The organism is Rothia amarae, assembly GCF_042677725.1.
In the GTDB taxonomy this organism is placed as follows: domain Bacteria; phylum Actinomycetota; class Actinomycetes; order Actinomycetales; family Micrococcaceae; genus Rothia; species Rothia amarae.
In genome coordinates this window covers 9,429-67,099 of sequence record NZ_JBHUCN010000009.1, presented here as the reverse complement: position 1 = coordinate 67,099, position 57,671 = coordinate 9,429, and the positions used below count along the sequence as shown (strand labels likewise).

Below are 57,671 nucleotides of genomic sequence, written 5' to 3'. Positions count from 1 at the left end.
AGGCCGCCGGCATTTTTACTCCAGCGGTTTTTGAGATGGCGGGCAAGCCATGTAATTGCTTCAACGTCGAGGTGGTTGGTGGGCTCGTCGAGAAACAGAACATCCCAGTCGCCAGCTAGCAGGGAAGCGAGTGCTACACGACGTCGTTGCCCACCTGAGAGAGATGAAACGGATGCGTCCCAATCGAGATCAGAGACTAGCCCGCTAATAACATCGCGTACTTTGGAGTCGGATGCCCATTCGTATTCAGGAGTATCTCCTACGATTGTTTCGCCCACGCTGAGTGAATCATCGAGGATATCCGACTGATCGAGAAAGCCAATTCGAGTACCGGAGCGAACGGTTACCTTGCCAGAATCAGGGGTAATTCTGCCAGCGAGAAGGGAAAGTAACGTCGATTTGCCGTCGCCATTGCGACCGACGATACCGATACGGTCACCTTCATTGACACCAACTGTGATGCCTTCAAAAATCGTTCGGGTAGGAAATTCGAGATGGAGCGATTCGCCGCCTAGTAAATGTGCCACATCTATACAGTACTAGGTATAGATAGACTCGGTGACACCACATTTTCAATAAGTGGGGGAGTTTTGCTACTATAGAAAACTGTCTGGATACTTCGCGTTGTTCGCACGTTAACTAGACATTCCGCCATGGTGTAATAGGCAACACAGCGGCCTTTGGAGCCGTTATTCTAGGTTCGAGTCCTAGTGGCGGAGCATCGTCTACATCTCAAGCAGTAGACAGTTTCCCACCTCTTAGGAGTTCTAAGACTGTGACTACCGCAGATCAGAATGCCCCATCAGCAGTTATCGTTCTAGCCGCAGGGGCTGGAACTCGCATGAAATCAGACACCCCCAAAGTTATGCATGGCATTGGGGGTCGTTCTATGGTTGAGCACGCTATTGCCGCCGCCCGTGAGCTTAATCCCGAGCGTCTTGCAGCGGTTGTTCGATTTCAACGCGACAAAGTCGCTGCTCATATTCTTGACTTCGACTCGGACGTCACCATCGTCGATCAGGACGACGTCCCCGGTACCGGGCGAGCTGTTGAAGTGGGTTTGTTAGGGCTGGATGACTCCGCGCGCGTCGAAGGCACCGTCATCGTGACCTACGGCGATGTTCCCTTGCTTCGTGCAGAAACCCTCCGCGGACTCATTGCTGAGCATGAAGAGAACCGTAACGCAGTCACCGTTCTGACAACTCACATTCAGAACCCTGGCTCTTACGGTCGTATTGTGCGTTCGGCGTCCGGTGAAGTTACTGCCATTGTGGAAGCAAAGGATGCAACTGACCAGCAGCTGAAAATTACCGAAATTAACTCGGGCATTTACGCTTTTGATGCAGGTGTTCTACGCGATTCTCTCACCGAGGTCACCACCGATAACGCGCAGGGTGAAAAGTACATTACCGATGTTCTTTCTATTGCCCGTGAAAATGGTCACCGCACGTCCGCTCTTGCTATCGAGGATCGCTGGGAAGTTGAAGGCGCTAACGATCGCGTACAGCTGGCACAGCTCGGTCGTAAGCTCAATGACCGTCTTACCGAAATGCACATGCGTAACGGCGTAACTATCGTGGACCCGCAGACCACTTGGATTGACTCCACCGTGACCATTGCCAACGACGTCACTATTCTTCCCGGCACTCAGTTGCAGGGCACTACCTCTGTGGGAACAGGTTCAGTTATTGGTCCTGATTCCACTTTGAAGAACGTGGAAATTGGCGAGAACGCTACCATTTCTCGCACCCATGGTTCAGACGCCCTCATTGAAGCTGGTGCGACCGTTGGCCCCTTCGCTTACCTGCGCCCCGGTACGATTCTTCGCGAATCAGGCAAGATTGGTACCTTCGTGGAAACGAAGAACACTGAAATCGGCAAGGGTTCTAAACTTCCTCACCTTTCCTACGCAGGAGATGTCACCATCGGCGAGAACTCCAACATCGGTGCGGCATCCGTCTTCGTCAACTACGACGGCGTGAACAAGCACCGCTCCACTGTAGGAAATAACGTGCGCATGGGTTCCGACAACATGTATGTTGCACCTGTCAATATTGGAGACGGCGCGTACTCCGGTGCTGGTACTGTAATCCGTAAGGACGTACCTGCCGGTGCACTCGCCATCAACGTAGCTCCCCAGCGCAATATCGATGGCTGGGTACTAGAAAACCGCGCGGGCACAGAAGCGGCGGAAGCTGCTTCAGCCGTAGGCGCTGAAGCTAAAAACTCATCCGAGGAAAGCGAAAAGTAAATCATGACGGAGATTACTAATCCCGGCGAAAAGAAGATGGTGCTTGTTTCAGGACGTGCGCATCCCGAACTAGCCGAACAAATCGCACAGGAACTAGGCTGCGAAGTTCTACCTACTTCTGCTTACGACTTTGCAAACGGCGAAACCTACGTTCGTTTCGAAGACTCGGTACGCGGTAAAGACGCGTTCGTAGTACAGGCTCACCCTGCGCCCATTAACGAGTGGGTGATGGAACAGCTCATTATGATTGATTCGCTCAAGCGCGCATCAGCTCGTTCCATTACGGTTGTTTCCCCGTTCTACCCCTATGCTCGTCAGGATAAGAAGCATAAGGGACGCGAGCCTATCTCTGCTCGTTTGATTTCAGATTTGTACAAGACTGCTGGCGCGGATCGCTTGATGAGCGTGGATCTTCATACCGCGCAGATTCAGGGTTTCTTTGATGGACCCGTTGACCATCTGATGGCGATTCCACTTCTCGCTGAGCACGTTCGTAGCGTGGTTGAAGACGTCAAGAACGTCACCGTTGTTTCCCCTGATACCGGACGCGTACGCGTGGCTGAGCAGTGGGCTGAACTTCTGGGAGGCGCGCCGCTAGCATTCGTCCATAAGACCCGTGATATCAACGTACCCAACAAGGCTGTTTCCAAGGCAGTTGTTGGTGACATCAAGGGACGCACTGCTGTTCTGATCGACGACATGATCGATACCGGCGGAACCATTTCTGGTGCGGTTCAGGTGCTCAAAGACAACGGCGCTAAAGACGTTATCATTGCTGCAACCCACCCTGTATTCTCTGATCCCGCTGTTGAACGTCTTTCAAACTCAGGCGCTCGTGAGGTAGTTGTTACCAACACACTGCCTGTATCTGAAGAAAAGCGCTTCGAGAACCTCACTGTTCTGTCCATCGCTCCATTGATTGCGTTGGCTATCAAGGAAGTCTTCGAGGACGGTTCAGTGACCAGCCTGTTCAACGGTCGGTCAAACTAGCTAGTTTTCTTAACAATGCTACCCATCAATTTCATGAATTGATGGGTAGTATTTTTTAACATGTCCCCCGTTCAAAGTAGGTAGATCCCGAATGATTCACACTTCCATTATTATTCCCGCGCACAACGCCGCAGCTACTATAGATTTACAACTTGAATCTATCTACCGGCAAACAGAGTGCCTGCCTTTCGAAGTTATAGTGGTGTGCAATAGATGCACAGATAACACAGTTGAGACTGCTCTACAATGGAGCGAAAAAATCGACATTAAAGTTTTGGAAGCAAACGAATTGGCTGGAGCTTCTTACGCTAGAAATGTGGGTTCTAATAAAGCACGAGGAGAGCAATTACTTTTCTTAGATGCAGATGATGCAATTGGCGAACATTATATTGCTCATTCTCAACAGGCGCTTGAAGAGAAAACTATATTTTGTGGTGGCTATCCACCAGTTCCGTATAGTGCTTTTACCAGCCTCGAAAGAGCTTTAAGCTACCTTGAATATTTTGAATATGAACCGCCGCGGGAAGAAACCTTTAACCCTGAATGGCCAGTTCTCGCCGGGGGCAGTCTAGGAATTAGACGTAGTCTATTTAGGGAGCTAGGTGGTTTTGATCCTACCTATGAACCTGGTGCTGAGGATAATGAATTTGGGTATCGCGCTTATTTAGCAGGATATCCAGCTGGTTCTTTTCCGCCTGCGACGATCGCCTATCGAATGCCAGAAAAACAGATTCGTTCAGGGCAGGTCATGAGAAAACGGGCGAAGAGTTCTGCGCTGTTGTTGACCACTATGGGTAATTGGAAAGCAAACCCGATAACGAAAGGGAAGCTTCCTTTCACTATGGTACTTTTTACTTTGGCTGCTGGACTCAAACAAGTCATAAAAGAACAGAAACTAAGCCGTGCTTGGCAGGAAAGATTTTTTACAAATATTGGACTTCTAGAAGGATATATTCAATACCAAGTCCTGGGGAAAAAGCCGCTTTCTCAGCTCGGTAGAGGTCTGTGAACTCTTCCTGATTAAGAGTTGTTTACACCCGCTACGTTACCCAGCCATGGAATAATTATCTCTAGTGCTTCTTCAACTTCTTGAACTGCTATTTTTGCCGCTTTCTTCCCTTTTCGGAAAGGATCAGCAATATTATCTGCTTTAGTTGGGCGATCTTCAGTGAGATTCATATATGAGATGGGGTCGCTTCGCCTTCCTGCTTGCGCGCGTAAGCGAGCCATTTGCTTGAGTAAATGTACTTTGGAGCGATACTGAGGCCACTCCCGAACAATCCAGTCAAGATGATGAAGTTCCATCACTAAAATGAGGTCAGCCTCTTTAACCATTGATGAAGTAATCTGCCGCCCTCTATGGGGCGCAAAATTAAGGCGCCGCGCAGAGAGCTCCTCATCAATAAATGGAGCTACAGGACCACCTACGACCGCACCAATTCCCGCGCTTTCGAACGTCCACCCTGAACCATGAGCCTTGTGGGTCGAAATGACCTCAGCGGAAGCGGATCTGGCGATATTTCCAGTGCATACGTAAAGGATCTTATGGGAGGGTTGAGAGCTCGACCATGGAACTGACGGGGATTTCGACGGAGCTTTAACGCCTCGAATAGATGAGATGTTGAATCTACCCATATCTTTCTCAGCCCTTCTCTTTTCAAATGATTCCCTTCATCCTACCTAGCGATAGTGTATTTCCAGAATCACCGAAGTCTTTCCACCATAAATATATGGAAGGAAATCTGTTCGCGTAAATGTGTTTGATGCCAAAAAAGAAAACCGCTTGGTTCGAGGCTTCCTCGCAGAAAGAAACTGTTATATTGAAGCCTTAGGGGTGTAGCCATTTAGGGGACAGCTGTCTGTCAGGTAAAGAAGGCCCATCTAAAATTGCAGTGCACGGATACATGAGGAATGATGAAGGACAGTCTAGATAAGTTGCGGTGGCTCTTTCCCGGAAAGAAGTTTGCTCTACTTGTACTGAACGTAGTATTGCTTTTTCTCGTGTCTCTGCTCGATATGCTAGGTGTTGCAGTGATTCTGCCTATTATCCAGCTCGCAATGGGAGCGGACTACAGCACTGGCTATCTTGGGGTTATTGCGGACTTCTTGGGCAACCCGAATCGGGAGACCTTTATAATAATTGCCTCGATTATCCTCGTGGTTTCTTTTATCCTCAAAGGCATACTTTCTCTCACCATCAAGTGGTGGAGTAGCGGGTTCCTCGCACGTCAGGAAGCTGCGACTGCTACAGCAGTTTTACAAAGCTATATGAGCGAAGATTATCTTTCACATAAAAAGCGGTCTGCATCAGAAATTATTAGAGCTGTAGGACAAGCCGTTTCGCAAGCCTACGGTCAATATGTGGGTGGCTGGCTTTCTGTTTTAGGTGAAGTCTTCAGCATAATCTTTTTGATGGTTTTCCTTTTAGTCGTAATGCCAATTCCTGCGTTGATTGCTTTCGTGTATTTTGGAGCTACATCGTTTATCTTGCAAAAGTTAATGAGTGAGCGTAACCGTAAAGCGGGGGCTGAAGGAATTGACGCAGCCATCCAAATTAATTTCAAGACTCTTGAGGCAATCAATGGTTTCCGCGAGATTAAACTCTTAGGGCTCTCAGACCGGCAGGTTTATGATTACCAGCATGCTCGTCTGATGGAAGCAGAAGCAGCGCGTGCAAAACGATTTCTAATTGATGTTCCAAAATACCTCTTAGAAATCATATTCATCGTAGGCATCATGCTCATTATGGCGTTTATGACAATGACGGGTGGTATCCAATCGGCTTCTTACCTCTTGGTATTTGCAGGCGCATGCATTCGAATTTTACCCAGCTATGTAAGGGTTGTTGGTTCTTTAGGTACCCTTCGCTCCGGACATGCTGCCGTCAATATTGTTATAAATGAAATTCAGTGGGCGAATAACCAGCTATCTTCCTTTAATCTCATTGAAAATGAGCCTGATATTGGTGTGTTCGCTCAGATTAATGAAAGGTATATTCCTACTACTGTAAAAGTTGAAAATGTAGATTTCTCATATCCTGATGGCGATCATAAAGTTCTCAAAAACTTATCGCTTATTATTCCAGCAGGTAGCTCGCTGGCTCTCGTCGGAGGTTCAGGTTCAGGCAAGACCACATTAGTAGATCTGATGCTAGGGCTGACCACCCCAAGTTCGGGACAAATAACCCAAAACGGGCAACCTATTAATGAGAATTTGAATGAATGGCACGCAAAAATTGGTTATGTGCCCCAGGATGTGTTTCTGGGAAATGGGACGGTTCTTGAGGCAGTAGCTTTTGGTCTGAGGCCCTCTGAAATAGATCGAGAACGGGTGCTGGAATGTTTGCGCATAGCGGAACTTACTGATGTCATTGATGCGCTTGACCAGGGTATAGATACTTATATAGGTGAATACGGAACCCGTCTTTCCGGGGGGCAAAGACAACGGCTTGGCATTGCGCGTGCACTTTACCGCAATCCCTCAGTGCTCTTCTTGGATGAGGCTACTTCTGCTTTAGACAATGAAACCGAGCATAAGATTACTCAAACTATCAATAAACTTTCCAAAGAAATAACAGTGGTTATTGTTGCCCACCGTCTCTCTACCGTGAAAAGTGTTGATCAACTGATTTATCTATCTGAGGGAGAGATAGCGGCTCAAGGAACATTTGCTGAAGTGCAGCAGCAAAATCCGGAGTTTGCTCATTTGGTGGAGCTAGGGGATCTGTCAAAATAAAAATCCAAAAGATGAGGGAATCAGAAAAGTCTGATTCCTTCATCTTAGTATCAATCGAGCCATGAACCGGCATCCGGTTCTATCGAAATCCATCCTTTGAGGTGTTGCGGGGGAACTCTCTCATGTTGGGTAGATCTTTCATGGACATTTGGAGCTAGAACTCGTGCATTGTGCTCCTTGCTGGCAATATAAGCGCCCCAATAGCCAAAAGTTGTATTTGTCAGAATAAGGTTAGATGCTACAGATAGTACTGCTAGATCATCGAACATAGTCTTTCCGATTTTTTCAAAACGTGTGGGGGCTATGTTCGTAAGAAAATCAAGATGTTCAGTGCACCAATCTAAGTCATCTGAAACCAAAATGATTTGTGTGGGCTGAAAATCGTTAAGAAGTCTCTCTAATGCTTTGCGAATGTAGCTAACCGTATCAATACCAAACTGATATTTAATATGAGGGTTGGAATAGTAATCTCCCCTTCTAACGTTAATGACCAAGCTAGTTGGGGTAACAACCTCTAAAGCATGCTTGCGACTTTCCGAAAAAAGAGGGGAAGTAAGCAAGACTTCGGAGATAAAACGAGATATTTCCAGAGGAGCAAAATTTTCATTAATCCTTGGATTAACTCCTATCTGGCGCAGGCTCCTAAAGCGAATATCTTCATCTTTTATCGTGAGCTGTTGCAATAGCGGAAATTCCTTAATCCAAGGTTCCATCCCCGCTCGAAATGTAATTTGTACTTTTTCTCCTGTTGAATTTTGCTGGGAGTATGCTTTCATCCATTCATATAGCCAGTTTCCTCCTCTGGCGATGGGCGGCACAATAAGAACAGTCTCAGGACCTTTCCGAATAAAGCTAATGGCATGTCCGTACGGTTTCCTGACGAAGTGTTCTATTTTCTTCTGTACCCGGGGTATTAATTTGTTTGCTTCAACCAGCGAACTGATTCTTTCATTTTCCTGAGATGCTCTTTGCTTCATTAGTTGTCTACCTACCAAATATTGGGTTGCTAAGTGTGGATGCATAGCTTCTATCTAAGAATAGTTGCGGTGTATGACTTTCCTTATGAGGCTGTAGAACGTTTTGTGGGCTAATATGTGGCATAGTATTCGGGAAAATCGAGGTGAAGTATGAGCTCAAAATCTGCGGTGTCTGCAGTAATACCACATTATGGGGAGTCAGCCCCCACTATGAAACTCATCGAGAAACTACAACAGCAAACCTTTGATGGAGAGATTGAAATTATTGTCTCGGACGATAATTCGCCCGAACCGTTTCCCCAGGTCGGCGGGGTTAAAGTCGTACACCGGACTGCCAACGGTGGCTTCGGTACGAATGTAAATACTGGGGCAGAACAAGCTACTGGTGAATGGCTCATGATTCTTAACAGTGATCTTGAACTTTCTTCCACCTTTGTAGAAGAAATGCTGAACGTCGTGGAGAAACAAGCAAAACCTGCTATTTTTTCACCTCAAGTTGTGGGTCATGAAGGGGAAGCGCAATGGGTAGCAAGAAAATTCCCCAGCACTTTCATACACGCATGGAATTGGTTTACTCCCGTAGCTCGATTCCGCGATACTAACTGGTGGCATCGATTAGCAGGGCACGACGTCCGAGCTGTCGGTGGAAAGACCCTGACCGTTGATTGGTTGATGGGCGCATGCCTTATGCTGCCCACCCGAATCTTTCAGGAAGTAGGAGGGTTTGACGAGCGTTTCTTCATGAATAGTGAAGAAGTCGATTTACAAAAGCGTCTTCGGGACAGGGGATACCCTGCGATTTTCTTAGGTGATGTTATGGTCACGCACGAGGGTGGCGGTTCCTCTGAAAGTACGAAGCGCCGACAATGGCTCACCACCTCCCATTTTATGTATGAAGCAAAATGGAATAAACACCGCATCTTGGCACCTACACTAATCGCCGTCAGCTTACTTAATTTTGGTTTTAATGCCGCGCGGTCATTGAAAAATAAAGAAGTTCACCCTCTTAAAACTTTTGCAGATGAACTTAAAATCATCCGTGAGGGAAAGAAAATGGTTCATGGCTAAACAAGAAAAGCTCCTCATTATTAGCCCGGCTTTCCACGGATATTGTTATTCAATTGCTGATGGCTTTAAAGAACTGGGATATGAGACTGTAATCCACCGATATGACGCTTTCGACGGCGCATCGGCAAAAATCCGTAATAAGGTACAGTACGAGCTTCCCTCCAAATTCGGGTTTAACGGACAGAAAACTGCTGAAAAACATGCAACTGCTGTAGCAATTGCAAAGCTGAACGAAGTAAGACCTGACAAGCTGATTGTCATCAAAGCAGATACCCTCGGTGATGGCTTCTGGGAACGGGTTAAGCGCCTCAACATTCCCTATATGCTATGGCTCTACGATGATCTCAAGAGACACCGCTACTCCATTGATTTTCTAATACAACTCCCAGTTGTCCTCAGCTACGCGCGTTCTGAAGCTGAAGAATTCTCCAATGCAGGAGTAAATGCTTATTTCGCGCCCAATGGATATGACCCCAAGCTTGCTGATCCACCCACGCATCGTACTCAAGAAATAGTCTTTGTGGGTTCACGTTATGACAACCGCGTCGAGATGATGCTGCACCTTCAAGATGCGGGCATTCCAGTTCGGGTTTACGGACGAGGTTGGTCTCACCATCCCTATGACCGGCTGCGAATGTGGGAGTGGAACCGCCCCAATCTGCCTGCTGAACGAGATGTTCCTTTGAAAGAGGCATATCAGATTCAGGCAGGTGCTGCAGGAGCCATTAATATCCACGGCCTCCAAGCGGGGCTTGCTATGCGCACTTTTGAAGTGCCCGGAATGAATGGGTTGCAACTCATTGATCGCCCCGACGTCGAGGAGTTCTACGACGTGGGTAAAGAAGTACTTTTATACCAATCGAATGATGAGCTGGTTGAGTTGTGCCAACGGGTTATTTCAGATCCTCAGTGGAGCGAATCGATTCGTGAAGCTGGTAGGAAGCGAAGTCTCGCTGAACACACATTTTTTCATCGCGCACAAAAGATGGATAGGCTATGGGTCTAAAATTTTCTGAGGATTTGACTGCTTGGCAAAAATGGGCGGAGAAGCAGAACCTTGCTCGTTATTTAGCTCATCGGCTGCGGAGAAAAACTGAAGACAGACCCCGGCAATTTGCGTTACTGCGGCGTGGTTCGGATGCTCCGAAAATCTTGGTCGCTCTGGAAGCAACCTCTCCTACCCAAATTGCGGCATTGCTGGAGCCTGCAAAACATCTTGAAGAGCTGGGCGTTCCTGTTGCTGTAGTTACGTTAGGGGAGCACCGAGCATTCTTAGAAACCAGGGGTTATCAAATAGTCGAGGAAATCTCTGACTCAGAACCTATGCCTGTTTCCCTGGAGGAAGTCAAGCAGGTGATTGCTGCGGGGCACTATCTTCCGGTGGGCTCATGGGCTTATGCTCTAGGACAGCGACGGGGATGGACTTTTAATGTTGTCCAGCATGGTCTCAATACCCCCTTTGCCCCTCCTCTACCAGCAAACAGTCGTTTGTTTGCATTTAGCCCAGCAGACGCCGAGTTTTGGATTTCAGGACGGTCAGATATTCAGGCTGAAGTTGTAGGAGCTCAGATCTTCTATGAGGCGCTTCAAAAGCCTCCTGTGGATCCCTCTGAAATTGCTGAAACCCCTATTTTTCTAGGACAAATGCATGGTGCTGAGCTCTCTCGGGCTTCTTTTGCGCGAGCATCCTATAAATTCTGCCAAAATCACGGAGCAATCTATCGACCTCACCCCTCTGAGAAAGATAAACTCTCTACTATGACCCACAAGCTGTGGGCTAAACGGGGGGTTACTATTGATTCATCAAAAACGCCCCTCAACGAACTCAATAATCCAGTTGTTTCAGTATTTTCCACCGGAGTATTAGAAGCCTCGATTCGGGGAATTCCGGCTTGGGTGTACCACCCCAATCCTCCTGAATGGTTACTCGAATTCTGGAATCGCTATGGACTGAGTCAGTGGGGGAGTGAACCCACAGCTCCGCCGGTAGCGCCTGAAACCGAGCCAGCACAAAAAATAGCTCGTATCATCGCAGACACATTGGAGAATTAATGCGCATTCTTTGCGTTATACCGGTTCGCGGAGGTTCTAAGGGAATTCCCCGCAAAAATCTCAAGCCGATTGCCGGCAAGCCGCTCGTTGCTTGGACGATTGAACAGGCGTTGGACGCAAAGACCGCGCTGGCACCAGAAATTGAGCTGGACGTCGTTGTCTCAACGGACGATAAAGAGTTGGCGGATATTGCCCGCGAATACGGTGCAGAAGTACCCTTTATGCGCCCTGCTGAACTTGCCGAAGATACTACTGCCACTGAACCGGTCATCGAACACGCGATTGAATTCATGAGTCATGAGGACCGTCGACCTGATGCCGTTATGCTTTTGCAGGCAACGAGCCCTGTTCGGTTACCAGGAACTCTCGCACGCGCGGTGCGACAGTTTGCTGCCTCAGATTCCGACTCGATGGTCGGTGTTATCCCTATCGGCCCCTTTATCTGGGCTGCCACTGAGCCGCCTACAGCACAATACGAAGTGATGGCACGCCCCCGCCGTCAAGAACTCACCCGTGAAACTTTCCGTTACCGTGAAAACGGATCCATGTACATCACCAAGACTGAAATCTACGAAGAGTTCCATAACCGCCTTGCTGGCAAAATCGAACTTTTCATGCTCGAAGATATTGAGGGTGTAGACATCGATGCCCCCATCGACTTTTCCCTTGCAGAACATCAGCTAGAACAAATCCAGAAAAACGTGAACTAACCCCCATGATTATTGAACGCAATACCACCCCCTTCGTCGTTTTCTCAGAAGACCCCGTTCTTACAGCTCTTCAGAAAATTTCCGCTAATCAGCAGCGCATAATTTTCTTAGTGAACGAATCGGGCATGTTGCAGGGTTCGCTTTCCGATGGTGACTTCCGCCGCTGGCTCATCGCAAATCCGGCAGAATCTTTGGAAACCTCAGCTATTCAGGTAGCGAATAAGAACGTGCGTAGCTACCCGGTCGATACCGATGCCGCTGTTCTCAACGGTGAGTTTGCGCAGGGTATCTCCCATCTTCCTCTCATCGACGAGTGGGGCCACCTCGTTGCCATTGCCATGAATGAGCAGAACGTTCTGCGCATTGGTAAGCACGAAATTGCGGAGGACAAGCCGTCCTTCATCATTGCTGAAATTGGCAACAACCACCAGGGCGACGTCGACTTCGCCAAGCGTTTGGTTGACCTAGCTGTTGATTCTGGTGCCGACGCCGTGAAATTCCAGTTGCGTGACATGGAAGCCCTCTACCGCCAGAAGGGCTCAAAGTCAGCCGGTGAAGATTTAGGCGTTCAATATACTCTCGACTTGCTCTCCCGCTTCAGCTTCTCGGTGGATCAGATGTATGAAGTGTTTGACCACGTCAAACAGCACAACATGGATATCATGTGCACGCCGTGGGACGCTCCATCAGTTCAGGCTCTTGTTGACTACGGCATTGCCGGTATAAAAATTGCCTCTGCTGACCTCACCAACCACGAGCTACTTCGCGACGTCGCTTCGCGCGGACTTCCTATGATGGTCTCTACCGGTATGAGCCGTGAAGAAGAAATCCGCGAGTCGGTCAAACTCTTGCAAAATCAGGGTGCTTCTTACGCTTTGCTCCAGTGCCAGTCCACGTACCCCGCGCCGTTTAAGGACGTCAACCTGGCATACATGGACCGCTTGGCAGAAATCGGCCAATGCCTCGTTGGCTATTCAGGCCATGAACGCGGTTTTCATGTTCCCCTCGCTGCGGTGGCACGCGGGGCAAAAATCATTGAAAAACACTTCACCACAGACAAGACTCTGGAAGGTAACGACCACACAGTTTCGCTTCTTCCCGATGAGTTCAAAGCGATGGTCACGCAAATTCGCGATATCGAAGAAGCCATTGGTACTTCTGCACCGCGCGAAGTTTCAACCGGTGAGTTGATGAACCGCGTGAACCTGGCTAAATCGTTGGTGGCTACCCGCACTATCGCTAAGGGCGACGTCGTGACTGAAGCCGACGTTGAGGTTAAGTCGCCCGGTCGCGGCTTGCAACCCAACTACCTTTCACAGTTGGTGGGACGCACCATGGCACGTGAAGTAGAAGCCGGTTCGTTCTTCTACGAAGGTGATTTGAAAGATGACTTGGTCACCCGCCGCGACTTCACCTTTGACCGCCCCTGGGGCTTGCCTGTTCGCTACCACGATTATAAGCCGCTGATTGAAGAGGCTAATCCGGACTTCCTAGAATTCCACTTCTCCTACAAGGACCTTGAGATTGATATTGATGAGGTCTTTAACGAGAAGCTGCCGATGAGTTTCACCACCCATCTGCCAGACCTTTTCGCTGGGGATTTCTTGGTTGATTTGGCATCAGCCGACAAAGAGATTTGGGAACGTTCAATTGCTGAGGTTCAGCGCACCATCGATATCACCCGTGATTTGAAGAAGTACTTCACTCTCGACGATGACCCGGTCATGGTGGTGACCATGGGGGGCTTCACCAAGGTCGGACATATTGCGCCCGCTGCACGTGCCGAAAAATACGACCGTATTGGGGAAGCGCTCTCCCGCTTGAACACACAAGGTGTTCGAATCGCCGCACAGACCCTGCCTCCTTACCCCTGGCTGATGGGCGGTCAACAGTTCCACAACCTCTTCCTCGACCCGCGGGATACAGCAGAATTTGCCGAGAAGTACGATGTGGATTTGTGCCTGGATATCTCCCACACCATGCTTGCCGCAAACTTCCTGAAGATGCCCCTTTCTGAAGCCGTTGATTTGTTGGCACCTCGTACCATCCACCTTCACCTGGTCGACGGCGTTGGTGTGGATGGCGAAGGCGTGCAGGTTGGCGAAGGTGACGTCGACTGGGCTGCACTGGGTAAGCAACTGCGCGAATTGAGCCCCGCTGCATCATTTATCCCTGAAATTTGGCAGGGTCACATCAATAACGGTGAAGGTTTCTTTACCGCGCTTGATCGGTTGGAAAAGTGGTTGTAGAAAATTCACTACCGGTAGCCCTGTGGGCAATACCGGTTCCTGAATTTGGCGGTGTAGCCCGGCACGCAACGGATGTTGCTCGCGCCGGGCTGCCCGGTTATGAACTTAAAGTTCTTGTGGCCGACGGTGCTCTAGCGAATACACTTGATGAGCTGGGGAACAGTGCTATTCGCGGTGAATTTGGCACTTCTGCAGGCTTTATCAAGTCGTTCAATATACTCAACCAACAGATAGAGCAACTGCGTCCCGCCGTCGTCCACTCTCACCTTGCCTATGCCGATATCGTTGCATGCGCAGTGGTAGTCAGCAGACGTTTACGGCGTATCGTGCAGCGAGAGACATTCGTTCCGGCTCTCTTTACCACCGAACACGGCATTGCAGGAAATGATGCTGTCTATCATTCTAGCCCCCTGAAAGCGCGCGGAAGAGAACTCATTCATCGAGCGCGCTTGATGCTCACCAATCACGCCATTGCGGTATCCCAATCAACCGCGGGCCAAATGAAACGCAAATGGGGCGCTCGCAATGTTGAAGTTATTTTCAATGGCGTTGATGCTCCTCAGACTGCAATGAATCAGAGTAGGGGCGCGTCGAAAAATCCTCATATTCTCTCGCTGGCTCGTCTTGCACCTGAGAAAGGGTTAGAAGTCTTGATTGAGGCGTTCGCTGAACTCCGCAAAGAATTGGGGGGAGCAACCCTAGAAATAGCGGGTGAGGGGTCCGAACTGGCTCGGCTGGAGGCGTTAGCTGCGCGGCTAGGAATCTCGGATGCAGTGCGTTTTCCAGGTTTTGTAGATGCATCCGAGGCTATGAGCAGAGCGGATGTACTGGTTCAACTATCTGTCTGGGAGAACCTTTCGTACACACTGTTGGATGCGAAGGCACTCGGACTGAAGATAGTAGCAACCGACGTCGGTGGAAACGCAGAAATTCTTGAGGAGAGCGAATTAGTGCCCTCGCTTGCAGAAATAGGGCATGAGAATTTGCGACAAGCTGTAGTAGAAAGAATTAAACAACAGCTAAATGAGCCTGGACATAAATCATTCGAGTGGCTCAGTTCAACGGAGATGGCGAGCAAGATAGCTGAAAGTTATCGCAAGGAGAAGCAAAAATGACGGCGATGACGCAACAAGAGAAACAGCACCGCACCTGGAAAGAGCGTGCTTCTACTGAACTGCATGACCTGGCTGACTCTACAGGCAAGATTGTGATTGTAGATTTCCTCCTGGGAATGGCAATGATAATCTTCACCTACTCTGTAGCTGGTTTGCCTCTGGCCACTCTTGCAGGAACTTTGCTTGCGGGCATTGGCTTCTTAAGAAGACCTAAGAATGATGTTCCTAAGATAGCTCTTTTTGTTTTCCTTGTGATTTTTGGGCTTCTATGGGTTACCTTTGATTCTGCTGTTCTAGGAATATCGACAAATGGAGAAATATTACGTCGCATAATTCGTATCCTGGGTGTTTTCTTTGTAGCAGTTTTTATTGCGGATGGGCGAATCGATTTTAAATCACTCATATTTGGAATAACACTCAGCTCTTTAATCAATGTTCCAGCATATTATCTAGGTATAGCTCCTGACTATTACCCTGGTTTCTTAACGGGATGGCTAGCTGATAAGAATGTCTCGGGACTATATTATGCAACGTTAGGGCTTTTGCTGTTAGCAGTTTTGTCCAAGCGTTGGCACAAGATTCTGACGGTAATAATATTTACGGGGATTTTATGGCTCACAGGATCGCGTACATCTATTGCAGGATTTGGGCTGGCTCTTGTATGGATTTTTACAGCGAGACGATTAAACATTGTTTTTAAGGCGTTATTAGCAATTTTCATGGTGCGACTGGTTGATTTTCTTGAAACCAATTTTGCACAGGCAGGAGCTTTCGCTGATCGTACTGGTACCGATTTACTGAGAAGCCGTATTGACCACGCTTCTCAGCTTAAAATCGATGCTGCACCGTGGCATGGTCTAGGACTCGGACAGGCTTTTGTGGAGGTAGAGGATAGAACCTTTTTCTTTCACAATTCTTTTTGGACTCTGATAATTGAAGGCGGTTGGATTTATCTGCTTCTCATAGTTGGGGCGACTATTTATGCTGCGTTCTTGATGAAGCAGACACGATCAACTCGGTCGATGTATGCAGAAGGCGCCACCGTCTTGCTCATGATTTGTGGATGGCGTCTGGGCGAGGTATTTCTTACTATGCCCTGGGGTCTTGTCATGGGGTTGGCATTACTTTACTGTAGTCGTCCCAAGACAAATACGATCGGTCATGAATTTAGGATTGCTCCTTCCACGCATACTCAGGGAGTAAATATTTAAGCCATGCCAAAGGAAATAAATATTGCTACAAACAATGGTGATATCGGCGGGGGCGAAGTTATGCTTTTCAATATCGCCAGAGCGCTGCGTTCTTTAGGGCACGAGGTCACTATTGTAGGTCCTGCTTCTCCCTCAGAAGTGGTGGAAGCTGCAGCAGATGAAGGGTTTGATGTAGTTTGTCTTCCCGCCACTACGCGCAAGCAATACATGGCTCACCTTCGAATGTGGGATCAGCGTTCGCGTAAAGGACTTTTGTGGTGCAATGGTTTAGTTCCTTCATTTGCTACCGCAGGACATCAGAACCGAATTGTACATCTGCACCAAGTACCGCAAGGAAAACTGCGGTGGCTATTAAAGTTCGCACAGATTTGTACCCTCAAAACTCTAGTACCAAGCAAATTCGCCTCCCAATTTGTGAAAACTGCAGAAGTTTTTCCCAATTGGGTAAGTACTATAAATATGCCCCTCAAACGTAAACCAATAGGTAAAACCATTTCTATTGGGTTCTTAGGTCGGCCCTCCGTTATTAAAGGTACTGATACGTTAGCGCGTGCTATCGAACGTTTGAACCGGGAAGAAACCCTCCAGTTTGAGCTAGTCATTGCTGGCGAGTCAAAGTTCGTTGATGAGGGCGCACAACAAAATTTGCAGAAAACTCTTAGCTGCATTCAATATCAAACGCGTTTTTTGGGTTGGGTTGAGCCTTCAGTTCTTTTTCAACAAATAGATATTCTTGTTGTCCCTTCTAAGATTCCCGAATCATTTGGCTTAGTTGCAACTGAAGCTATGAGCGCTCGAGTACCACTGTTGGTATCTGACGCAGGGGCATTGCCCGAAGTTGTAGGAGAAGGCTACCCATGGATTTTTGAACAAGATAACGTCGAGAGCCTTATCCACCAAATGAGGCAAATTACTACCCAACTCGAAAATCATTCTGAAGAAACTGAAAAAATTATTAACTCCAGTTATTGGCGCTGGCAAGAAGAGTTTTCGCCTGAGGCTGGAAAGGCCCATCTTCGCGAATTACTCTTAGAAATTCTCTAGGAACAACCAAAAAGCTTGTTCAATTGATGACCAACGAAAGTAGACATGATGACTCTGTATAAAGCTGCCGTCATTATTCCCACACGTGGGGGAGCCGCCAAGCTACATTTTCCGCTTGACGCGCTGGAGCAGCAGACAGAAAAAGATTTTCAGGTCATTGTGGTATGCGATGGCGATATTGACGGCTCTGCCCAGGTAGTGAAACAGTACAAAGAGCGTGGCGTTCTCAATATTGAAGCGATTGTTTTTGAAGAGAACCAGGGGCGTTCCAAAGCCCTCAACGCCGGGCACCAGGCAGCAGATGCTCATGTGCTGATTCGTTGCGACGACGATCTTGAGCCGAATCCCAACTATGTAGCGGAACACGTTAGATTGCATCAGGGTGATCGAGAAACAGGTGTTATTGGTCTAGTCCATAACGTTTACCCGGAAAATTCTTATGCTCGAGCATATGGTTATTTTCGCGATGAGAAATTCCGCCTGGATGCCTATGCAGCTGACCCCAACAGCTACTGGCACTTTTGGAATGCCAACGCTTCACTCACTCAAGAAATGTTCCACCGCCTAGGTGGCTACGACGAGCGCTACCGCCTCTACGGCTGGGAAGACGTCGATATGGGGTACATGATGCATCAAGCAGGGGCGGAAATAATTCTTGCCCCAGAGCTGGAGTCGAAGCACCATATCGCGGCGACTACAACTGCCTCGCGTGCTACCCGGGCCTTACACTCGGGCGCAGCTCGTTCCCTCTTCGTGGAAAAACACGGCACCGACGTACTGAAGAATCCAGACCCAGTAGGGATTTGGGGGACCGCCGTCAAGAGTGTTGCAAAACTTGCTACCGAAAAAAATATTGAAATCGCCGGAAATACCATCGATAAGATTGCGGACAACCTTCCGCACAAAATCTCCGAAAAGCTTATTTCGCTACTCGTAGAAGCATCTGCTTATGCCGGTATCAGATATCCCTCACGAGCACGGAAAGTTTTCTAATCCCCATGCCATCCCCCTTTATTTTCTTTCAAAACCTTTTGGCGCCCCCCGCAGCAACTGAAGAAATTGCGATTGCTCACGACTACCTCACCCAGCGTGGGGGAGCGGAGCGGGTAGTACTTGCTATGCACCGTGCTTTCCCTGAAGCGACCATATATACGACCCTCTACGACCCCGAGAAAACCTATCCCGAGTTCAAGAACGCTAAGATCGTCGTATCGCCCCTGAACCGCATCAAATTCTTTCGTAAAAACCATCGGGCAGCGCTACCTCTTTTGCCATTAGCATCTTCCCTTTTGAAAGTACCTGCTCGTAAAACACTTGTATCGTCAACGGGTTGGGCGCACGGGTTCAATTTTGCGGAGAAATCCTTCATTTACTGTCATTCACCAGCACGCTGGGTCTACCTTACTGATCAGTATTTAGGAGATCACACGGGAAAAGTCATGAGCTTTGTTCTGCGTTTCCTACGGCCAGCTCTGCTTCTCTGGGACCAACGCGCTGCGCGTCATGCTGGCCCATATGCGGCTAACTCGACGACCATTCAGCAACGTATAGAAGCTGTTTATGGTGGTAAGGAATCCGAAGTTATTTTCCCACCCTTTTCTATTCCCAGCGAAAAAGGCATAGAACCCCTCCCTGAATTGGAAGAATTCATGAAGGACGGGGATTATTTCTTGGTGGTCTCCCGGCTTTTGCCTTATAAGAACGTTGACGTGGCTGTCCAAGCGTTTGCCGGGCTCAACCAAAAATTGCTAGTAGTAGGCGACGGTCCTATGGCTGAGGAACTCCACGAGATGGCGCCTGAGAACGTTCAATTTGCCAGTAACATTTCTGATGCCCAGCTACGTTACGCCTACCAAAACTGTCGGGCTCTTTTAGCGGTATCGTACGAGGACTTTGGGCTTACCCCATTGGAAGCGGGCTCCTTTGGCAAACCTACTATCGCCTTACAAGCTGGAGGGTATTTAGATACTATCCGCGAAGATATCAACGGCGTGTTTATTCAATCGCCTGATGTCGACCATGTGCGAGCGGGACTGGTTCAGTTTGATAGCCGTGAATGGGATTGCGTAGCTATTCACGACTATTCGGATAGATTTTCTGAACACTGGTTCAAGAAGAAACTCCGAGAGAAAGTAAGAGATCTCTAAGCGGGGAGAGACAACCCCGTTTAGCGCTGCACGAAACCTTGATTTTCTAAACTGCTGAGAAAACTCAGTACAGGGGCCTCTACCGTTTCTACAGAAACCTCAAATGTCTCTGCCACTTGTGTCATCAGCGTATTCGCTGTTTTAGGTTCATCCAGAAGATCCCAGATTACTGGCCCAGACCCTTCAAGTACCAGAAGCTCAGAGGTCAGCAGATTAGCAAGATAGAGCTTGTCTGAGCCTTCTTGGCTGTCATCGAGATCAGTCTCGTATACGAACGCGGTGTGTTCCGCCCGCGAGTAGAGGGGATCTATATGTTTTTCCACCGGAGAATCCTCTCAAAACGTTCATAGAAGAGATGTCGTTTCTCTTGATGGGTAGGTTCATGGCCCAAAGTCATTGCCAGATGATCATTATTGATTTCAGCGATATTCGTAAGCACATGTAGCTTTTGCTTCAACCCTTCAGCGCGCTGTAGACGCCCTAACCACTGCAGCGGAAGGGGCGTTGGCTCTGCCGCTGATTTCCAGAACAGGTACTGTCTATTTCCGCGGTGCTTTTCAATATCGCCAAGGGCAGCATCAAAAGCAATCTCAGAATTAAACTCTCGAATTCGTTCGCGCATTTCCTGCCACTGCGCGTCAGTCAAAGTTCTCTGCAAATGCATTACGTCGCTGTGTAGCCCGTGTCCGCTAGATCGCGCGCCATGCACTACAACAATATTTCGGCAGTCAACGAGCTGCGGAACGTAGCAGTCAAAGTGCGCAATTTGCTTGATACGACGCTTTTCCCACAGCTTCTCAAATGCACCCGCCTGGTCATAGAAATTGATTCCGGGAAAGTATCTATGCACGTCTGTGAGCCCCCAGGAGGGGTGATAAAGAGTCGCAGCGTGCTCGAAAATGGAGCCGCTTTCAAACGTCGTCAACGAGCGCCAGCCATCTTTTTTCAGCAAGTATAAAAATCGCGCCACATGCGCAGGTCGCACCAGTAAATCTACATCGGTGCTATTGCGGTTGGGTGCATACACCTCCGTACCAAAGGCATATCCCTTGACATGAAGCAAGTCGATGTCGTTTGCATTCGCCAAATTCTGAAAATAAGCATGCGATAAACGAATCCGGGCTGGCAATGGTACGGAGACTTCATCAGGCAATTTTTCTGGCATTGTTCCCCATATATGTTTCTCTAAAAGTGAGGCAGTATTCATAGCTGTGTGTAAGAAAATAGTGCGGAGCATTCCCTCTTGCTCCGCACTATCTTCACATATTATTTGTTGCGTGTAGCTCTTTTGCTACCGCGTTTTTTCTTGGAACTCTTCGAAGCGTCCTCGCCATAGTAAGACGAGTAGCCGCCGTAATATCCTGCATAGCCAAAGCCGTAGTAGGAGTTTCCTAGGCCCTTCAGCGGAGTACGGTTGATGACAACGCCGATGAGGGCCGCACCCACCTTATTGAGCATGTTGGCAGCTTCTTCAAGGTGTTCCTTGCGGGTCTTGCCCACTGTAGCCACCAAGATAACTCCGTCAACTGCGGAGGAAAGCAACGAAGCATCGGTAACGGGCAGGAGTGGCGGAACGTCTACAATGACCATGAACTCGCTGGAGAGTTCTTTCACTAGCTGGCGCATTTTGTCCGAACCCAGCAACTCTGAAGGGTTAGGCGGAATACGCCCAGCAGGCAAAAGGAAGAGCTGGCTATCTTGGTACTGGCGCACTGCCTCAGCAAGTTCAACTTGCCCTGCTAGTACCTGGGTCAGACCAATCTTTGCATCAATATTGAACTTCTTGCCGATAGTAGGACGGCGAAGGTCGGCGTCAATCAAGATGGTCGGTTGACCGGACTCAGCGAGTGAACGAGCCAAGGAGGTCGAAACGGTGGACTTACCTTCACCCGGTTCTGAAGAGGTAACCAAAACAGACTTAGGTGGGTTGTCTACGTTTACAAAACGAAGGTTCGTGCGAAGCTGACGAATTGCCTCTTGTGATGCGTGGTCGTCCTGGTTCGTCAAAAGGTTCTTCTCAGAGAGCTGTTCGGTCTCAGGGAGAGTACCCAGAACACCAGTTTTGGTGGCTTTGGCGACGTCGTCGCGAGTACGAACCTTGACGTCGATTGCTTTCCGCAAGAAGATCGCTGCGAAGACAAGTACTAGACCTGCGAGAGCACCGGCAAGCACATTGAGCTTAGTGTTGGGGCTTGAAGGAGTGCCAGGCAACGTAGCGTCATCGAGAGGGACCACGCGCACGGTGGTAGAACCTTCGAGGTCATTCACTACCTTGGCGGTAGCCGAAAGCGAGGTGTTTGCTAGAATCTGTGCGGCTTCGGGGCTAGAAGCTGTCGCCTGAACTTTCATGAGGGCTGAATCGCCTTCAAGCGATGCCGTCAAATGACCCTTGATTTCTTCAGCACTCATCCCAATATTGGGGTTCTGCTTGACGATTTCATCGGCAACAGGGCCGGAGCTAACTAAAGCGAGATAGGAGCTTGCCTTATCTTTAGCGGCGCTTGAACCTGAAATGACATCGCCAATTCCGGTTGATTCACCGACGGTGACGTATCCGGTAGCCGACGACGCGTAGACCTTAGGCTGTAAAAGGGAATAGCCGAACCCGAGGAGAGCACCTACGAGCATGCCAATAAGCAAATATTTGGCATTGACTCGTACCATGCGCACGAAATCTAGAACTGTCATAAAAGAACCTTTTGAGGGTGGAAGCCAGCGATGTGCGGACTGATTTTAGGGCAATCTTAGCATCAGTTTTGTTCCCTAAGTAGGGGACAAGCATTTGTTCAAATGAAAAGTAATGCCTTTCATAGCAGATGCTGATTTTTCATAGGCTCCTCAACGTTTCTCCCAGCGAAAGAGAACTTTTAAAGAACCTTGGGAAGCGTGATTTATTTCTTGAGGAGGCCGAGCAGATAGCGACCGTAGCCACTTTTGACCAAAGGAGATGCAAGTTCCTCCAGGCGTTTGTCATCTATATAGCCCATACGCCATGCAATTTCTTCAGGGCATCCGATGGATAACCCTTGGCGTGCCTGCACCGTTCTAATGAAGCTGGTGGCATCGGCTAGCGAGTCGAAAGTTCCGGTATCAAGCCACGCGGTGCCGCGGGGAAGTACCTCAACCTGCAATTTATTTTTCTCTAAATAAACCCGATTCACGTCGGTAATTTCTAATTCACCGCGAGGTGAAGGTGCAATATTTGAGGCGATTTCTACGACGTCATTGTCATAAAAATAAAGACCGGGAATAGCGAAATCACTTTTAGGATTTTCGGGCTTTTCTTCAATTGAAATAGCTTTAAAATTACTATCGAATTCGACGACGCCGTAGGCGCGAGGATCTGCCACGCGGTAACCAAAAACAGTTGCGCCATCAATCTTGTTGTACTTGCGTAACTGGGTTCCCAGACCAGGGCCATAGAAAATATTGTCGCCGAGGACGAGAGCTACAGGTTCGTTGCCAATGTGCTCTCTGCCCAGAATGAAAGCTTGTGCAAGTCCGTCCGGAGAAGGCTGAACTTTATAGGAAAAGTTCACGCCAAATGGAGAGCCGTCACCGAGCAAGCGGTAAAACTGGTCTTGATCTTCGGGGGTGGTAATAATCAGGATGTCTTGGATTCCCGCAAGCATCAGGGTGGAAAGCGGGTAGTAAATCATGGGCTTGTCGTAAACAGGAGTCAACTGTTTAGAAATACCTAAAGTAATGGGGTGGAGGCGACTGCCTGTGCCACCAGCTAGAATAATTCCCTTCATGATTCATATTGTGTCACGAGAATCAATAAAACATTTCAATTCATAAGTGAGTCAATAAATATTATCTCCCGTACCATATAGGGCATGGGAAAAATCTTAGTGACCGGCGGAGCCGGCTTCATCGGTTCAAACTTTGTTCACCACCTCCTAGAGAACACAGATCATTCTGTGACGGTGCTCGATAAGATGACGTACGCAGCTAACGAGAAGTCTTTGGAGGGGCTGGACCCTTCGCGATTTGAATTAGTTAAGGGGGACATCGCAGACCGAAATACTGTAGACCCCTTGGTGGACGAAGCCGATGCCGTTGTCCACTACGCCGCAGAATCCCACAACGATAACTCTCTGAACGATCCCACGCCGTTCATCCATACCAATCTCATCGGAACTTTTACCCTGTTAGAAGCCGTACGTGAGTATAAGACTCGCTACCATCACATCTCCACCGACGAGGTGTTTGGTGATTTAGAACTGGATGACCCCGCCAAATTCACGGAAAAAACTCCCTACAATCCGTCGTCGCCCTATTCATCTACTAAGGCGGGGTCAGATCTTCTCGTGCGCGCGTGGATGCGCTCGTTCGGCATCGAGGCAACTATCTCTAACTGCTCGAATAACTACGGGCCTTTCCAGCACATCGAAAAATTTATTCCCCGCCAAATCACCAATATTCTTTCGGGTATTAGACCCAAGTTGTATGGAGAAGGGTTGAACGTTCGTGACTGGATCCACGCCTCGGATCACTCCTCTGCGGTGCTGACTATCTTGGAAAAAGGCAAGCTGGGGGAGACCTATCTCATTGGTGCCAACGGCGAAGAAAATAACATCACGGTATTGCGCACTATCTTGCGCCTGATGGGTCAGCCCGAAGACGCTTTTGACCATGTAGTTGACCGCCCCGGGCATGATTTGCGGTACGCCATCGATGGCTCTCGGCTGAGAGAAGAGCTGGGGTGGGAGCCACGATTTACCAATTTTGAGTCGGGGTTGGAAAACACGATCGAATGGTACGCCGAGAACCGAGACTGGTGGGAACCTCTCAAAGCTGAGGTTGAAGCTAAATATTTCAAGGTAGGCCAGTAAAACATGACTAAAGAGTTAGCGGTACACACCACCGATATCCCAGGTCTGCTCATTATCGATTTGCCGGTCCACGGCGATAACCGGGGCTGGTTCAAAGAGAACTGGCAACGGGAGAAACTCGTTGCGCTAGGTCTTCCCGATTTTGGACCGGTGCAGAATAATATTTCTTTCAATGCGGCTCGTGGAACAACTCGCGGTATTCACGCTGAGCCCTGGGATAAATTTGTTTCAGTTGCCACGGGCAAGATTTTTGGTGCTTGGGTGGATCTCCGCGCTGGGGATTCTTTGGGTAAAACCGTTACCGTTGAGCTGGGTCCTGATACGGCGGTGTTCGTTCCTCGTGGCGTCGGGAATTCCTTTCAAACCTTAGAAGACAACACTGCCTATACCTACCTGGTGAACGACCATTGGTCGGCAGACGCTCAGGGGGAGTATTCCTTCCTTAACCTTGCGGATGAAACGGTGAATATTTCGTGGCCGATTCCGCTAGAACAAGCGGAATTATCAGAAAAAGACAAGAATCATCCGCGGTTAGCAGATATCCAACCCGTTCAGCCCGCGCCACTTCTCATCGTCGGTGCCGGTGGGCAACTCGGAAAAGAATTGCAGCGTCAGTTGACCGAGCAGAATATTCCTTTCATCGCTGCAGGTAGAGCTGAAATTGACCTGGCTAATCCTTCGGCGTGGGTTGACCGGTATCGATGGCGTTCAATGCGCGGCATCATCAATGCTGCGGCTTTCACCGCCGTTGACGATGCAGAAACCCCTGAAGGACGACGCGCGGCGTGGGCTGCCAATGCCACGGGAGTTTCTGCGCTTGCACAGGTTGCTCGCGACGCTGGAATTCCACTGGTGCATTTTTCCACCGACTACGTCTTTGATGGAACGCTACCGGTGGGACAAAAATATGCTGAGACAGATCCGGTCTCTCCTTTGGGCGTTTATGGCCAATCTAAAACTGCCGGTGAATTTGCTGCTCAGGGTGCGCCGCGGCATTTTGTAGTGCGTACCTCCTGGGTGATTGGTGATGGGAAGAATTTTGTGCGAACCATGCAATCGTTGGCGGAGCGTGGAATCAATCCGGCGGTCGTCAACGATCAGTTTGGGCGCCCCACTTTCACGCAAGAGCTAGCTACTGCCGCACTTCACTTGCTAGATTCCGGGGCGGAGTACGGCATCTATAACGTCACCAACTCTGGTCCCGTTATCTCGTGGGCAGATCTTGCAACTCAGGTCTTTGAACTTTCAGGGCATGACGGCGGGCGAGTCTCTCCTACCTCTACCGCAGAGTATTTTGCCAACGTAGAAACATTTGCTCCCCGCCCCACCAACTCTGCATTGAGTTTGGAGAAGATCGCGGTAGCAGGTTTCACCCCGCGCTCTCACGAAGAGGCATTGGAAACGTATCTTCGGGAACACTAGAAGATTGTGAAGTAGAACTCGCCGAAGGTTGCTTGGGTTATCTTGCTATTTTCGGTGTGAACCCGTCATAATAGGAGAGTTGTTCACACAGTAGAACAACAGCCAAGGCGGTGGAATATCGTGAGGAAACTCCGGTAGGTCCGAGACCGACGGTGGCTGAACTGGAATTTATTTTCTGGCGTCAGTGCACTGCTTGGCGCAATAAATATCCAGTGAAAGGAGTATCTCATGGCAGATACCACCAAACTCGCAGCAACCCTGCGCGAAGACTTTGGCAAGGGCTACGCACGTCGCATCCGCATGGCTGGCGACATCCCCGCAGTAATCTACGGCCACGGTGAAGAGCCCAAGCACGTTGTACTGCCCGGTCACGCAACCACCCTTGCAGCACGTAACGCGAACGCTATTCTTGACCTGGACATCGAAGGTGATTCCACCCTCGTTATGATCAAGGACATTCAGCGCCACTCCATTCGTCCTGAAATCCAGCACATGGACCTCATCCTCGTGAAGCGCGGCGAACGCGTTGAGGTTGAAGTACCTTTGACCGTTCAGGGTGAAGTTGCTGAAGAAGCTATCGCTAACCAGGAAGAAACCGTACTGCTGGTTGAGGTTGACGCACTCAAGGTTCCCGAAGAAATCGTTGTTGACATCGAAGGCCGCAACATCGGTGAGCACGTTCTTGCCGGCGACATCAAGCTTCCCTCTGGCGTTACCCTCGTTGCAGACGAAGAACTGCTCGTTGTTAACGTATCCGAGCCCCAGGAACTTGACGTTCCTGAGCCCGGTGAAGAAGGCGAAACCGACGCTGAAGGTAACCCCATTGAGCTGGACGAAGATGGCAACCCCATCGAACCTGAAGCTCCTGAGGGCGACGTCGTCGAGGCATCTGAAGAATCAGATCAGGCTGGCGAAGCACACGATTCAGACAACTCCCAGGACTAATGTTTTAGCTTCAAGCTAGAACACCATTGGTGTGAGAGATGGCCCGTACCCTGCAGAGCAGGTGCGGGCCATTCTTGTGAGGAGAATTCTTTGCTGGAAAATCTAAAACGTAAACTAGCTGATATAACTGAAAGCTCTAGGGAAAGAGAAAAGATGAGCGACGCATGGTTGATTGTGGGCTTGGGGAACCCGGGCGCTGAATACGAAAAGACTCGCCATAATATTGGGCAGATGGTTATCGATGAGTTAGCAACTGAGGTGGGCGGCTCTTTCAAGCGGCATAAAGCCCGAGCAATGGTGTTAGAGGGACGCCTGGGCATGGGCGGGCCCAAAGTTATTTTGGCAAAGCCGCTCACTTATATGAATACCTCAGGTGGGCCGGTGGCGGGGCTTGCACAGTTCTATGGCATTAATCCAGAGAAAATTATTGCGGTACATGACGAGCTGGACATCCCTTTTGACACAATCAAGCTGAAAATCGGTGGGGGAGAGGGCGGTCATAATGGACTGCGCGATATGTCTAAGGCGCTGGGCACAAAAGATTATTACCGAGTCCGTGCTGGAATCGGGCGTCCACCCGGGCGGATGCAGGTCTCAGATTTTGTGCTGAAGCCCTTTTCCTCTACGGAAGCAAAAGAGCTTCCTTTCTTAGTGGGTAATGCCGCAGACGCCGTCCAATTGCTGATTTCCGATGGTCTGGTAGCAGCCCAACAGAAATTTCACTCGGCATCATAAATTTTTTGCCAGACGCCGTGCCGCTAGGGGGGTAGGTGTTCTCAACTGAGCTTGCCCTTACTACACAATTTTGCGCGCGGGGAATAAGCTATAAAAATATGTCGTTATGCCAAGAGAGCATGAACACGCGTAGATAATCGTCAATAAAAGGAAGAGCACGTGAGCACTAAATACGCTTTGCCAGAGAGTACCCCTCTGAACAATGAAACCGTGATGAAGCTTCGTCAAGACTTCCCCATTCTTTCTCTGGAAGTGAATGGTCACCCGCTCACCTACCTCGATTCCGGTGCTACCAGCCAGAACCCGGTTCAGGTTTTGGATGCCGAACGGAACTTCTACACGGGTGCTAACTCAGCGGTTCACCGCGGGGCACACACCCTGGCTGTGGAATCGACTGACCTCTTCGAAGAGGCCCGTCGTGTAGTTGCCGAGTTCGTTGGCGCCCGTGAAAACGACATTGTGTGGACGGCAAATGCTACTGAAGCGCTGAACCTGGTGACCTATTCTTTTGCGAATGCTTCTGAAGGGCTCGGGGGAGAAGCTGCCCAAAAATTTGCGCTCCAAGAGGGTGACGAAATCGTTGTGACCGAACAGGAACACCACGCGAATCTCATTCCTTGGCAGCAGCTTGCCAAGAAAACCGGTGCTACCTTGCGCTGGATTCCAGTGCTTGAAGACGGAACCCTCAACTATGAGGAAGCCGAAAAGGTCATCACCGCACGCACCAAAGTCCTAGCTTTTACCCATGTGTCTAATGTGCTGGGATCGATTACAGACGTCGATTATCTGGTGAAATTAGGTCGCCAAGCAGGCGCATTTATTGTGCTCGACGCCTGCCAGTCGGTACCTCACATGCCGGTCAACTTCCGCGAACTAGATGTAGATTTTGCTGCCTTTTCAGGTCACAAGATGCTCGCGCCAACCGGTATCGGCGTTCTATACGGTAAGAGCGAGCTCCTCAAAGATATGCCACCTTTCTTGACCGGTGGTTCTATGATCACCAAAGTCACCATGACACAAGCTGAATTCATGGCACCTCCCACCCGCTTTGAAGCAGGTACCCAGAAGGTATCTCAGGTGGTTGCACTTGCTGAGGCGGTACGATACCTGATCCACCTCGGCATGGAAAACGTTCACGCCTGGGAAGCAGAACTGGGCAAACGTCTGGCTCAAGGCGTCAGTGAAATAAGTGGTGTGCGCCTGCTGGGGCCGGCCGTCGGTATGGAGCGAGCCGGAGTTGCTGCAGTACACGTCGACGGCGTGCACCCACACGACGTCGGACAGATTCTTGATACCGAAGGTATCGCCGTTCGAGTAGGGCACCACTGCGCACAGCCGCTCCACCGGGCGATGGGGATTAACGCCTCAACCCGCGCGTCGGGCTACATCTACAACACCACCGACGACGTCGACCGGTTCTTGCAATCCCTCGCCACAGTGCGCCCCTACTTCGACATCAACGACTAATATCAAGCTTTTCTAGGAGTAACGATGAGCGGACTCGAGTCCCTATATCAAGAGATTATTCTTGACCATTCCAAGCAGCGCACCGGTGAAGGGTTCGTAGATCCCGGCACGCATGCCAGCGCCGATAACCACCAGTACAACCCCACCTGCGGCGATGAGATCAACCTCCGCGTTGAGCTCTCGGATGACCGCCAGACCATTGAAAAAGTATCGTGGGAAGGGGACGGCTGTTCCATCTCGATGGCATCTGCCTCAGTTCTATCCGATATGGCTCCAGGAATGAGCTTGGGAGAATTCCAGGAGATGGTGGACAAATTCCGCGAAATGTTGCGCTCGCGCGGACAGATTCAACCCGATGAAGAGTACTTTGGCGACGCTGCTGCTTTCGCAGGTGTCTCGAAATTCGTAGCACGCGTCAAATGTGCAATGCTTTCGTGGGTTGCGGCTGAAGAAGCCACCAAAGAAGCCACTGTAGCGAAGTAAACTTTTTCAGCCTGTATAGATGACGGCGGTTGCAGCAGGAGATGCAACTGCCGTCAGTGTGCGTGCCAAGATAATATGTGACCCACCAGCATGAACGGCATCATATTTTGTCCCCATCCGCTCACGATAGGGGGTATACTGTCCACCAAACTAGGCGCAAGAGGTTTCGGCATGTCAGCTCCTATGTGGCGTAGTATTATTCGCACACTCGTTTTTTGACTAAGGGAATTTATGAATATCGGTTACGCAGCAGGCGCTTTTGATCTTTTCCACGTAGGACACCTTAATATCCTCCGTGAAGCAAAAAAGAACTGCGACTACCTCATCGCAGGCGTGGTTTCAGACGAAATGCTAGAACTGACCAAGGGTCGCAAGCCTATTGTGCCTCTGGCAGAACGCATGGAAATTGTCTCCCACATCGACTTCGTGGACGAAGTACGCGCGGAGACCGTCAAGGATAAGCTAGAGACCTGGGAATCAGTCAAATTCAACACCTTCTTCAAGGGTGATGACTGGAAAGGCACTCCAAAAGGTAAAGATCTCGAAGACCGCTTTGCTGCGGTAGGCGTGAACGTCGTGTACTTCCCCTACACCGCACACACTTCTTCTACAAAGCTACGCGCAGCTCTTGCAGCGCTCACCCCCAACGCTGCATAAGGATCTCATCACTAAAGCACAAGGGCGGTTCCTGAATTTTCAGGAACCGCCCTTGAGCTTTATGGCTTAAAACCGGAAATTACTTCTGCTGAAGCCACTCTTCGATGTAACCACCGAGTTTAGTCATTACTTTACCCACATAAGGCTCAGCGGCAGCAGCAATCTTTTTGCCCACCAAAGGAATACCGCAGGAAACTTCACCGGAAACATTGATAACGGTCTGCTCACCCTGGGGAACCAACTGCTGTGAAGCCTTAGCGGTCACAGGCATGCCCGTAACGTTGATTTCTGATTCTACGGTGCGCGCACCATCTGCTGCAGGCGCAGAAACAGAATCAACCTGAGTCATCTTCAGACCTTTAGAGACAAACTTCTTTGCCATATCAGGAACACGATCTGCACTCACCGCGCGGGTTGAGGTCGCGGTGAAAGCACCCGAAGGATCGCCGTCAACGGAGAAACCTTCAAAACCAATCTTCAACTTATCGCACACAAAACGTGCGAAATCCTCAGACGCAAAAGCCTGTGCAACCTGATCAACAGTTGCGTTTACAGTGGTTGTTTCATTAACAGCCATAACACGTACCTCTCTATGAAATGAAAGCACCCATCGGTGCTCTATCTTCTAATATCTTATACGGAATACGCACAAGGCGCCCAACACGATATGAGCTATAAGCTATCGCATTGAGCGCCCTGTAGAAATCATCAAGCCCTCTAGAACCTGGCGGAATAGGTTATGCCGCCAAAACTATCTCAGACTAACGAGAAAACTTCTCTCCTACGATTCCCAAAACTACTTGCTTCCAACGACGAGCAAACTTGCGTACGTCGTGGCCGGGGGAGGGGGCAAAAGTTTCAAAAACCTCGGAAAGTCGAGCCGATGCTTCGTCAGCACCAGGACGACGACGGGAACCACGATATTTCTCTGGGTTCGCCAAAGCATCATCTAGCTTCTGGTGCAGGTCCTTGGCATCCTGAGCAATAACTGTCTCACCATAAGACTGCATCACCTTGGAGAACTCAACCTGGTGGTTATCTACCACTTCCTCAAGCTCAGCCTGGCGAGGAACAGAAATAGGAATAACTCCGACTTCGCGCGCGTCCAAAATTGAACCGGGGCCGCCCTGCACCAGTACGGCGGTAGCATTCTCGTAGATCTTAAGCAGATCTTTACGAGGCATGCGGTCTACGTTGTCGGTGGAATTACGGGGGCCTTCCGTAAAACCATGCTGAAAGAGGCAAGTTACCTCAGGATGCTGAGTCAGGTAAGACTCTACCCAACCTACCAATCGATCAAATTTGTGATAGTCAGTTCCAATGGAAACCACAAGATCGTAATGAGGCACGTCCTCTTCCACAGGTTTCTGGGGATCGCTGCGTGTTGCCATGCGATTAATCTACTTTCTAAGAGATGGAGTGAGTAAGCAAAGAGCGAGGGAGCTACATAATCGCGCCGATATTAACCGACTCGGGGAATGCCTTCTGCTGCTCTTCCCATTGAACAACAAAAAGGTCGCTCATGGGGTAGCATAAGCGTCCGCTCATTGTCGGCATCGTGATGCGATCGTAAGCTTCGATAAAGACAGTGCGAATGCCTAGAATCTTTGCTACTGCGAAAAAAGAAACTGCGACAGCAGCACCAGACGTGATGACGACATCGGGCTTCTCCCTGCGCAGAGTACGCCAAGCGACTCCCACATTGCGCACGGCATTTGGAATGTTGCGAGTAGTGGGGAAATAAACCCAATCAATCTTCTCGCCGTCCAACGCCGCTTTTACCTCAGGTAGCTCAAAAGTTGCCCAGGTGCGATCGTGTTGTTTCCAGAACTTATCAATAGCGATGAGCTGGGCAAGGTGACCGCCCGCGCTCGCTACATAGAGTGCTTTCATTGTGTTGTTATCCCCCAAAGATGTGTTGCTTAAGATGCCAGATAGACGTATTCGATATCGGCGTGTGAAGTGCGTGCTGCGAGCTGAGCGAATTCACGAAGTTGTGCGGATTCGGTGGAAGAATCCACCACGATCAGAGCTGCCCCTAGATTTTCAGCTGCTGAGAGAACCTCAGAGAATCCTGCTTCATGCGAAGCAACAACGACGGTTGGCTGATCAGCTACTGCCTGGAATGTCGGCTCATTGGAAAGCGCCGTTGAGATGGAGTCGGTGAAATGAACGTTTTCCTGAGAAATAGATTCACCCACGACCGAAGCATACTGCTCTGCCAGCTGAGGGGTCGGCGAGTAGACGATGACTCCGCGGTGATCTTCTGAAGAAACATGTCCGACAGGAGCGCCCAACGCCATCAGTGCCCGGCGAGTATCCTCAACCTCGGAACCGCGACGAATGTGAGACACAGGACCCCGAACAACCTCTTCGGCACGATCAGCATGAGCCAGTTTGCGGGCACGAGAGTCTGCAATCCATGCCAAAACAGCTCCAATGAGAAGACCGAGGCAAGCACCCACCAAAGCAGTCTTGAGCATGCCCAGGTTCTGGGATGCCTGAGGAGCCTTAGCTTCGCTGATAACACGGCCAGCTTCAGTGTTCGTCAGCTGAATCTGAGCAAGCTTTTCAGTCAGAGTTGCCTTGACCTGCTCTGAAGAATCCTTAGGAAGATTATCCAGTTCTTTCTTAGCTTCCTTAGCAGCGGCGTCTACGCGCTCCTGTGCTGCTTCGGTGCGTACCTTCAGGTAGGACTTCGCGATGGAGTTAGCGTAAAGTGCTGCGTCTTCGGGATTATCTGCAGTTGCAGTAATATCCATGACCTCGGTACCGGAGTGAGGTGCTACCTCAACGTTGTGTACCAAACGTGAGACGAGCCCTTGGTCGTTGACGTCGATTTCCTTAGCAGCTTCTTCAGCTACTTCACGAGAAGCGGCAACACCTGCTTCTGTATCAATCTTCAGAGTGAGCTGGTTGCTTGCCAATGCATTGGGGTCTGGCGAGACGGGGGTCGCCAAAACGGTAGCGGTTGCTTGATATTTGGGAGTTGCTGCAACCGAAGCCAGGGCGCCTAAGATAGCGCCAATAATGACGGCGGTCAGAATAATCAGAGGATGACGAAGCATCTTCTTGAGCTGGTCGGAGAGCGAAACTGCCCCTACCGCCTGATTTGAACGCTGCGAATCCCCACTCGCTCTGCGTGCTGCTACTTTAGCCATGTTTAGTTGCTCTCTTTCGATGCAAAGTGTTTACCAATTCTTTTTTTCTTTTTTCGAGATTTGAAAATCATCTCGACGCCCATCGCGTGTCTAAAGACGTAGAGCAGGATGCCGTAGATCGGAATCACGATGGCCGCGTAGACAAAGAGTTGAACCCAGCCCATCCCCATGAACCAAGTTACTCCTAGCGCGCCCAAAAGAGGTACCCCCACGCCTGCAAGCATGATGGGGAACATTTCGGTGGGTTTTGCGCTAATACCTACTAATTTCAGAACTTCATAGGAAGCCAAAGCGGTATCCACCAGAATAGCTGCGGCCCATGCCGTTACTGCTCCCCAAATCCCATAGGTAGGTACCAAGAGGAAATTTAGGATGAACGAAACAGCCAGCGAGGACAGCTTGTTATAGAGCTGCCACCGCGACTTACCGCTCATCAGTAGAACTGACTGGACACCGCCGGCTGCCATCATAATCATCATGGCAGGGCAGATCACCCAGAGAATTCCTGCGCCCCGGTCGAATCCCTGACCAAAAACGGTCATGAGAACAGGTCCGAAGAACGCCAACGTGATGTAGAAGGGCCATCCAATTGCGATGAGGGCTCTGGTATTTCCTAAAAAGATACGACGAGCTTTATCCAACTCGTTGGTGGCGATAGCCGCGCTGATAGAGGGGCCGGTTACAATTCGACCGGTGTGTTCTACCATCACGCCCATGCGCACCATACGGTTGACGGCGCCGTAGATACCCGAGGCGACAACGCCGCCATATGCTGCCACAAAAAGTACGTCGATCCATTCGAGGATGGATTCAACCACTGCAGAAACACCGCGTGCGGCGCTAAACCCCCAAAAGGTTTTGGCGGTCTCTGCAGGAACGCTACCTTCTGCGACATCGTCTTCAGCGCGCGGCATGTATTTGCGAACCAAAACCAGGGCGATCAGTCCAACAATCACCACAGGAATTGCCCATGCCAGTGCCAAAGACAACATTGAGCCAGCCATGCTTACTACCAGCAACACTGCCAAGATGCGCAGAGTGGGCAGAAGAACATTCTGGAGAGCGGTAAAAGTAACCACTCGGTTGAGACCGCGAAGCACGCCAAAACAAATTGTCATGGCGGCAGCGGCAATCAAGAACGGTGCGGAGACAATTACTGCCACCCGGTAGTCATGATCTAGTGACGGAGTCAGTGCCGGCAAAGTATAAATGAGTGCCACTACAGTGAGCCCGATAGCAATGCACAGCGAAGGAATAGTCGCAAAACGAATCAAACGCGGTATTGCCGAGTAACGACCCACCGCCCGCTGGGCAGAAACCGTACGAACCAAACCCGTGTCCGAGCCAAAAACCGAAAGCGACGTGCCAATCGTGAAAAGCGCCATCACCTGGAAAAATAGACCCGCGCCAGCTTCGCCTAGCCCGTGCGTTACTACTAAGGTAGCGACGAACGCCGCGATTGCTCCATAGACTACGAAGAGGGATGAAAATGCACCGCTCTTAGCAAGTGAGGGCATTAAATCCCCTCCCCATTAACTTGAGATCTCATAATCATGGTCAGACACAGCATCATGGCTGCCATCTGCATAATGTCAAAGCTGTAGAAGATAAAGACGCAGATCGCAGTGACAGGTACCGAATGAATCCATAGCCCAGCTGCAGACTGCACATCCCAGGTGGAGATGATGGAGGAAAGCATGAAGATGACGAACAATGCAAGCCCCACTAACCCAAAGCAGAACATCAGAGCCCACAGGTAACCCTGAGTGCCCATAGAAATACCAATGGATACATTCATTCGAGACGTGCCGTAGCCGACCACAGGCGACTGCATGACGGCGTCCCACGTTGCCTGATACAGCGAAGCACGACCGCCGGTAGAATCTGAATATTCCTGGCGGCCAAGAATCTTGGCAATAGCACCTGAAGCAAACAGACCTGCGACAGCAAGCGCTGCAGCGACCACCGAGTAGAAAGCGACTTTCAAGTTACCGCTGAGTACATAGCGAAGCACTACATACACCACGGCGATGCCCAAGCCAATGAACATTCCACGGTTACTGGTAGCGATGGCAGGCACCAAGCCCAAAATAATGGAGATACCCAAAATAATTTTGGTGCGAAGCTTATCGGCTGCCATCAAGGTGGCAATCACGACCGGCGTCAAGAAAGTGAACGCCAGACCCCAGCTATTAGCATAAGGAAACGGTGCCGACGGGCGAATATATGGCTCAGGAGCGCCCCAAGGTAACTGGATTTCAGCCAGCGGTGGCATGACGTAGTCACGAACCAATTCGTTCTGTTTCAACCCGCCAGGAAGCAAAAAGCTCATAGGGGTAGTGAGGCGGAACTCTGGGAAGAGCAAAGCCAAATAGCCCAAAATCACCACGGTGTACCAGACCGTGACGAGACCGCCCATCAGCCCTTGATTGGTGATAGATGTACGTGCATTGAAGAAATACACGCCGTAGATACCTACGTTGAGAATATTTACCCAACGAAGACCCCACGCCAAAATATCGCTACCCCCGTGAAGGGATACTGTAGACACCACGCACCAAAAAATAAGGGCAAACCAAATCCACTGTGTCTTGTAGACCAAGATGTTTCTGCGCACCACCATATAGAAGACCATGATGATGGCGAGAATAGTAGGGGCAAACTGACCCAAGCCAAGAGCCCAGATCAGAGGAAAACCATACAGAAGAGTATAAAGAGGCCAGGCAGGTAACGCTGGAATCTTTGAATACGCTGAATCAACAGAGCTTCTTGCAAAGCGTTCGCCCTGTTGAGGCATAAAGAGGGTGGAAAGCATTAGACGCCTTAAAGACCGCGACCGGTTTTGTTGACCAGATCGAGAAGGGTCTGTGGCTTGATAACGCCGGTGGAAACAACATAGGCTGCCCATCCGCGCAACTGCGCAGGGTTGCGACGGAGGGTAGATTTAGCGTACGCCTTAGCCATTTCGCGATTGCCCAAAGCTGCATACGCAAACGCAATCTGACCCGCGATGCGAGCAACGCCCTTGGGGTGACGTTCGAATTCAGGAAACTTGCGCAACATGTAGGTTAGACCGTCAATCATTGACTGCCATTTACCGGCAAAGAAGGAGGGGCGATCCCACAGTACCAAAATGAGTGCCTCGGGAACGGAAGCTACCGGACCAAAACGGGTGGCGCGCAACAACAAGTCGTAGTCTTCACCGTAAGCCGCCGGAAGATCTTCATCTACGGGGCCAATTTTGCCAGAAGTCAGCAAATCTTCACGGCGGTAAAGCATTGCTGAAGGGTGAATCTCGGTAATGCGGGAAATCAAGAAGTCATCAAAAGTTGCGGTAGCGGGTGCCAGGCGTTCAATATCTTGCCCACCCGAGCGCACGGTAATACCGGAAGAAATGGCTGAAGCTTCAGGGGTCTTTTCCCATAGCTCGATTTGCTTGCGAATTTTGGTGGGATACCAGTAATCGTCATCGTCACAGAAACCGATGAATTCACCGGTTGCGGTGGAGATACCAGTGTTGCGACCACCTGCAAGACCTTGCGGACCGTTGTTCAGAACGGTCTTCAAAGTGCGGTTCGAAGGAATCTCTAAATCGGAGAGCGAATCGATTTCCACATGGTCAAAAACAACAATGACCTCGATGGGACCTGCGTAGTCCTGCTCAAAGATGGAGCGGACGGCGGTGCGCAAGAGCTCAGGGCGCGAACCAATAGTTGCAATAACTGCTGAAACCTGAGATGTAGTCATGTTTATGCCTCCTGGGCGGGCTGCGAGAGTGAAATAAATTTACGGCGCATTGAGAGCGCTGTAGTTGCGAAGTTAGCCAGGAATAGAAGTCCGTAGACCACGATGAAGCCCCAACCCCATCCCCAGAAAATGAAGATCCAGCAGAAAGTGCCGGCATCCATATGTAGGTTGATGAAGGAGCGCATGGTTCCACCGGCTGGAGGGGCAGCTGTTTTGCGCTTGGTGCGCAACTGCTCCGCGAGAATCTGGCTCATGAAGTGGCCAACGGTGAGTACAGCAAAAGCCATAGGAAGCCACCACAGAGCCCAGCCGTGTACAGGCCAGTGATCCTGGAAGCGGATGAAACCGACGAGGATTGCCAAATGCTGGGCAGGGGTACGGATGGAATCCACCACGTGATCGAGCCATTCGCCTGCAGGAGATGATGCTCCGGTGACTCGGGCTACCTGGCCGTCGGCAGAGTCCATGGCATAACCCAACGCAAAGAAAACTGCGACTAACAGGGCTGTCCAGAATGAAGGTTCGAGAAAAATCAACGCTAAGATGCCCACGAGTGAGAGGGCAGAGCTGATGGCGGTGACGCCGTTGGGGGTAACTCCAAATTTGACCGCTGCCGCTGCAAAGTAACGGGCAAAACGACGGTTTACCCAGCGGGTATAGGCGGGAACGCCATGCCCTGGTTTCTGTGCAGCTCCCAAAGCTGCAAGAGTATCTCGAAATCCTGTTGGCTGAGATGAAGATCTAAGGTGCGAACTCAAGTGTATTTGACCCATCATGTTGATCCGTTGATAAAGGAAATAACCTTTATATACGGTCGTATTTATCGTTAGCGAGTATGTATGGGCGTAAATTACCCATTGGTATGCAAAATACTACCGATGTGCACGTTAGAAAGCCGGTAGCAACTCCATTTAATCGAGTTTGTGGGGCATTATGTGCCTAGTGAAGCGCTGTTTTGAGCGGTCTACATCACTTAGGTACGTAATCACCATCAAATAAGTGGCGAATCCTGAAGAATTATTCTGACCTTCCGACCCTATATTGGGTGCTCAGATGAAAAGAGAAATCGCTATAGAACAGCGGGTCCAAAAGTTTGTCAGAACTTTTGGACCCGCTGTTTTCGCCTGGCATTTCACCAATAAAATATTGATGAAGCTATTGGCTTACTTCTTTAAAGTTGCCTGCATATCAAAGCTCACTCCAGCATTGGACTGGCGGTAGCCATGAACTGAAACAGCAATAACGTTCTTACCCTGCTTCAATGAAGAAGCTGGAATGCTAACTTCAAGAGGAGAATTGATTCCCTGATCGTTGGTTTTGGAGCTACGTGCAAGTGAGAAAGGAGTAATCGTTCCAGTCGCCATGTTGTCGCGCTTGACTTCTTGACCATTCACGTAGAGAACAGTGCCATCGTCTGAACGGTAATTTAGAACCAGGTTCTGGTAATCAGCCGGGTTATTGATGGTGATTTCTTTACGAAGGTAAATGGAGGAAGGCTGGCGCCATGGAGTGTTATTCAGCTGAGTCTTCAGACTTGGAACATTCCAACCCATTGGAGTTGCGGCATTACCCCAGGAACGTACTGTGGTGTCGTAATTCTTCCATGTATTGCTGATGAACCAGGGGCTTACCTGATAGTTCCAGTTATCACCGTAGGCAACTGCCACCTTGTCCTCTACTACCGGAGCCGGAGTAGTGGGCGCGGGAGTGGTAGGTGCCGGGGTAGTGGGCTCAACAGTAGGCTCTGTTGTAGGTGCCGGGGTAGTAGGCGCTGGAGTAGTAGGTTCAGCAGTCGGAGTTGCGGCTGCAGTCGCTACTGCAACCGGAGTAGTTTCCGAGTAGTTACCGGAATCATCAACCGAGCGCACGAAGTACCGTGAATCACCAGTATTCTTAATTTCGAAAGTGGTTTGACCCTTGGGCACAGTTGCAATGACGCGGTTGTTGCGAAGAACCTGGTAAGTAGTACCCGCAGAGGTATTGCTCTTCCACGTCAACTTATCTATGCCGTCCACGGTAGTAACCGCAAGGTTAGAAGGAGCTGCAGCGGGAGTAACGTCTGCAGGGGTGTAGCGAGCGAAACCAACGGTATTTTGGACGCCGGAAGCACCCATGGTCTTGGTGATGTCGCCGCCAACCCACAGGTTACCCTTGGAATCAGTAAAGCTTTCCCAAATTCCATGACCCTTTTCACCGGAGATGATGGGGTTGAACTTAGGCAGAACCTGACCGGTCTTCGCATCAAATGCGCCAATGAGGCGAATCATATCGATGTTCTTGTTCTCATTCCACGGACCGTCGTGGGTTTCTCCGCCTTCATAGACCCAGTCGCCACAGTGGCAAGCTCCATAAATAACGTCGCCGATCTTGGAGATGTCCTGGAAATCGCCACCTGATTTAGTGATGGATGAAGAGAGCCGGCTCATATCTGACGTGCGGTACTGAGCGAGAAGGTGCTCAGCGCCACCGGCAAATACGGTGTCCCCAGCGGTCTGAACATCAAACTGGAATCCCTGCTTACCTTCGGTAGCGGGATTGGTGTAGGAAAGCTTCCAGTTCCAATCCTTCAACTTCTTGCCGGTAGTGGGATCAAGAGACGCCAACTTGTACTGAGAATCAGTGCCATTGGTGGTGAAGTAGCCGGCTGCATATACGCCTGAGCCGTCATCCGCGGCGGAGATACCGTTTACTGTACCGTTGAAGTTTGGACGCCAGTTCCAGTCCACAGAGCCTGACTTTATATCAAAACGGGAAGCATTACGTGCGTAAGCAAAGTTTGTCGAAGTTGCACCCTTGACATGGGTGAAGGAACCACCGATGTAGAGGTAGCCGTTCTTTTCCTGGATGGTCTTAACTACTGAAGCTGCGCCACTGAGACGGTTTTCGACCTTCCAATCAAAAGTATGATCAATTTGACCGGTGGCGGGATCAAGCACAACAAAACCTGCAGCCGGCTCACCATTGACCTCGGTGAATTCACCACCTACAGCAAGCTTGCCGTTGGAGAGACCTTCAACAGCCTTGATCTGACCGTTGAACTTTGGTGTGAAGCCGCGGACTAATTCCTGGGTATCTAGGTCGAATCCAGCGAGGTAACCTTGATCGACTACTTCACCAGAGCGGCTGACAACGTTCTTGAAATCGCCACCGGTAAAGACTGTGTTACCCACCTGAGAAATAGCCTGAACGCGAGTGTTCATTTCGGTAGTTGCACCAGTACCTGACTCGGTGGAGGTACGCCACTTCATGGTGGAGGAGTAGTTATTGGGAAGCTGGGTTTGCTTCTCGGCACCCCAACCCGCATCAGGAATATCCTGGAAGCCTGCGTCATCCTGGGTCAAGGTGGGGCGCACATAAACCTGGGTGAAAGGCATAGCCGAGCGACCGGTAGGAGTCCACAAGTAGGAGCTGGCAGAATTAGTGCCGGTCATGTAAGCACCATAGCTGAATCCAAGCTTCCAGTTGAAATCTGCAGTTGTAGTGAACGACATCGCATTCATGCGATTGTTCCAGTTACCTACGCGGCCGATGCTTGAAGCGTAGCTTGCGTCGCCGTCGTAGCCTGCGGGGTTATCAAAGGAAATATTGGACCAGGAAGCGTAGCCCTGTAGTGCCCATGACCAGCGGTTGGTACGATCGCGGTGCGCACGGACTTCCTGCCATGCAGAACCATCAGTGTTGGCAGCGCGCTTAAAGCGAACACCGTCTTTGAGGTCAGAGGGGGACTTGCCATCGAGTAAGCCGTTGACGGTATCAGAAGGGAGCTGAACGGGCGTGAAAGCGTCGGTGCCATCGGGATTAGATGCTAGGTCAGCAGCCTTGCCCTTGCCGGCGTATTCTTCGCTCCAGCCTTCACGGCCGCGGCCAATCAGAACCCAGCCGCCGCCGTCAGTTTCCTGGTCGCAGTAAAACTGCTCAGGAGCTTCCATGGCAGGGGTGTACAGCCAATAAGAGCCCGATTTTGAAGAAGGGTCATTTTTCTTGATTTCATAGCAGGATGCTGCCGCTTTATCGCTGGAAGAACCATCGACGGTGGGTGCTGCCTGCGCTACGGTCAGCGGCAACAGCGAAGCGCCCAAGGCGAATGCTGCTGCAGAGGCTGCTACCGAGCGTGCGAGTGATATTTTTTTCATAATTCTTTAGCAATCCGGGTTATTGGGAAAATCGTGGGAGGCAATTTTCCAGCTGCCGTTATCTTCAACAAGAGTGAAGATGTTGAGTGATTTTTTGGGGGTATTGGGGTCGGTTAGCGTGTTGCCAGCGCTGTCTTTGACCTTTACATCGGATGAATCGATGCAAACTTCAAGAACCTTCGCGGGAGCACCGTTGTACTTTGAATCAGCAACTTTGGGCTCACCTACGATTTTAGAGGTCCCCTCCTGCTTCCAGTCATTGGTTCCAAATTCCAGGGCGTTAGCGGAAAATTCATCGCTAGCGCTACCGGTGGAGACCTTTTCAATGTCGGAGACTGTTTTATCATCCAGAGCAAGGTTCGGGGTATTGGTGTTATCTTCCTTGGCGCTACTCGCTGAGTCGCTTTCCTTGTCCGATTTAACTTCTACAGTTCCTACAGCAGTGAGTACTTTTTCGTAAGAAGAATAAAGGTCTTGAGTCTTAGTGACTTGCTCGTTCGAGAGGTCAGTAGATTTTGCCGAAGAGAGAGCCTCAGCACCCGCATAGTTTTCTGAAGGAGCATCCGCAGAGTCTGATTCTTTGTTCTCCGCTGCTTTGGAGGTGGCAGCATTTGCCGAAGGAGATGCCTTCTGTGAGGTGCTCGCCGAAGTGGTGGGGGAGGGGGTCGCGCTAGATGCGGAAGCTGAAGTCGACGATGCCGCGGAGGAGGAAGATTCCGCAGGAGCCGAATCAGTGGAATTGTCGGAGCAACCGCTTAAAAGAAGCGTTGCCACTAAGGATACCGACAGCACAGCGGGGGCTACCAGCTTTTTCTGCGTGCGATATTGAGTTAAGTACATATGTGCCTCTAAAGTGATGTGGCGATTCAGCCCTCTTGATGAGAAGAGAGCGTCTTTCGGATCAAAATATTTTTATGCTTGCGAGCGATGCGATTTTTCCCTCAAATATTATTTCCCGGGAAAATAATCAGCTGTTCTAATTTTAGATTTGTTGCCTCAGATAATCATTCACCAATTTGTACCCATATATGTGTTGTGGTGGGAGATGTGGACTACAAAATTCAGCATTTTGGGTGGAGGGGCTGGCGAAGAGTATCCGCACCAGCCCCTTGCCTGGGGATAATAAGCTGTCCCTATTGTGGGTTACGCACTTCTCTATCAAGTGCTATTTGAGTGTCAAATGAAATGGGACTGTTGCGCCAATTCGCGTGTGTTTCAACCGCAATTACGTTGGGGCCTTCTACCAGTTGATTAGGCGAAACGTCGATTACAAGAGGAGCGGCAGTTGCACTTGATTGCGACGGCGCTGTGTTTGCATATGTGGTAAAAGTAGGTTGCTGAGCGGAGATATTCTTACGCCCCACTTCCTTCCCGTTAAGGTAAACCACCACTCCATCGTCAGCTACGGTACTAATCTGAAACTTCTTGACTTCGTCCAAAGAATTCACAGAAATTTCTTTACGGAAATAGACACTTATAGGTGATTTATCACCGCGATCGATGACGGTAGCCAAGTTAGAACCACCCCAGCCCAGCGTCGAAACACCTGAACTCCACCCAGTTTCAGTCGTCGCGACGTCCTTCCACGAAGAATCTAAAGCAGCTAGACCGAGTTTGTACTGCCACTGGTCTCCGGTAGAGACGACTTTTTGAGAAATGATCTCGGGAGTAGGAGTTGCTGGGGTTGACGGTGTGACGGGAGAGAGAACCACTGGCGTAGAAGCTGAGATGTTCCCCGCACTATCCATTGCACGGACAAAGTAGCGTGCTCCGTCCTGATGATTCAGAGAGAAAGTTGATTCAGAGGTCGAGCCCACCACACGGTTATCTCGAATAATTTGGTAGACAACACCGCTTTCAGCACTCTTTGTCCAGCTCAATTTATCTGTTGCGTTATCAACGGAAACTTGAAGATTTGTAGGAACCATAGGAGCTGCTGAATCCCGAGGAGCAAATCGGGCAAAACCTACAGTATTCTGCACCCCATAAGCACCGAGTGAAGTGGCGATATCGCCACCTGCCCACAACACACCGTTTGAATCAGTGAAAGATTCCCAGACGCCGTTGCCATGAAAGCCTTTGAGTTGCGGGTTGAACTGGGGGAGGTATTTACCTGTTTCCGCATCCCAAGCACCCATCAAACGAATCTGTTGCACATTGGTTGCTTGATTCCAGGCGTTCTTCCACGAGTCTGCGTCCTGGTACATACCATCGCCGCAGTGGCATCCTGCGAAAACAACTCCGTTGTGGTAGCTCAAATCCTGGAAATCTCCGCCGTCTTTGGTGATGGAGCTAGAAAGACGAGTGAAATTATCTTTTGTGTATTGGGAAATCAGGTGCTCTGTTCCGCCGGTCCAGACTGATCCTCCGACATCCTGAACATCAAATTGATAGCTCCACTCTGGAGTGCGTGCCTCCTCGAAGCTGGGCTTCCAGTTCCACTGCGCTGTCAGCTTGGCATCCACTGTGTTCAGCGAGGCGAGGCGAAACGCTGACTCCGTGCCCACCGTAGAAAAATATCCGGCTGCAAAGACTTGCTTGCCATCTGCGGAGGCATTGATACCGTTGACCGTTCCATTGAACAAAGGGCGCCACGTCCAGTCCACCCCGCCGTTATCCAAGCGGAACCGGGTTGCGTTCTTAGAATATGCGGCAACTGATGACGTATTGCCGCGGGCATGCGTAAAGGTTCCACCTACATAGAGGTAGTTGCCTTGAACATCAAGAGTATTTACTGCTACGACTCCGCCAGTATTTCGGTTTTCTAATCCGATGTTCCACGAAGTGTCAGTGACACCTGTTGCCGGATCAAGCAGCACTAACCCGGCTGCTGGTTTACCGTTGACCTCAGTGAATTCGCCGCCCACTGCCAACTTGCCGTTGGGCAAACCAATGACGTTTTTAATCTGCCCGTTAAAGGTGGGGGTAAAACCGCGTACCAACTCACCGGTATTAACATCAAAACCAGCTAAGAATTGCTGATTCACTACTTCGCCGTCAGCGCTCACCAGATTCTTAAAGTCGCCACCAACGAACACAGTATTTCCGACCTGTCCGAAAGCTTGTACCAGGGTGTTGTGCTCACCCACTACGCCAGTTCCAGTTTCATTGGAAGTACGCCAGCGCATCTTTTCTGAATAACTGTTGGGCAGGGCATGCTGGGTATTTGCCGGAGTACCTGAATCTGCAATATCCGCAAACTTAAGATCGGACTGAGTAAGTTTAGGGCGCAGAAAGACTTGCGTGAAAGGAATAGCATTGCCAGCTGTGGGAGTAGCACCCCAAAGGTAAGAGGTTGCGTTATTCTCACCGTAAACACTAGGACCAAAGGCGAAACCGAGATTCCAGTTCTGAGCTGCTTTGCCCGCAAAAAGAATGGTGTTGACCGTAGAGCTGTACTGAGCAATACGATCCATAGTCCCAGGGTAGGTTTTGCTCCAGGGAGAAGTAGGGCCGTTATCGAAAGAGATATTGGACCAGTTAGCCCATGAAGAAAGCGCCCACGACCAATTCTGAATCTGGTCACGGTGAGCGTAAGAATTTTGCCATTTTGTTCCCGCTTTATCGGTGGCACGGTAAAAGCGCACACCGTCGTCTAGGGCGCTGGGTGCTTGCCCATTCAGGAGGGCATCCACGGTAGTGGATTTAAGCTGAACGGGTGAAAAGGCATCAGTACCATCCGGGTTAGCCGCGATATCTGCTTCATTGCCCTTGCCCTCGTAGGTATCGGTCCAGCCTTCACGACCGCGGCCGATCATAACCCAGCCTCCACCATTGGTTTCTTGGTCACAGTAAAACTGGGCAGGGGCGCTCATCTGGGGAGTATAAAGCCAGTAAGATCCAGATTTTGAGGCGGGATCATTTTGCTTGATTTCATAGCAGGACGCCGCAGCGGTAGCACTGCTCAGACCATCCGTTTTGGGAGACGTAGCTGGCTCAGCTTGTGCTGGAAGAGCTACTAATGAGATGCCGCTCAAGGCGATTAGGGTAGCTGTCGTCATTTTTTGACGTAGTGAAATTTTCATAAAGCCTCATGGGGAAAATGCGAGAGATTTCAAAGTGTGTGTTTGAACCGATGGTTGTACGGAGCAACAGACAATGTCATTTTAGGTTACTGAGCGGTAAATAATGCTCAAGACATGAACGGCAACTAGAGCTAATCAACAGCTTCTGGGCTTTGTGTAGAACACTATTGATTTAGTTGCCAGCTCTATATGACAGATGCGCGGGCAGATTCTGCTTTAAAAGCTATGAGCCGCTCGTTGAAAAATCATGAATGATTTTTCAACGAGCGGCTCATTTACCTCACTGAAGTAAAACTAGCGAAAGGGTATCGGCACGTTCCGCACAATGCTCTCAGGTCTTAAATTACTTCTGACCTACGCTGGTGTGTGACGCGGGATCAGTGTGATTCTGCCCGGTTTCGTTACCCTTGATAATCTCAGGCTTGTCGACAGGCTTAGGGTCGGTAACTACCGGCTGAGCCGTAGGCTGCTGAGTAGGGGCAACGGTGGGTGTAGCGGCAGTAGGAGTCGGTGAGGGCTCCGCAGTAGCCGTAGGTGCAGTGGTGGGAGACTCCGTGGGGCTCTGAGAAGGCTGCGCCGAGGGGCTTGCGGTAGTGGACGGAGTAGGCTGAGCAGTCGGTTCGCTCTTTGCTGCAGTAGCTACAGGGGTTGAAGCGGAGTAATTGCCCGATGAATCCATCGCACGAACAAAGTATCGAGCGCCGTCTTCGTGTTCCAACTCAAACTGAGTGGAGCGAACGGTGGCAATCACACGATCGTTCTTCAAAACCTGGTAAACAGTACCGGCGTCGTTAACGCCAGACCAAGTCAAGCGATCCTTGCCGTTGGTGGTCTTTACCTGAAGATTGGTGGGAGTGGGAGGAGCTACGATGTCGCGAGGAGCAAATCGAGCGAAGCCCACAGTTTTCTGAGTACCGTTCTGCCCCAATGAAGAGTTGATATCTCCACCTACCCACAGGGTCCCAGTTGAATCTACGAACTGCTCCCAGATACCGTGACCACGCTTGCCAGCAATCTGTGGGTTGAAGTCAGAGAGAACTTCACCGGTTTCTTCATCAAATGCTGCAGTGAGACGAATTTGATGAACATCCGTAGCTTGAGCGAATGGTGAATCCCAGGAATCTGCGCCCTGGTAGATGGCGTCGCCACAGTGGCATGAACCGTAGACGGTACCCTTGTTGACTAAGATGTCCTGGAAATCTCCACCCTGGCGGGTAATCGAAGAGCTCACGCGCTGCATATCGTTCTGGCTGTAGGCGTGAATGATGTGCTCAGAGCCACCTACCCAAACGGTGTCCTGGCCGGCTTTCACATCGAGCTGGAAACCTGCGCTGGGATTAGTCGACTCGTGAGAAGACTTCCACTGCCAATCGCGAGCGAGCTTGCCATCAGTGGTGTTGAGGTCAGCTAGGCGGAATGCGGGCGCACCGTTCACAGTTGAGAAGTAGCCTGAAGCGTAGACGTCGGTTCCTGCTTCATTAGCGGAGATACCGGTAAGTGAACCATTGAAATTGGGGCGCCACTTCCAGTCCACGCTCTTGTTGTTAAGCGTGAAACGGGCTGCATTTTTGGAGTATGCGTACGTATCAGAGGTGCTGCCCTTGACATGGGTGAACTTGCCACCGATGTAGAGGTAGTTGCCCTGGACATCGAAAGAGCGAACGCTGACGTCGGTGTTAGCATTACGGCTTTCAACATTCCACTTGTAGGAAGGGTCGATTGCGCCGGTAGCAGGATCAAGCACGACGATACCGTTATGAGCTTCGCCGTTGACCTGGGTGAATTCGCCACCTACAACTAATTTGCCGTCTGGCAGTGCAGCCAGTGCCTTAATCTGCCCGTTGAAAGTGGGCATAAATGTGCGAACTAGCTCGCCAGTGTTGACGTCGTAACCTGCGATGTAGGACTGTTCAACCCTTTCACCGGTATCAGCGTTTTCAACATACTTGAAGTCACCGGCAGTGAAAACAGTGTTTCCTACCTGCTCAATTGCCTGAACGTAGGTGTGAAGTTCGCTGGTGCTTCCCGATGCAGTTTCGTCGCTAGTACGCCACTTCACCTTCTCAGAGTAGCTGTTAGGAAGAGCACGACGGGTGCTTGCTTCGGTGCCCTGATCGCCGATTTGGCTAAGGTTGAGATCCTGCTGGGTGATTTCGGGGCGAACGAACATTTGCGAGAAGGGAGCAGCATAACCGCCGCCTTCGGTCGGCGCCCAGAGATATGAATCCGCTGCTGGTGAACCGGTTACACGGGGACCGTAGAGAAAACCGTTGTTCCACTGGTTAGCGGCTGAACCTGCAAAGAAGATGTTGAAATTTGAGTTAGTGGAGTTCAACGCGATGCGACCGTCGAAAGGGTCGGTTGCCTTATACGCAGTGTTGTCAGCGCCATTGATGACGAGGTTGCTGTAGTGGGCAGGCTGGGTAAATTCCCAGGACCAGTCTTGAATGTTATCGCGGTGCAAACGAATTTCTTGGTTCTTTGAACCATCAATGCTGTTAGCGCGCTTGATGCGCAGACCATCGGCAGACAGCTCGCTGGGAGCTTTGCCATTCAGAAGCGCGTCAACGGTGTTGGAAGGAAGCTGTACCGGTTTGAAGGCATCAGTGCCATCGGGGTTGCTTGCCAGTGAATCTGGGTTACCGATGCCGTTGTTCTGCGTGCTCCAGCCCTGGCGTCCGCGACCAATCATGACCCAGCCGCCGCCGTCAGTTTCCTGATCGCAGTAGAACTGTGCAGGTGCCGCCATCTGAGGGGTGTAGAGCCAGTATGAGCCTGACTTGGAATCAGGATCGTTTTTCTTAATTTCAAAGCAGGACGCCGCAGCGGTGGCACTTGATTTGCCGTCTGCAGTGAACTGGGTAGTAGATGATTGAGCAGCATTATCTACTGCGCCTGCAGGTGAGATGGGTGCACTAATAGCACCAAGCATCATAAAAGAGCCTGCGATAGAAAACGCTTTTCGCGGAAAGGCGCGTGTCATTATTCCCCCATATAAATCAATAAGTGCGAAGAGCGCTGAACTTTCCTTCTCGGTTGCGAAACCGATTTCCCCGAACTCGGTTGCGAAGCCGATTTCCCCGAAGGAAGTTGCGCGCTAAGTCCTTATTGTTGCAGTTTTCGAGCGCGTGTTTGAGTGGAATACGGCGTTTGTGGGCTGTATGGAGAACATGGGGGACAAAAGCATGATGCCGTTATACTTTGGGGCGAAAAGATAGTTTGATAGGCGGTTATGCTATTTAGATTCGCCCCAAATGAGTGAATTTGCCGGATGAAATAGGGACATAGCACAACTAAAGAATGAAGTTTCAAAACGTCTGTGTCGGAACCTGAATCCGCTGCTTTCTCTACTTTCGCTAGAGGTGAGAAGTTCCCGTTTTTTCTGCATCTGTTCCGCGGGCTATGGGATAATAAACAAGCATTTTGAGGCATACTTCGCTAGAAAGAAGCAATTTATGAGTCTGCGGGGTCTTACCGCTCTTCTATCCCACGAACCAGGTTTTGACCGAGTTTCTCAGGCGGCTGCGCAACCGCTGGCTGCCCGAGCAAGCGAGCTCATGATTGGTGCCGTGGACGGCATCCGCCCTGTTCTCTTGGCTGAGATTGCTGAGAAGGTTCGCCGGGCGGGGGAAACTAACTCCACCATATTAGCGGTGGTGGCGACCGAGCGGGAAGCCGAAGATACTGCCGCTGCCCTCGAATCTTTCTTACCTGCGGAGGAAATTGCGCTTTTCCCTGCCTGGGAAACCCTGCCTCACGAACGTCTTTCACCGCGCACCGATACGGTAGGTCAGCGGCTGACGGTGCTGCGCCGTCTTGCCAGTGGCAAGGCTCCCAGTATTATCATTTCGCCGGTGCGAGCCGTGATTCAGCCGATGGTTTCCGGTCTCGAACTGATGGAACCTGTCACGCTCAAAGTAGGGCAGGAGCGGGACTTTGATTCCGTGGTCAAAGACCTCTCAGACGCCGCATATTCGCGGGTAGACTTGGTGTCAAAACGCGGCGAATTTGCCGTGCGCGGTGGTATTTTGGATGTCTTTTCTCCTGTGGCAGATCACCCGGTGCGTATTGAATTTTTCGGTGATGAAATTGAAAACATCCGGTGGTTCTCCGTCGCGGATCAACGCACGCTCAACCAGGGCGAGCAACCCGACTCAATCACAGCACCACCCTGCCGTGAACTTCTTATTACTCCCGATGTGATGTCCCGGGCAGCACGACTCAAAGGAGACTTTCCTGGGGCTGCCGCCATGCTCGAAAAAATTGCCGGCGGCATTTATACCGAAGGCATGGAATCGCTGACTCCGCTTCTGGTTGAACACATGGTCACGCTCCTGGAAATTCTGCCCGCAGGTTCACTTCCTATCGTTCTAGAACCCGAGAAAGTACGCACTCGTGCAGCTGATCTGGTAGCAACCAACGAAGAGTTTTTGCTAGCCGCATGGGAATCTGCTGCCGACGATTCCAGCGCGCCTATTGATCTCGGACAAAACGCCGCAGGATTCGCCGCCGGTGCGTTCCGGTCGGTGGCGGATGTGCGGAAGACGGCATTGGACCGCAACCTCGGCTGGTGGGGTATGACCGCGCTGGGGGTAGACGATGCTATTGATGACGGGGTTGATTCGCTCACCATAGATGCGCGAGTACCTCATGCATTCGCAGGTAACGTTAGCGAATTGCTCGATGAGGTGAAGAACAAAGTTCGCGAAAATTGGCAGGTTATCGCTGTAACCGACGGCCCTGGTTCTTTAACCCGGTTGCTAACAGTTTTCCAGGACGCCGAAATCCCCGCTGCCCGCGTCGACTCCTTGGAAAACGAACCTGAGCCGGGCATCGTCGAGTTGACTACAGCCTCAGCAGGTAAAGGTTTCGTGCTGGAGAGCGCCAAAATTGCGTTCTTCACCGAAGCAGATATTTTGGGGAGATCCTCTGCCTACACCTCGCGCGATGCTCGTAGCACCAAGCTACCTGTGCGTCGTCGTAAAAATGCGGTGGATCCGATGTCACTCAAGACCGGTGACTTTGTAGTACATGAACAACACGGTATCGGTCAGTTCGTTGAGCTAGTCCAGCGCCCCATCGCCGGTGCGACCATTAAACCCGGTCAGCCTAAACCAATGAAAGAGTACCTGGTCTTGGAGTATGCGGCATCAAAACGAGGCGGGGCAAAAGATCGCCTGTTTGTACCCACCGACCAGCTAGACCAGGTCTCAAATTACGTGGGTGGCGACGCCCCGACTCTCTCAAAAATGGGTGGCTCAGACTGGGCGAAAACCAAATCCCGCGCTCGCAAGGCAGTCAAAGAGATTGCCGCTGACCTCATCAAGCTATATTCGGCGAGGCAAGCCTCGCGCGGGCACTCCTTCGGGCAGGATACGCCCTGGCAGCACGAGCTCGAAGAAGCCTTCCCTTACAACGAAACACCTGACCAACTCTCAGCCATCAATGATGTTAAAGCGGATATGGAACGGGAAGTTCCCATGGACCGCCTCATCTCGGGCGATGTTGGGTATGGCAAAACAGAAATTGCTGTGCGCGCTGCTTTCAAAGCGGTGCAAGATGGCAAGCAGATTGCGGTGCTTGTGCCCACTACTTTGCTGGCGCAGCAGCATTATGAAACTTTCAATGAGCGTTTTTCGGGGTTCCCCGTTCGTGTGCGCGTTCTCTCTCGTTTCCAAACAAAGAAAGAATCTGAAGAAACACTCGAAGGTATTAAAAACGGCTCGGTAGACGTGGTAATCGGCACCCACCGTATTCTCTCGCAGAGCACCCAGTTCAAAGACCTGGGTCTGGTTATTATTGACGAAGAGCAGCGGTTCGGCGTTGAACACAAGGAAAAACTCAAGCAAATGCGAACTAACGTGGATGTTCTCGCGATGTCCGCTACCCCGATTCCTCGTACCCTGGAAATGTCGCTGACCGGCATTCGCGAAACCTCTACCTTGGCTACACCCCCAGAGGAACGCCACCCGGTTCTTACCTATGTGGGTGCTCGAACCGACAAGCAGATTTCTGCAGCGATTCGCCGTGAACTCATGCGTGAGGGCCAGGTTTTCTTCGTGCATAACCGTGTTTCATCGATTGAACGAGTAGCGGGGGAGTTGCAGCAGATGGTTCCCGAAGCTCGAATTGCGGTGGCACACGGCAAGATGAGTGAATCCCGACTAGAGCAGATTATCGTTGATTTCTGGGAACGAAAGTTCGATGTTTTGGTCTGTACCACCATCGTTGAAACTGGCTTGGATATTTCTAACGCCAACACCTTGATTGTGGATCAGGCACAAAACTACGGTCTCTCGCAGCTTCACCAGTTGCGCGGTCGAGTGGGGCGTGGACGCGAACGCGCATATGCTTACTTCCTCTATCCCTCAGACAAAATGCTCGGTGAAGTCGCCCTCGAACGTCTCAAAGCTGTGGCAACCCACAATGAACTGGGCGCAGGCATGCAGCTTGCCATGAAAGACCTTGAAATTCGCGGCGCAGGCAACCTGCTCGGCGGCGAACAATCCGGTCATATTGCCGGCGTGGGGTTTGACCTCTACCTACGCTTGGTCGGTGAAGCGGTGGCTAATTTCCGCGGGGAGAACGACGACGCCGCACCGGCAGAAATCAAGGTAGATCTACCGGTCAATGCCCACTTACCGCACGAATACGTTTCCTCCGAACGTCTGCGTTTGGCTGCCTACCGGCAAATTGCCCAGGCACTCACCGAAAAGGAACTCGCCGAGGCACACGAAGAGTTGGTGGACCGATACGGTGAAGTGCCGGAAGCTACCGAAAATCTTTTCCGTATCGCTTCCCTGCGTCTGCGCGCTCGCGCTGCTGGTATCAAAGAAATCGTTGCGATGGGGCCTAAGGTTCGTTTCTATCCCGTCAACGATCTTCCAGACTCCAAACAGATGAGACTTACGAGAATGTACCCCGGTTCTTTGCACAAGCAGGTTCCCGGTACCGAACGGTGGCAGATTCTAGTTCCTCGGCCCAAGACGGCGCGCGTAGGCGGCAAAGACCTCCAAGACGAAGCCATGGTTGAGTGGACCAGCGATTTCCTCAAGGCGATCTTCGAAAGCTAGAAGGGTACAGCAAAAGGTCCGCTTCTCTCACCTATGAGAGAAGCGGACCTTTTATTTATGGACTGAATCTAAAGAATTAGAGCAGGTTCAAATCAGTGCTATTCTGCGCAGTGTGGTTGTTAGTTTTGGAAGAAAGCAAGTGGAAAGAAGCGAACCAAGAGACCATCATCAAAACAACGGAGCCAGTCCAGACCATCCAGCCGCCATCGGGGTAGAAGCCTAGCGTGAAAATGCCGAAGACAAAAATAGCCATAGCAATGACGAACAGCAGGATGTTTTCACCGAGCCGACCTTCGCCTGAGTGCTGGGGACCGCGAGGGTTATCTGCGCCGCGTTGCATGCCGAAAGACTCCACGTTTGAACGTTCTTGTGCATCTTGCTGATTGGTATGTGCCATCAATGCTCTCCATCAGGTACCCGTTCAAAGACGGGGAATGTATGTGTTTACTGTCCAGTATAGGCGGTGGGGAAATCTTATGCACGATGTGTTAATAAAATTTCCCCACCCCTCTACTTCTGCCAGAATTTAGCGGGCCTTGTAGTAGGAGCCCTCGGACGCTTCGCCTGCACCAATAATCGTTATACCCTTTGAAGCACCAATACGGTTGGCTCCTGCTTCAATCATTTCCAGAGCTTGCTCGCGGGTACGGACGCCGCCGGATGCTTTCACACCAATATCCGGCCCCACAGTCTTGCGCATCAGAGCAATATCGGCAGCGGTAGCACCGGAGGAAGAATAACCGGTGGAAGTTTTCACAAAGTCGGCACCTGCTTCAACTGCCGCTTCACATGCAAGAACCTTCTGCGCGTCGGTCAACTCAGAAGTTTCAATAATGACCTTCAGCTTTGCTGCGCCGTCGTGGCATGCCTGGGCGACAGCTGAAATATCAGCAACCAGGGCGTCGCGATCTTCTGCAATTGCAGAGGCAATATTGATGACCATATCGACCTCTTGCGCACCTGCGGCTACTGCAGTTTTTGCTTCAAACGCTTTGACCTCGGTGGCGGATGCGCCGAAGGGGAAGCCCACTACGACACATGCCAGTACAGCCGAGCCCTGTAGCTCATCTGCCAAAACGGAAGCCCACACGGGGTTTGCACACACCGAGGCAAAGCCAAATTCTTTTGCCTCGCCGCACAGACGGCGTACGTCAGCTTCAGAGGCATTCGGTGCCAAGATGGTGTGGTCAATCATTGCCGCGAGTTCTTCACGGGAGAGTTCAGCCATGATTTCTTCTTTCATTCTTTATGTGTCTTATAGACCAAGAGCTGCGCGTATGTCGTCGGCGATTTTGCCCAGCTGTTCTTGCGCTTGCTTGCGCGCCTGCTTCAGATCGTCACCTTCTGCAACGGGGCGGATTACTTCGAGGTAGCACTTGAGTTTGGGCTCGGTGCCGGAGGGGCGAACAATGACGCGCGAATTGTCTTCGGTGAGGAAGAGCATTCCTTCGGTGGGTGGCAAGTTCTCACTACCTGCAGTCAAATCAACCGTTTCGGTGACTGCAGAGCCGCCTAGGGTTGCCGGGACGTTCAGGCGGAGCGAGCCCATCATAGTGCCAATCAACGAGAGGTCCTCCACACGAATGGATACCTGGTCAGTGGCAAACACACCGTAGTCCCGAGAAATCTGATCCAGGACCTCAACTAGGGATGAACCTTCGTTTTTGAGTTGCTGGGCAAAGAGCGAAACCATCAGACCTGCTGAGATGCCGTCTTTATCTTTCACCGCTTCAGGTGCCACGCTGTAGCCAATTGCCTCTTCGTAACCGTAGGCAAGGTTCTGAATGCGGGCAATCCACTTGAATCCGGTGAGAGTTTCATAGTGGGTAATGCCAGCAGCACGGGCGATAGCACCGAGCTGGCGGGAGGAAACGATAGAGTTTGCGAAAACCGGAGCGGGGCTCAGCGCTGAAATATCGCCTAAGCGCTGAATCATAGCGACGCCCAGGAGCGAGCCAATCTCATCGCCGCGTAGCTGACGCCACGTGGACACTGCCGGGTCATAGACAGCAAATGCGGCGCGGTCGGCGTCGGGGTCATTGGCAATAATCAAATCTGCATCACGTTCTTGAGCGAGCGCAAATGCCAAATCGAGAGCGCCAGGTTCTTCGGGGTTGGGGAAGGAGACCGTGGGGAACGTGGGGTCTGGCGCAAACTGCTCTTCAACGGGTGCTACCGTCTCAAAACCTGCGTTGTTCAGAACTTCCAGCATGGTTTTTCCGCCGACGCCGTGCATGGGGGTGTAGATGATGCTCAAGTTGCGTTCTGTCTGTTCGGTGAGCTCACCGATGCGGGAGGTATAGTCATCTGCCACTGTTTCGGGCAGAATGTCCCAGCCGGATTTAGCGAGGGTAATGGTGGAATCGCTGATTCGTGAGATGTGCCCGGCAATCTCGCCGTCGAAGGGCGGAACGATTTGAGCGCCTGAAGCGTGCTCTTCCACCGCGTTGCCGCCGAGGTACACCTTGTATCCATTGTCGTTCGGCGGGTTGTGGGAGGCAGTGACCATTACACCGATTTCCGCTTTGTATTCGCGGGTTGCCCACGCCAGCACAGGGGTGGGGAGGGCAGAAGGCATGAGCTGGGTATGAATCCCTGCGGCTTCAAAGATTGCCGCCGTTTCTTCTGCAAAAATATCGGAGTTGTAGCGGGCATCGTAGCCGACGACGGCGGTGATTTTATCCCAGTTCTCGGCGGTTGCGCGCTCGTTGGCATAGGCGGCTAGTCCTGCTGCTGCGCGGCGAACAACAACCCGGTTCATGCGCATAGGACCGGCGCCTAGTTCTGCGCGAAGTCCGGCAGTACCGAACTGTAGCGTTCCCGAGAAACGGTCGCTGAGGTCGGCGAGAGCGGCATCGTCACCTGCGGCAACGCGGTCAACGATGTCCTGAAGCTGCGTGCGAGTTTGCTCATCAGGATCGATACTCATCCAATGCTGTGCCTGCTCTAAGAGCTGTGAAGCGGTAGTCATTTTTTCCCCTTGACTGTAAATAAAAATTAGCTAACTGGTGAAGCCAGCAACCTTAAAGTTGCTCGATGATGGATGCGAGCAGTTGCGAGATACGTGGACCGGCGTCCTTACCTGCCTGGATTACTTCTTCGTGATTGAGGGAGGTCTGTTGAATACCAGCAGCCATGTTGGTCACCAAAGAAATACCGAAAACTTCTAGTCCGGCAGCACGTGCGGCAATCGCCTCAAGCGCAGTGGACATGCCCACCAAATCAGCGCCGAGAGTGCGCATCATGCGAATTTCTGCTGGAGTTTCGTAGTGGGGGCCGGAGGTCTGATAGTAAACGCCTTCGAGCAACGACGAATCAACGTTGCGTGCGATTTCGCGGATTCGTGGTGAGTACAAGTCGGTGAGATCCACAAAATGTGCACCCTGCAAAGGAGAAGTCGCTGTGGCGTTGATGTGGTCTGAAATGAGCACTGGCATGCCCGGTTCATAGTCGGGGTTAAGTCCGCCACATCCGTTGGTCAAAATCATGGTTTTGACGCCGGCTGCTGCGGCAGTCCGAACACCGTGGACGACGGCGTCAACGCCTCGACCTTCATAAAAGTGAGTACGTGCGCCGATGACCAGAGCGCGTTTGCCCGAAGGAGTCAGAATAGAGGAGAGAATGCCTGGATGCCCAGCAACCGCAGATTTGTGAAAACCGGGAACCAGGTCCGCGGAGATCTCGTGGGTAGTCTCACCGATGAGAGAGGCAGCCTCACCCCAGCCGGAGCCTAATGTCAGTGCAATATCGTGGTGGTCAACTCCCGTTGCTTCAGCAATATAGGCTGCAGCTTCTTGCGCTAGAGCGTTTGCGGGGTAGTCCTCATGGTGTGTGGGGAGGCCAGCGGCGTCCAAATTTTTCTGTGTCATCACATGCCTAACCTACCAAAAACCTGATGCGGGAGGTAAAGAAAGGCACTTTTGCCCGGTATTCATTTGAACCATTTTCATATCTAGCAGAGAATGAACATGTGACTCTTAAAACAGATTATGCATCGCACAAAATTATTATTCTCGGCGGAGGCCCCGGCGGATACGAAGCTGCACTGGTAGCTTCCTCGCTCGGTGCAGACGTCACCATTATCGAAGACAAAGGTTTTGGCGGCTCGGCGGTTTTGACCGACGTCGTTCCCTCAAAGACCCTCATCGCATCAGCAGATTTGATGGCGCGTATCTCTGAAGCGGCTGATTTGGGGATTACCCTGGGCGAGCGTGGTTCTTTGCAGACCCCTCATGTGGACATGACCAAGGTGAACCAGCGTTTGCTTCGCTTGGCAGAGTCTCAGTCTGCGGATATTAAGCGCACGCTGGAGCGTAGCGGCATCAAGGTAATTAAAGGTCGCGGAAAGCTCGTAGATGAGCACACCGTTGAGGTGACCGACTCCGAAGGCCTGGTGTACCAGCTAGAGACTGCCTACATTTTGCTGGCGGTGGGTACCCATCCTCGCGAGCTAGCTACGGCTAAGCCAGACGGCCACCGCATCTTGAACTGGACTCAGCTCTACAACCTCGAAGAAGTCCCCGAAAAACTGATCGTGGTGGGTTCAGGTGTGACCGGTGCCGAATTCGCCTCAGCCTACAATGGCTTAGGTTCAGACGTCACGCTGATTTCTTCGCGTGATCAGGTGCTTCCTGGCGAGGACGAAGACGCCGCGAAGGTTCTGGAGAACGTTTTTGACCGCCGCGGAGTGAAGGTCATGCCGCGCTCGCGTGCTGAATCGGCGGAATATACCGAGGACGGCGAAGGCGTGATTGTTACGTTGAGCGACGGGCGAAAAGTGTCCGGCTCCCACGTGCTCATTGCCGTGGGTTCTATCCCCAATACGGAGAACCTGGGCTTGGAAGCGGCTGGAGTGGAGACGACCGAATCAGGTCATATTTCCGTTGACCGCGTTTCGCGTACCAACATTCCTAACATCTACGCTGCCGGTGACTGTACCGGAGTCTACCCGCTGGCTTCGGTGGCAGGTATGCAGGGGCGTGTGGCTATTGCGCACATGATGGGTGATTCGGTGAAGCCTTTGCGTACTCACTTGGTGGCATCGAACATCTTTACCTCCCCTGAAATCGCAACGGTGGGTGTCAGCGAGGCAGAAATAGCCTCAGGCAAATACCAAGCAGATATGGTCATGATGTCATTGACCACTAACGCTCGCGCCAAGATGATGGCGGTCAAAGATGGTTTTGTGAAAATTTTTGCCCGCAAGCATTCGGGAACTGTCATTGGCGGTGTGGTTGTGGGTCCGCGTGCGTCCGAACTTATCTTTTCCATTGCACTCGCTATTGATAACAAGCTGCATGTGGATGATATTGCTGAGACCTTCAACGTCTATCCTTCGCTGTCCGGCTCGATTGCTGAGGCGGCTCGTCATCTGCACAACGCTGAGTCGCAGAACTAGAACGCGATACATCTAGCGGTTCTAAGATAAAAGCGGGG

General features: G+C 50.8%; 46 protein-coding genes and 1 tRNA gene (1 of these 47 only partly in view). 24 read left to right on the top strand and 23 right to left on the bottom strand.

All coding sequences use genetic code 11. The features are described 5' to 3' along the window. On the bottom strand, positions 1–527 hold the start of the coding sequence (locus ACFR81_RS05120; RefSeq protein WP_343876163.1) for an ABC-F family ATP-binding cassette domain-containing protein. Its footprint begins 1,306 nt before the window's first position; only the first 527 of its 1,833 coding nucleotides appear in the window; it begins with the start codon at positions 525–527; its stop codon lies off the left edge, out of view. Positions 528–647: 120 nt separating this feature from the next. Here ACFR81_RS05120 and ACFR81_RS05115 point away from each other — a divergent pair. The 4 genes from ACFR81_RS05115 to ACFR81_RS05100 all read left to right on the top strand — a co-directional run bounded on the left by ACFR81_RS05115 (position 648) and on the right by ACFR81_RS05100 (position 4,250). After that, a tRNA-Gln gene (locus tag ACFR81_RS05115) sits at positions 648–719 on the top strand. A gap of 56 nt (positions 720–775) precedes the next feature. Next, complete coding sequence (gene glmU / locus ACFR81_RS05110; protein ID WP_343876164.1) at positions 776–2,251, top strand: bifunctional UDP-N-acetylglucosamine diphosphorylase/glucosamine-1-phosphate N-acetyltransferase GlmU; 1,476 nt, start codon at positions 776–778, stop codon at positions 2,249–2,251. 3 nt (positions 2,252–2,254) lie between these two features. Next, entirely contained in the window at positions 2,255–3,241 is a 987-nt protein-coding gene (locus ACFR81_RS05105) for a ribose-phosphate diphosphokinase (RefSeq protein WP_186303235.1), read from the top strand. Positions 3,242–3,332: 91 nt separating this feature from the next. Beyond that, a complete protein-coding gene (locus ACFR81_RS05100) occupies positions 3,333–4,250 on the top strand; it encodes a glycosyltransferase (RefSeq protein WP_145177143.1) in 918 nt (305 codons plus the stop codon). Between the two features lie 11 nt (positions 4,251–4,261). Here ACFR81_RS05100 and ACFR81_RS05095 read toward each other — a convergent pair whose 3' ends face one another. Beyond that, complete coding sequence (locus ACFR81_RS05095; protein WP_145177140.1) at positions 4,262–4,876, bottom strand: arsenate reductase/protein-tyrosine-phosphatase family protein; 615 nt, start codon at positions 4,874–4,876, stop codon at positions 4,262–4,264. Between the two features lie 276 nt (positions 4,877–5,152). On the opposite strand from ACFR81_RS05095, the gene ACFR81_RS05090 reads away from it, so the two are divergent. Continuing rightward, on the top strand, positions 5,153–6,976 hold the full coding sequence (locus ACFR81_RS05090; RefSeq protein ID WP_318275242.1) for an ABC transporter ATP-binding protein: 1,824 nt from the start codon (positions 5,153–5,155) through the stop codon (positions 6,974–6,976). A gap of 50 nt (positions 6,977–7,026) precedes the next feature. On the opposite strand, the gene ACFR81_RS05085 is transcribed toward ACFR81_RS05090, so the two are convergent. Then, positions 7,027–7,953: an alpha-1,2-fucosyltransferase gene (locus tag ACFR81_RS05085; RefSeq protein WP_186303234.1), complete on the bottom strand. Its 927-nt coding sequence runs from the start codon at positions 7,951–7,953 to the stop codon at positions 7,027–7,029. A gap of 150 nt (positions 7,954–8,103) precedes the next feature. Here ACFR81_RS05085 and ACFR81_RS05080 point away from each other — a divergent pair, with 150 nt between their 5' ends. From ACFR81_RS05080 to ACFR81_RS05035, 10 genes are read left to right on the top strand one after another with little or no spacing between them, the layout of a single operon-like run. After that, on the top strand, positions 8,104–9,021 hold the full coding sequence (locus tag ACFR81_RS05080; protein ID WP_145177134.1) for a glycosyltransferase: 918 nt from the start codon (positions 8,104–8,106) through the stop codon (positions 9,019–9,021). Next, positions 9,014–10,027: a CgeB family protein gene (locus ACFR81_RS05075; protein ID WP_068172661.1), complete on the top strand. Its 1,014-nt coding sequence runs from the start codon at positions 9,014–9,016 to the stop codon at positions 10,025–10,027. Before ACFR81_RS05080 ends, ACFR81_RS05075 begins: the two co-directional genes overlap by 8 nt. Beyond that, entirely contained in the window at positions 10,018–11,073 is a 1,056-nt protein-coding gene (locus tag ACFR81_RS05070) for a hypothetical protein (protein ID WP_068172664.1), read from the top strand. Before ACFR81_RS05075 ends, ACFR81_RS05070 begins: the two co-directional genes overlap by 10 nt. Continuing rightward, the gene (locus ACFR81_RS05065; RefSeq protein WP_145177131.1) at positions 11,073–11,783 is read left to right on the top strand and encodes a cytidylyltransferase domain-containing protein; all 711 of its coding nucleotides are present in this window, start codon (positions 11,073–11,075) and stop codon (positions 11,781–11,783) included. Before ACFR81_RS05070 ends, ACFR81_RS05065 begins: the two co-directional genes overlap by 1 nt. A 5-nt stretch (positions 11,784–11,788) precedes the next feature. Beyond that, entirely contained in the window at positions 11,789–14,032 is a 2,244-nt protein-coding gene (locus ACFR81_RS05060; protein WP_145177128.1) for an N-acetylneuraminate synthase family protein, read from the top strand. After that, positions 14,023–15,147: a glycosyltransferase gene (locus ACFR81_RS05055; protein WP_343876165.1), complete on the top strand. Its 1,125-nt coding sequence runs from the start codon at positions 14,023–14,025 to the stop codon at positions 15,145–15,147. Before ACFR81_RS05060 ends, ACFR81_RS05055 begins: the two co-directional genes overlap by 10 nt. After that, a complete protein-coding gene (locus tag ACFR81_RS05050; RefSeq protein WP_343876166.1) occupies positions 15,144–16,358 on the top strand; it encodes a zinc ABC transporter permease in 1,215 nt (404 codons plus the stop codon). The genes ACFR81_RS05055 and ACFR81_RS05050 overlap by 4 nt, the downstream gene beginning before the upstream one ends. Before the next feature lie 3 nt (positions 16,359–16,361). Continuing rightward, a complete protein-coding gene (locus tag ACFR81_RS05045) occupies positions 16,362–17,402 on the top strand; it encodes a glycosyltransferase family 4 protein (RefSeq protein WP_343876167.1) in 1,041 nt (346 codons plus the stop codon). Between the two features lie 48 nt (positions 17,403–17,450). After that, a complete protein-coding gene (locus ACFR81_RS05040; protein WP_068172684.1) occupies positions 17,451–18,395 on the top strand; it encodes a glycosyltransferase family 2 protein in 945 nt (314 codons plus the stop codon). Between the two features lie 5 nt (positions 18,396–18,400). Next, on the top strand, positions 18,401–19,549 hold the full coding sequence (locus tag ACFR81_RS05035; RefSeq protein WP_068172687.1) for a glycosyltransferase: 1,149 nt from the start codon (positions 18,401–18,403) through the stop codon (positions 19,547–19,549). Between the two features lie 20 nt (positions 19,550–19,569). Here ACFR81_RS05035 and ACFR81_RS05030 read toward each other — a convergent pair whose 3' ends face one another. The 4 genes from ACFR81_RS05030 to rfbA all read right to left on the bottom strand — a co-directional run bounded on the left by ACFR81_RS05030 (position 19,570) and on the right by rfbA (position 23,304). After that, positions 19,570–19,872, bottom strand: a complete 303-nt coding sequence (locus ACFR81_RS05030; RefSeq protein WP_068172690.1) for a PqqD family protein — start codon at positions 19,870–19,872, stop codon at positions 19,570–19,572. Then, the gene (locus ACFR81_RS05025) at positions 19,857–20,714 is read right to left on the bottom strand and encodes a nucleotidyltransferase family protein (protein ID WP_145177116.1); all 858 of its coding nucleotides are present in this window, start codon (positions 20,712–20,714) and stop codon (positions 19,857–19,859) included. The genes ACFR81_RS05030 and ACFR81_RS05025 overlap by 16 nt, the downstream gene beginning before the upstream one ends. 101 nt (positions 20,715–20,815) lie before the next feature. After that, positions 20,816–22,237 (bottom strand): polysaccharide biosynthesis tyrosine autokinase, encoded by a 1,422-nt coding sequence (locus ACFR81_RS05020; RefSeq protein ID WP_145177113.1) that lies wholly within the window; start codon positions 22,235–22,237, stop codon positions 20,816–20,818. Positions 22,238–22,440: 203 nt separating this feature from the next. Next, complete coding sequence (gene rfbA / locus ACFR81_RS05015; protein ID WP_068172700.1) at positions 22,441–23,304, bottom strand: glucose-1-phosphate thymidylyltransferase RfbA; 864 nt, start codon at positions 23,302–23,304, stop codon at positions 22,441–22,443. Between the two features lie 84 nt (positions 23,305–23,388). Between rfbA and rfbB the strand changes: the two genes are divergently transcribed. From rfbB to ACFR81_RS04980, 7 genes are all read left to right on the top strand, one after another. Beyond that, entirely contained in the window at positions 23,389–24,387 is a 999-nt protein-coding gene (gene rfbB, locus ACFR81_RS05010) for a dTDP-glucose 4,6-dehydratase (RefSeq protein WP_343876169.1), read from the top strand. 3 nt (positions 24,388–24,390) lie between these two features. Continuing rightward, positions 24,391–25,809: a dTDP-4-dehydrorhamnose reductase gene (gene rfbD, locus ACFR81_RS05005; protein ID WP_190616960.1), complete on the top strand. Its 1,419-nt coding sequence runs from the start codon at positions 24,391–24,393 to the stop codon at positions 25,807–25,809. A gap of 228 nt (positions 25,810–26,037) precedes the next feature. Continuing rightward, entirely contained in the window at positions 26,038–26,754 is a 717-nt protein-coding gene (locus ACFR81_RS05000) for a 50S ribosomal protein L25/general stress protein Ctc (RefSeq protein WP_190616959.1), read from the top strand. Between the two features lie 153 nt (positions 26,755–26,907). Then, positions 26,908–27,489, top strand: a complete 582-nt coding sequence (gene pth / locus ACFR81_RS04995) for an aminoacyl-tRNA hydrolase (protein ID WP_190616957.1) — start codon at positions 26,908–26,910, stop codon at positions 27,487–27,489. Between the two features lie 213 nt (positions 27,490–27,702). Next, the gene (locus ACFR81_RS04990; RefSeq protein WP_343876185.1) at positions 27,703–28,956 is read left to right on the top strand and encodes a SufS family cysteine desulfurase; all 1,254 of its coding nucleotides are present in this window, start codon (positions 27,703–27,705) and stop codon (positions 28,954–28,956) included. A 24-nt stretch (positions 28,957–28,980) separates the two neighbouring features. Then, positions 28,981–29,439, top strand: coding sequence for a Fe-S cluster assembly sulfur transfer protein SufU (gene sufU, locus ACFR81_RS04985; RefSeq protein ID WP_068172714.1), 459 nt, complete (start codon positions 28,981–28,983; stop codon positions 29,437–29,439). Positions 29,440–29,670: 231 nt separating this feature from the next. Continuing rightward, the gene (locus ACFR81_RS04980; RefSeq protein WP_068172717.1) at positions 29,671–30,096 is read left to right on the top strand and encodes an FAD synthase family protein; all 426 of its coding nucleotides are present in this window, start codon (positions 29,671–29,673) and stop codon (positions 30,094–30,096) included. A gap of 79 nt (positions 30,097–30,175) precedes the next feature. Here ACFR81_RS04980 and ACFR81_RS04975 read toward each other — a convergent pair whose 3' ends face one another. The 12 genes from ACFR81_RS04975 to ACFR81_RS04920 all read right to left on the bottom strand — a co-directional run bounded on the left by ACFR81_RS04975 (position 30,176) and on the right by ACFR81_RS04920 (position 48,145). Beyond that, positions 30,176–30,673, bottom strand: coding sequence for a DUF2505 domain-containing protein (locus ACFR81_RS04975; protein WP_068172720.1), 498 nt, complete (start codon positions 30,671–30,673; stop codon positions 30,176–30,178). A 184-nt stretch (positions 30,674–30,857) separates the two neighbouring features. Next, entirely contained in the window at positions 30,858–31,487 is a 630-nt protein-coding gene (locus ACFR81_RS04970) for a glycosyltransferase (protein WP_068172722.1), read from the bottom strand. A gap of 52 nt (positions 31,488–31,539) precedes the next feature. Continuing rightward, a complete protein-coding gene (locus ACFR81_RS04965) occupies positions 31,540–31,989 on the bottom strand; it encodes a glycosyltransferase family protein (RefSeq protein ID WP_068172725.1) in 450 nt (149 codons plus the stop codon). A 29-nt stretch (positions 31,990–32,018) separates the two neighbouring features. Further along, on the bottom strand, positions 32,019–33,257 hold the full coding sequence (locus ACFR81_RS04960; protein ID WP_343876170.1) for a YveK family protein: 1,239 nt from the start codon (positions 33,255–33,257) through the stop codon (positions 32,019–32,021). Between the two features lie 2 nt (positions 33,258–33,259). Continuing rightward, a complete protein-coding gene (locus ACFR81_RS04955; RefSeq protein ID WP_145177090.1) occupies positions 33,260–34,774 on the bottom strand; it encodes an oligosaccharide flippase family protein in 1,515 nt (504 codons plus the stop codon). Beyond that, positions 34,774–36,072 carry an O-antigen ligase family protein gene (locus ACFR81_RS04950; RefSeq protein ID WP_233126056.1) on the bottom strand — a complete coding sequence of 433 codons (1,299 nt, stop codon included), beginning with the start codon at positions 36,070–36,072 and terminating at the stop codon, positions 34,774–34,776. Before ACFR81_RS04950 ends, ACFR81_RS04955 begins: the two co-directional genes overlap by 1 nt. 8 nt (positions 36,073–36,080) lie before the next feature. Continuing rightward, positions 36,081–37,004 carry a glycosyltransferase family 2 protein gene (locus tag ACFR81_RS04945; RefSeq protein ID WP_068172736.1) on the bottom strand — a complete coding sequence of 308 codons (924 nt, stop codon included), beginning with the start codon at positions 37,002–37,004 and terminating at the stop codon, positions 36,081–36,083. A 2-nt stretch (positions 37,005–37,006) separates the two neighbouring features. Beyond that, complete coding sequence (locus ACFR81_RS04940) at positions 37,007–37,777, bottom strand: CDP-alcohol phosphatidyltransferase family protein (RefSeq protein ID WP_068172763.1); 771 nt, start codon at positions 37,775–37,777, stop codon at positions 37,007–37,009. Between the two features lie 390 nt (positions 37,778–38,167). Then, the gene (locus tag ACFR81_RS04935; protein ID WP_343876172.1) at positions 38,168–41,137 is read right to left on the bottom strand and encodes a fibrinogen-like YCDxxxxGGGW domain-containing protein; all 2,970 of its coding nucleotides are present in this window, start codon (positions 41,135–41,137) and stop codon (positions 38,168–38,170) included. 6 nt (positions 41,138–41,143) lie between these two features. After that, positions 41,144–41,977 (bottom strand): hypothetical protein, encoded by an 834-nt coding sequence (locus ACFR81_RS04930; protein WP_145177084.1) that lies wholly within the window; start codon positions 41,975–41,977, stop codon positions 41,144–41,146. 293 nt (positions 41,978–42,270) lie between these two features. Further along, on the bottom strand, positions 42,271–45,162 hold the full coding sequence (locus ACFR81_RS04925) for a fibrinogen-like YCDxxxxGGGW domain-containing protein (protein WP_343876173.1): 2,892 nt from the start codon (positions 45,160–45,162) through the stop codon (positions 42,271–42,273). A gap of 343 nt (positions 45,163–45,505) precedes the next feature. Next, complete coding sequence (locus tag ACFR81_RS04920; RefSeq protein ID WP_343876174.1) at positions 45,506–48,145, bottom strand: fibrinogen-like YCDxxxxGGGW domain-containing protein; 2,640 nt, start codon at positions 48,143–48,145, stop codon at positions 45,506–45,508. 472 nt (positions 48,146–48,617) lie between these two features. On the opposite strand from ACFR81_RS04920, the gene mfd reads away from it, so the two are divergent. Beyond that, complete coding sequence (gene mfd, locus ACFR81_RS04915) at positions 48,618–52,235, top strand: transcription-repair coupling factor (RefSeq protein WP_343876175.1); 3,618 nt, start codon at positions 48,618–48,620, stop codon at positions 52,233–52,235. A gap of 76 nt (positions 52,236–52,311) precedes the next feature. On the opposite strand, the gene ACFR81_RS04910 is transcribed toward mfd, so the two are convergent. The 4 genes from ACFR81_RS04910 to ACFR81_RS04895 all read right to left on the bottom strand — a co-directional run bounded on the left by ACFR81_RS04910 (position 52,312) and on the right by ACFR81_RS04895 (position 56,104). Further along, entirely contained in the window at positions 52,312–52,632 is a 321-nt protein-coding gene (locus ACFR81_RS04910; RefSeq protein WP_068168938.1) for a hypothetical protein, read from the bottom strand. 129 nt (positions 52,633–52,761) lie between these two features. Further along, positions 52,762–53,463, bottom strand: a complete 702-nt coding sequence (deoC, locus tag ACFR81_RS04905; protein WP_343876176.1) for a deoxyribose-phosphate aldolase — start codon at positions 53,461–53,463, stop codon at positions 52,762–52,764. Positions 53,464–53,490: 27 nt separating this feature from the next. Further along, on the bottom strand, positions 53,491–55,206 hold the full coding sequence (locus ACFR81_RS04900; RefSeq protein ID WP_343876177.1) for a phospho-sugar mutase: 1,716 nt from the start codon (positions 55,204–55,206) through the stop codon (positions 53,491–53,493). Between the two features lie 52 nt (positions 55,207–55,258). Further along, complete coding sequence (locus tag ACFR81_RS04895; protein WP_343876178.1) at positions 55,259–56,104, bottom strand: purine-nucleoside phosphorylase; 846 nt, start codon at positions 56,102–56,104, stop codon at positions 55,259–55,261. 101 nt (positions 56,105–56,205) lie between these two features. Between ACFR81_RS04895 and ACFR81_RS04890 the strand changes: the two genes are divergently transcribed. After that, on the top strand, positions 56,206–57,633 hold the full coding sequence (locus ACFR81_RS04890; protein WP_068168929.1) for an NAD(P)H-quinone dehydrogenase: 1,428 nt from the start codon (positions 56,206–56,208) through the stop codon (positions 57,631–57,633). The last annotated feature ends 38 nt before the right edge of the window (positions 57,634–57,671 follow it).

Bases quoted from the DNA above. Each gene is read 5' to 3' on its own strand.
- ACFR81_RS05070 (WP_068172664.1), top strand. From the start codon at position 10,018: ATGGGTCTAAAATTTTCTGAGGATTTGACTGCTTGGCAAAAATGGGCG.
- ACFR81_RS05045 (WP_343876167.1), top strand. From the start codon at position 16,362: ATGCCAAAGGAAATAAATATTGCTACAAACAATGGTGATATCGGCGGG.
- ACFR81_RS05060 (WP_145177128.1), top strand. From the start codon at position 11,789: ATGATTATTGAACGCAATACCACCCCCTTCGTCGTTTTCTCAGAAGAC.
- ACFR81_RS05000 (WP_190616959.1), top strand. From the start codon at position 26,038: ATGGCAGATACCACCAAACTCGCAGCAACCCTGCGCGAAGACTTTGGC.
- ACFR81_RS05050 (WP_343876166.1), top strand. From the start codon at position 15,144: ATGACGGCGATGACGCAACAAGAGAAACAGCACCGCACCTGGAAAGAG.
- deoC (WP_343876176.1), bottom strand. From the start codon at position 53,463: ATGGCTGAACTCTCCCGTGAAGAACTCGCGGCAATGATTGACCACACC.
- rfbD (WP_190616960.1), top strand. From the start codon at position 24,391: ATGACTAAAGAGTTAGCGGTACACACCACCGATATCCCAGGTCTGCTC.
- rfbB (WP_343876169.1), top strand. From the start codon at position 23,389: ATGGGAAAAATCTTAGTGACCGGCGGAGCCGGCTTCATCGGTTCAAAC.
- pth (WP_190616957.1), top strand. From the start codon at position 26,908: ATGAGCGACGCATGGTTGATTGTGGGCTTGGGGAACCCGGGCGCTGAA.
- ACFR81_RS05090 (WP_318275242.1), top strand. From the start codon at position 5,153: ATGATGAAGGACAGTCTAGATAAGTTGCGGTGGCTCTTTCCCGGAAAG.
- ACFR81_RS04910 (WP_068168938.1), bottom strand. From the start codon at position 52,632: ATGGCACATACCAATCAGCAAGATGCACAAGAACGTTCAAACGTGGAG.
- ACFR81_RS04950 (WP_233126056.1), bottom strand. From the start codon at position 36,072: ATGCTTTCCACCCTCTTTATGCCTCAACAGGGCGAACGCTTTGCAAGA.
- ACFR81_RS04980 (WP_068172717.1), top strand. From the start codon at position 29,671: ATGAATATCGGTTACGCAGCAGGCGCTTTTGATCTTTTCCACGTAGGA.
- ACFR81_RS04920 (WP_343876174.1), bottom strand. From the start codon at position 48,145: ATGACACGCGCCTTTCCGCGAAAAGCGTTTTCTATCGCAGGCTCTTTT.
- ACFR81_RS05035 (WP_068172687.1), top strand. From the start codon at position 18,401: ATGCCATCCCCCTTTATTTTCTTTCAAAACCTTTTGGCGCCCCCCGCA.
- ACFR81_RS05085 (WP_186303234.1), bottom strand. From the start codon at position 7,953: ATGAAGCAAAGAGCATCTCAGGAAAATGAAAGAATCAGTTCGCTGGTT.
- ACFR81_RS04930 (WP_145177084.1), bottom strand. From the start codon at position 41,977: ATGTACTTAACTCAATATCGCACGCAGAAAAAGCTGGTAGCCCCCGCT.
- ACFR81_RS05065 (WP_145177131.1), top strand. From the start codon at position 11,073: ATGCGCATTCTTTGCGTTATACCGGTTCGCGGAGGTTCTAAGGGAATT.
- ACFR81_RS05025 (WP_145177116.1), bottom strand. From the start codon at position 20,714: ATGCCAGAAAAATTGCCTGATGAAGTCTCCGTACCATTGCCAGCCCGG.
- ACFR81_RS04935 (WP_343876172.1), bottom strand. From the start codon at position 41,137: ATGAAAAAAATATCACTCGCACGCTCGGTAGCAGCCTCTGCAGCAGCA.
- ACFR81_RS04925 (WP_343876173.1), bottom strand. From the start codon at position 45,162: ATGAAAATTTCACTACGTCAAAAAATGACGACAGCTACCCTAATCGCC.
- ACFR81_RS05040 (WP_068172684.1), top strand. From the start codon at position 17,451: ATGACTCTGTATAAAGCTGCCGTCATTATTCCCACACGTGGGGGAGCC.
- sufU (WP_068172714.1), top strand. From the start codon at position 28,981: ATGAGCGGACTCGAGTCCCTATATCAAGAGATTATTCTTGACCATTCC.
- ACFR81_RS05105 (WP_186303235.1), top strand. From the start codon at position 2,255: ATGACGGAGATTACTAATCCCGGCGAAAAGAAGATGGTGCTTGTTTCA.
- ACFR81_RS04960 (WP_343876170.1), bottom strand. From the start codon at position 33,257: ATGGCTAAAGTAGCAGCACGCAGAGCGAGTGGGGATTCGCAGCGTTCA.
- rfbA (WP_068172700.1), bottom strand. From the start codon at position 23,304: ATGAAGGGAATTATTCTAGCTGGTGGCACAGGCAGTCGCCTCCACCCC.
- ACFR81_RS05075 (WP_068172661.1), top strand. From the start codon at position 9,014: ATGGCTAAACAAGAAAAGCTCCTCATTATTAGCCCGGCTTTCCACGGA.
- ACFR81_RS04970 (WP_068172722.1), bottom strand. From the start codon at position 31,487: ATGGCAACACGCAGCGATCCCCAGAAACCTGTGGAAGAGGACGTGCCT.
- ACFR81_RS04895 (WP_343876178.1), bottom strand. From the start codon at position 56,104: ATGACACAGAAAAATTTGGACGCCGCTGGCCTCCCCACACACCATGAG.
- ACFR81_RS05100 (WP_145177143.1), top strand. From the start codon at position 3,333: ATGATTCACACTTCCATTATTATTCCCGCGCACAACGCCGCAGCTACT.
- ACFR81_RS04940 (WP_068172763.1), bottom strand. From the start codon at position 37,777: ATGGGTCAAATACACTTGAGTTCGCACCTTAGATCTTCATCTCAGCCA.
- ACFR81_RS04965 (WP_068172725.1), bottom strand. From the start codon at position 31,989: ATGAAAGCACTCTATGTAGCGAGCGCGGGCGGTCACCTTGCCCAGCTC.
- ACFR81_RS05020 (WP_145177113.1), bottom strand. From the start codon at position 22,237: ATGACAGTTCTAGATTTCGTGCGCATGGTACGAGTCAATGCCAAATAT.
- ACFR81_RS05080 (WP_145177134.1), top strand. From the start codon at position 8,104: ATGAGCTCAAAATCTGCGGTGTCTGCAGTAATACCACATTATGGGGAG.
- ACFR81_RS04955 (WP_145177090.1), bottom strand. From the start codon at position 34,774: ATGCCCTCACTTGCTAAGAGCGGTGCATTTTCATCCCTCTTCGTAGTC.
- ACFR81_RS04945 (WP_068172736.1), bottom strand. From the start codon at position 37,004: ATGACTACATCTCAGGTTTCAGCAGTTATTGCAACTATTGGTTCGCGC.
- ACFR81_RS05095 (WP_145177140.1), bottom strand. From the start codon at position 4,876: ATGGGTAGATTCAACATCTCATCTATTCGAGGCGTTAAAGCTCCGTCG.
- ACFR81_RS04975 (WP_068172720.1), bottom strand. From the start codon at position 30,673: ATGGCTGTTAATGAAACAACCACTGTAAACGCAACTGTTGATCAGGTT.
- ACFR81_RS04900 (WP_343876177.1), bottom strand. From the start codon at position 55,206: ATGACTACCGCTTCACAGCTCTTAGAGCAGGCACAGCATTGGATGAGT.
- ACFR81_RS04990 (WP_343876185.1), top strand. From the start codon at position 27,703: ATGAAGCTTCGTCAAGACTTCCCCATTCTTTCTCTGGAAGTGAATGGT.
- mfd (WP_343876175.1), top strand. From the start codon at position 48,618: ATGAGTCTGCGGGGTCTTACCGCTCTTCTATCCCACGAACCAGGTTTT.